At 43.9% G+C, this 57,671-nt stretch carries 51 protein-coding genes, 1 tRNA gene and 5 pseudogenes (1 of these 57 running past the window's edge); 45 read left to right on the top strand and 12 right to left on the bottom strand.

Going from position 1 to position 57,671, the window contains the following annotated elements:
• From ACTNEW_RS05555 to ACTNEW_RS05480, 16 genes are all read left to right on the top strand, one after another.
• Positions 1 to 63, top strand: partial view of a GNAT family N-acetyltransferase gene (locus ACTNEW_RS05555; protein WP_441058820.1) — the 3' end only. The gene continues 462 nt to the left of window position 1, outside the view; the window shows 63 of its 525 coding nt (coding positions 463-525); its start codon lies beyond the left edge, outside the window; its stop codon occupies positions 61 to 63.
• A gap of 68 nt (positions 64 to 131) precedes the next feature.
• The gene (locus tag ACTNEW_RS05550; protein ID WP_441058818.1) at positions 132 to 638 is read left to right on the top strand and encodes a hypothetical protein; all 507 of its coding nucleotides are present in this window, start codon (positions 132 to 134) and stop codon (positions 636 to 638) included.
• Between the two features lie 14 nt (positions 639 to 652).
• Complete coding sequence (locus ACTNEW_RS05545; protein ID WP_441058816.1) at positions 653 to 985, top strand: GMP synthase (glutamine-hydrolyzing); 333 nt, start codon at positions 653 to 655, stop codon at positions 983 to 985.
• A gap of 587 nt (positions 986 to 1,572) precedes the next feature.
• Entirely contained in the window at positions 1,573 to 2,025 is a 453-nt protein-coding gene (locus tag ACTNEW_RS05540) for an 8-oxo-dGTP diphosphatase (protein ID WP_441058814.1), read from the top strand.
• Positions 2,026 to 2,146: 121 nt separating this feature from the next.
• On the top strand, positions 2,147 to 2,683 hold the full coding sequence (locus tag ACTNEW_RS05535) for a DUF6323 family protein (protein WP_441058812.1): 537 nt from the start codon (positions 2,147 to 2,149) through the stop codon (positions 2,681 to 2,683).
• A 4-nt stretch (positions 2,684 to 2,687) separates the two neighbouring features.
• Positions 2,688 to 3,527 carry a DUF6179 domain-containing protein gene (locus ACTNEW_RS05530; RefSeq protein ID WP_441058810.1) on the top strand — a complete coding sequence of 280 codons (840 nt, stop codon included), beginning with the start codon at positions 2,688 to 2,690 and terminating at the stop codon, positions 3,525 to 3,527.
• Between the two features lie 226 nt (positions 3,528 to 3,753).
• Entirely contained in the window at positions 3,754 to 4,761 is a 1,008-nt protein-coding gene (locus ACTNEW_RS05525; RefSeq protein ID WP_441058808.1) for an ABC transporter substrate-binding protein, read from the top strand.
• 111 nt (positions 4,762 to 4,872) lie between these two features.
• Positions 4,873 to 6,372 (top strand): 4-alpha-glucanotransferase, encoded by a 1,500-nt coding sequence (malQ, locus tag ACTNEW_RS05520; RefSeq protein ID WP_441058806.1) that lies wholly within the window; start codon positions 4,873 to 4,875, stop codon positions 6,370 to 6,372.
• Between the two features lie 399 nt (positions 6,373 to 6,771).
• Positions 6,772 to 8,010, top strand: a complete 1,239-nt coding sequence (locus ACTNEW_RS05515) for an ABC transporter substrate-binding protein (protein WP_441058804.1) — start codon at positions 6,772 to 6,774, stop codon at positions 8,008 to 8,010.
• Positions 8,011 to 8,114: 104 nt separating this feature from the next.
• Entirely contained in the window at positions 8,115 to 8,987 is an 873-nt protein-coding gene (locus ACTNEW_RS05510; RefSeq protein ID WP_441058802.1) for a carbohydrate ABC transporter permease, read from the top strand.
• Positions 8,988 to 8,999: 12 nt separating this feature from the next.
• Complete coding sequence (locus ACTNEW_RS05505; RefSeq protein WP_441058800.1) at positions 9,000 to 9,839, top strand: carbohydrate ABC transporter permease; 840 nt, start codon at positions 9,000 to 9,002, stop codon at positions 9,837 to 9,839.
• A gap of 20 nt (positions 9,840 to 9,859) precedes the next feature.
• Entirely contained in the window at positions 9,860 to 11,386 is a 1,527-nt protein-coding gene (locus ACTNEW_RS05500) for a DUF5605 domain-containing protein (RefSeq protein ID WP_441058798.1), read from the top strand.
• 204 nt (positions 11,387 to 11,590) lie between these two features.
• The gene (locus ACTNEW_RS05495; protein WP_441058796.1) at positions 11,591 to 12,673 is read left to right on the top strand and encodes a LacI family DNA-binding transcriptional regulator; all 1,083 of its coding nucleotides are present in this window, start codon (positions 11,591 to 11,593) and stop codon (positions 12,671 to 12,673) included.
• 350 nt (positions 12,674 to 13,023) lie between these two features.
• Complete coding sequence (locus ACTNEW_RS05490; RefSeq protein ID WP_441058794.1) at positions 13,024 to 14,097, top strand: ABC transporter ATP-binding protein; 1,074 nt, start codon at positions 13,024 to 13,026, stop codon at positions 14,095 to 14,097.
• Positions 14,069 to 14,902: an ABC transporter permease gene (locus ACTNEW_RS05485; protein ID WP_441058792.1), complete on the top strand. Its 834-nt coding sequence runs from the start codon at positions 14,069 to 14,071 to the stop codon at positions 14,900 to 14,902. Before ACTNEW_RS05490 ends, ACTNEW_RS05485 begins: the two co-directional genes overlap by 29 nt.
• The gene (locus tag ACTNEW_RS05480; RefSeq protein WP_441058790.1) at positions 14,899 to 16,785 is read left to right on the top strand and encodes an extracellular solute-binding protein; all 1,887 of its coding nucleotides are present in this window, start codon (positions 14,899 to 14,901) and stop codon (positions 16,783 to 16,785) included. The genes ACTNEW_RS05485 and ACTNEW_RS05480 overlap by 4 nt, the downstream gene beginning before the upstream one ends.
• Positions 16,786 to 17,041: 256 nt before the next feature.
• Here the strand turns inward: ACTNEW_RS05480 and ACTNEW_RS05475 are convergent, their stop codons facing one another.
• The 4 genes from ACTNEW_RS05475 to ACTNEW_RS05460 all read right to left on the bottom strand — a co-directional run bounded on the left by ACTNEW_RS05475 (position 17,042) and on the right by ACTNEW_RS05460 (position 23,139).
• Complete coding sequence (locus tag ACTNEW_RS05475) at positions 17,042 to 19,447, bottom strand: TIM-barrel domain-containing protein (protein ID WP_441058788.1); 2,406 nt, start codon at positions 19,445 to 19,447, stop codon at positions 17,042 to 17,044.
• A gap of 373 nt (positions 19,448 to 19,820) precedes the next feature.
• Positions 19,821 to 21,422 carry a sodium:solute symporter family protein gene (locus tag ACTNEW_RS05470; protein WP_441058786.1) on the bottom strand — a complete coding sequence of 534 codons (1,602 nt, stop codon included), beginning with the start codon at positions 21,420 to 21,422 and terminating at the stop codon, positions 19,821 to 19,823.
• Entirely contained in the window at positions 21,416 to 21,649 is a 234-nt protein-coding gene (locus ACTNEW_RS05465) for a hypothetical protein (protein ID WP_441058784.1), read from the bottom strand. Before ACTNEW_RS05465 ends, ACTNEW_RS05470 begins: the two co-directional genes overlap by 7 nt.
• A gap of 14 nt (positions 21,650 to 21,663) precedes the next feature.
• A complete protein-coding gene (locus tag ACTNEW_RS05460) occupies positions 21,664 to 23,139 on the bottom strand; it encodes a trimethylamine methyltransferase family protein (protein WP_441059064.1) in 1,476 nt (491 codons plus the stop codon).
• Positions 23,140 to 23,467: 328 nt separating this feature from the next.
• Here ACTNEW_RS05460 and ACTNEW_RS05455 point away from each other — a divergent pair.
• From ACTNEW_RS05455 to ACTNEW_RS05435, 5 genes and pseudogenes are all read left to right on the top strand, one after another.
• Positions 23,468 to 23,538, top strand: a tRNA-Gly gene (locus tag ACTNEW_RS05455).
• 326 nt (positions 23,539 to 23,864) lie between these two features.
• Positions 23,865 to 24,413 carry a Uma2 family endonuclease gene (locus ACTNEW_RS05450; protein WP_441058782.1) on the top strand — a complete coding sequence of 183 codons (549 nt, stop codon included), beginning with the start codon at positions 23,865 to 23,867 and terminating at the stop codon, positions 24,411 to 24,413.
• Positions 24,414 to 24,490: 77 nt separating this feature from the next.
• A pseudogene (locus ACTNEW_RS05445) lies at positions 24,491 to 24,559 on the top strand (DUF6783 domain-containing protein); the annotation flags it as partial.
• Between the two features lie 151 nt (positions 24,560 to 24,710).
• Entirely contained in the window at positions 24,711 to 25,505 is a 795-nt protein-coding gene (gene proC, locus ACTNEW_RS05440) for a pyrroline-5-carboxylate reductase (RefSeq protein ID WP_441058780.1), read from the top strand.
• Positions 25,506 to 25,616: 111 nt separating this feature from the next.
• Positions 25,617 to 25,880, top strand: a complete 264-nt coding sequence (locus tag ACTNEW_RS05435; protein ID WP_441058778.1) for a hypothetical protein — start codon at positions 25,617 to 25,619, stop codon at positions 25,878 to 25,880.
• A 9-nt stretch (positions 25,881 to 25,889) separates the two neighbouring features.
• On the opposite strand, the gene ACTNEW_RS05430 is transcribed toward ACTNEW_RS05435, so the two are convergent.
• Positions 25,890 to 26,354: a CYTH domain-containing protein gene (locus ACTNEW_RS05430; RefSeq protein ID WP_441058776.1), complete on the bottom strand. Its 465-nt coding sequence runs from the start codon at positions 26,352 to 26,354 to the stop codon at positions 25,890 to 25,892.
• A 251-nt stretch (positions 26,355 to 26,605) separates the two neighbouring features.
• Here ACTNEW_RS05430 and ACTNEW_RS05425 point away from each other — a divergent pair, with 251 nt between their 5' ends.
• The 10 genes from ACTNEW_RS05425 to truA all read left to right on the top strand — a co-directional run bounded on the left by ACTNEW_RS05425 (position 26,606) and on the right by truA (position 37,273).
• Positions 26,606 to 27,157: a DJ-1 family glyoxalase III gene (locus tag ACTNEW_RS05425; protein WP_441058774.1), complete on the top strand. Its 552-nt coding sequence runs from the start codon at positions 26,606 to 26,608 to the stop codon at positions 27,155 to 27,157.
• Between the two features lie 213 nt (positions 27,158 to 27,370).
• On the top strand, positions 27,371 to 28,657 hold the full coding sequence (gene tig / locus ACTNEW_RS05420) for a trigger factor (RefSeq protein ID WP_441058772.1): 1,287 nt from the start codon (positions 27,371 to 27,373) through the stop codon (positions 28,655 to 28,657).
• 71 nt (positions 28,658 to 28,728) lie between these two features.
• Positions 28,729 to 29,310 carry an ATP-dependent Clp endopeptidase proteolytic subunit ClpP gene (clpP, locus tag ACTNEW_RS05415; RefSeq protein WP_441058770.1) on the top strand — a complete coding sequence of 194 codons (582 nt, stop codon included), beginning with the start codon at positions 28,729 to 28,731 and terminating at the stop codon, positions 29,308 to 29,310.
• A gap of 159 nt (positions 29,311 to 29,469) precedes the next feature.
• Positions 29,470 to 30,780 (top strand): ATP-dependent Clp protease ATP-binding subunit ClpX, encoded by a 1,311-nt coding sequence (gene clpX, locus ACTNEW_RS05410; protein WP_441058768.1) that lies wholly within the window; start codon positions 29,470 to 29,472, stop codon positions 30,778 to 30,780.
• Positions 30,781 to 30,798: 18 nt separating this feature from the next.
• Positions 30,799 to 33,117, top strand: a complete 2,319-nt coding sequence (gene lon / locus ACTNEW_RS05405; RefSeq protein WP_441058766.1) for an endopeptidase La — start codon at positions 30,799 to 30,801, stop codon at positions 33,115 to 33,117.
• 99 nt (positions 33,118 to 33,216) lie between these two features.
• A complete protein-coding gene (gene yihA, locus ACTNEW_RS05400) occupies positions 33,217 to 33,828 on the top strand; it encodes a ribosome biogenesis GTP-binding protein YihA/YsxC (protein WP_441058764.1) in 612 nt (203 codons plus the stop codon).
• Positions 33,829 to 33,849: 21 nt separating this feature from the next.
• Positions 33,850 to 34,695: an energy-coupling factor transporter ATPase gene (locus tag ACTNEW_RS05395; protein ID WP_441058762.1), complete on the top strand. Its 846-nt coding sequence runs from the start codon at positions 33,850 to 33,852 to the stop codon at positions 34,693 to 34,695.
• Positions 34,686 to 35,585 carry an energy-coupling factor transporter ATPase gene (locus ACTNEW_RS05390; protein WP_441058760.1) on the top strand — a complete coding sequence of 300 codons (900 nt, stop codon included), beginning with the start codon at positions 34,686 to 34,688 and terminating at the stop codon, positions 35,583 to 35,585. Before ACTNEW_RS05395 ends, ACTNEW_RS05390 begins: the two co-directional genes overlap by 10 nt.
• Entirely contained in the window at positions 35,578 to 36,381 is an 804-nt protein-coding gene (locus ACTNEW_RS05385; protein ID WP_441058758.1) for an energy-coupling factor transporter transmembrane component T family protein, read from the top strand. The genes ACTNEW_RS05390 and ACTNEW_RS05385 overlap by 8 nt, the downstream gene beginning before the upstream one ends.
• 151 nt (positions 36,382 to 36,532) lie before the next feature.
• Entirely contained in the window at positions 36,533 to 37,273 is a 741-nt protein-coding gene (gene truA / locus ACTNEW_RS05380; RefSeq protein ID WP_441058756.1) for a tRNA pseudouridine(38-40) synthase TruA, read from the top strand.
• A gap of 32 nt (positions 37,274 to 37,305) precedes the next feature.
• On the opposite strand, the pseudogene ACTNEW_RS05375 reads toward truA, so the two are convergent.
• A pseudogene (locus ACTNEW_RS05375) lies at positions 37,306 to 37,365 on the bottom strand (hypothetical protein); the annotation flags it as partial.
• Between the two features lie 255 nt (positions 37,366 to 37,620).
• Here ACTNEW_RS05375 and rplM point away from each other — a divergent pair.
• Entirely contained in the window at positions 37,621 to 38,049 is a 429-nt protein-coding gene (rplM, locus tag ACTNEW_RS05370; RefSeq protein ID WP_441058754.1) for a 50S ribosomal protein L13, read from the top strand.
• 17 nt (positions 38,050 to 38,066) lie between these two features.
• Entirely contained in the window at positions 38,067 to 38,459 is a 393-nt protein-coding gene (rpsI, locus tag ACTNEW_RS05365; RefSeq protein WP_441058752.1) for a 30S ribosomal protein S9, read from the top strand.
• Between the two features lie 482 nt (positions 38,460 to 38,941).
• Here the strand turns inward: rpsI and ACTNEW_RS05360 are convergent, their stop codons facing one another.
• Together ACTNEW_RS05360 and ACTNEW_RS05355 are read right to left on the bottom strand one after the other, a co-directional pair.
• A complete protein-coding gene (locus tag ACTNEW_RS05360) occupies positions 38,942 to 39,322 on the bottom strand; it encodes a hypothetical protein (RefSeq protein WP_441058750.1) in 381 nt (126 codons plus the stop codon).
• Between the two features lie 166 nt (positions 39,323 to 39,488).
• The gene (locus ACTNEW_RS05355) at positions 39,489 to 39,836 is read right to left on the bottom strand and encodes a hypothetical protein (RefSeq protein WP_441058748.1); all 348 of its coding nucleotides are present in this window, start codon (positions 39,834 to 39,836) and stop codon (positions 39,489 to 39,491) included.
• A 95-nt stretch (positions 39,837 to 39,931) separates the two neighbouring features.
• Here ACTNEW_RS05355 and ACTNEW_RS05350 point away from each other — a divergent pair.
• The 8 genes and pseudogenes from ACTNEW_RS05350 to ACTNEW_RS05315 all read left to right on the top strand — a co-directional run.
• Positions 39,932 to 40,829, top strand: a pseudogene (locus tag ACTNEW_RS05350) (RtcB family protein); the annotation flags it as partial.
• Positions 40,807 to 40,965, top strand: a pseudogene (locus ACTNEW_RS05345) (DNA polymerase beta superfamily protein); the annotation flags it as partial. The pseudogenes ACTNEW_RS05350 and ACTNEW_RS05345, both read left to right, overlap by 23 nt.
• Positions 40,966 to 41,137: 172 nt before the next feature.
• The gene (locus tag ACTNEW_RS05340; RefSeq protein ID WP_441058746.1) at positions 41,138 to 41,743 is read left to right on the top strand and encodes a type IV toxin-antitoxin system AbiEi family antitoxin domain-containing protein; all 606 of its coding nucleotides are present in this window, start codon (positions 41,138 to 41,140) and stop codon (positions 41,741 to 41,743) included.
• Positions 41,740 to 42,393: a nucleotidyl transferase AbiEii/AbiGii toxin family protein gene (locus tag ACTNEW_RS05335; protein WP_441058744.1), complete on the top strand. Its 654-nt coding sequence runs from the start codon at positions 41,740 to 41,742 to the stop codon at positions 42,391 to 42,393. Before ACTNEW_RS05340 ends, ACTNEW_RS05335 begins: the two co-directional genes overlap by 4 nt.
• 393 nt (positions 42,394 to 42,786) lie before the next feature.
• Complete coding sequence (locus tag ACTNEW_RS05330; RefSeq protein ID WP_441058742.1) at positions 42,787 to 42,918, top strand: hypothetical protein; 132 nt, start codon at positions 42,787 to 42,789, stop codon at positions 42,916 to 42,918.
• On the top strand, positions 42,905 to 43,795 hold the full coding sequence (locus ACTNEW_RS05325; protein WP_441058740.1) for a hypothetical protein: 891 nt from the start codon (positions 42,905 to 42,907) through the stop codon (positions 43,793 to 43,795). The genes ACTNEW_RS05330 and ACTNEW_RS05325 overlap by 14 nt, the downstream gene beginning before the upstream one ends.
• 41 nt (positions 43,796 to 43,836) lie before the next feature.
• Positions 43,837 to 44,841: an aromatic acid exporter family protein gene (locus ACTNEW_RS05320; protein ID WP_441058738.1), complete on the top strand. Its 1,005-nt coding sequence runs from the start codon at positions 43,837 to 43,839 to the stop codon at positions 44,839 to 44,841.
• A gap of 136 nt (positions 44,842 to 44,977) precedes the next feature.
• Positions 44,978 to 47,671 carry an NYN domain-containing protein gene (locus tag ACTNEW_RS05315; protein ID WP_441058736.1) on the top strand — a complete coding sequence of 898 codons (2,694 nt, stop codon included), beginning with the start codon at positions 44,978 to 44,980 and terminating at the stop codon, positions 47,669 to 47,671.
• Positions 47,672 to 47,761: 90 nt separating this feature from the next.
• Here ACTNEW_RS05315 and ACTNEW_RS05310 read toward each other — a convergent pair whose 3' ends face one another.
• The 3 genes from ACTNEW_RS05310 to ACTNEW_RS05300 form a co-directional block, all read right to left on the bottom strand.
• Positions 47,762 to 48,763 (bottom strand): LacI family DNA-binding transcriptional regulator, encoded by a 1,002-nt coding sequence (locus tag ACTNEW_RS05310; RefSeq protein ID WP_441058734.1) that lies wholly within the window; start codon positions 48,761 to 48,763, stop codon positions 47,762 to 47,764.
• A gap of 312 nt (positions 48,764 to 49,075) precedes the next feature.
• Positions 49,076 to 50,575, bottom strand: a complete 1,500-nt coding sequence (locus ACTNEW_RS05305) for a tagaturonate reductase (protein WP_441058732.1) — start codon at positions 50,573 to 50,575, stop codon at positions 49,076 to 49,078.
• 125 nt (positions 50,576 to 50,700) lie between these two features.
• Positions 50,701 to 52,185 (bottom strand): UxaA family hydrolase, encoded by a 1,485-nt coding sequence (locus ACTNEW_RS05300; protein ID WP_441058730.1) that lies wholly within the window; start codon positions 52,183 to 52,185, stop codon positions 50,701 to 50,703.
• Positions 52,186 to 52,599: 414 nt separating this feature from the next.
• Here ACTNEW_RS05300 and ACTNEW_RS05295 point away from each other — a divergent pair.
• From ACTNEW_RS05295 to ACTNEW_RS05285, 3 genes and pseudogenes are all read left to right on the top strand, one after another.
• Positions 52,600 to 53,541: pseudogene (locus tag ACTNEW_RS05295) on the top strand (TRAP transporter substrate-binding protein); the annotation flags it as partial.
• Positions 53,542 to 53,669: 128 nt separating this feature from the next.
• Positions 53,670 to 54,173 (top strand): TRAP transporter small permease, encoded by a 504-nt coding sequence (locus ACTNEW_RS05290; protein ID WP_441058728.1) that lies wholly within the window; start codon positions 53,670 to 53,672, stop codon positions 54,171 to 54,173.
• A 19-nt stretch (positions 54,174 to 54,192) separates the two neighbouring features.
• A complete protein-coding gene (locus ACTNEW_RS05285) occupies positions 54,193 to 55,500 on the top strand; it encodes a TRAP transporter large permease (RefSeq protein WP_441058726.1) in 1,308 nt (435 codons plus the stop codon).
• Positions 55,501 to 55,542: 42 nt separating this feature from the next.
• Here ACTNEW_RS05285 and ACTNEW_RS05280 read toward each other — a convergent pair whose 3' ends face one another.
• Positions 55,543 to 55,632 carry a DUF6783 domain-containing protein gene (locus ACTNEW_RS05280; protein ID WP_441059061.1) on the bottom strand — a complete coding sequence of 30 codons (90 nt, stop codon included), beginning with the start codon at positions 55,630 to 55,632 and terminating at the stop codon, positions 55,543 to 55,545.
• Positions 55,633 to 55,934: 302 nt separating this feature from the next.
• Between ACTNEW_RS05280 and uxaC the strand changes: the two genes are divergently transcribed.
• Entirely contained in the window at positions 55,935 to 57,350 is a 1,416-nt protein-coding gene (gene uxaC / locus ACTNEW_RS05275) for a glucuronate isomerase (protein WP_441058724.1), read from the top strand.
• The last annotated feature ends 321 nt before the right edge of the window (positions 57,351 to 57,671 follow it).

The raw sequence follows: 57,671 nt of genomic DNA, 5'->3' as shown, positions 1-57,671 counted from the left end.
GGCGAGGCAAACTCGGAATGGGGCGGAGAAAAATGGCATGAAATGACATGCGTGATAAAATAAAAAAAAGAATGCGGCATGCGGTATAATGGGTGAAACAATTGGAAAATCCGGGAGGAGGAAATACCGTTATGGAAACTTTTACAGAAAAAATGATTCAGGATATTCGCAGGGAGATTGGTCAGGATCAGGTTGTGTGTGCATTGACCGGCAGTCTGGCATCCACGGTCGCAGCCGCATGTATTTCCAGAGCAATCGGAAATCAGCTTACCTGTCTATTTGTGGATCATGGTTTGCTGAGAGCCGGAAAAAGAGAAGAAGTAGAAAGGTTGTTTGGAAGAAACGGCATTTTCAGGACAAATCTTATCCGAGTGGATGTGCAGTCTCGTTTTTTTGACCTTTTGAGAAAGGTGACTGATCCGGAAGAAAAGAGAAGAAAAATCCGGAATGAAATGGAGTGCGTATTGGAAGAATACGTCAGGTTCTCCCTTCTTTTCCGGAAAGTATGCAGTGGAAAGGATTTGTTGCACCGCTCTGTGCGATGTCCGATGAAAAAATCAGGGAGACAGGTCTGGACCTGGGGATTCCGTGTTCTGTTATCAATGGATTCTCATTTCCAGAAGCTGGTCTGGCTGTAAGAATCATCGGCGAGGTGACTCGCGAAAAAGTAGAAATTCTGCGCAGAGCAGATACTGTTTTTCTGGAGGAAATCAGCCGTGCCAATCTGAAAAATCAGCCCAGTCAGTGCTTTGCAGTTCTGTCTGATATGAAATCAGTAGGAGTTATGGGGGATTTTCGGACATATGACTATGCGGTGATACTTAGAGCTGTTGTAACTGCTGATTTTGTAACAGCCAAAGCATCAGAACTTCCATGGGAAGTACTTTTTTCGGCAACAAACCGGATTGTAAATGAAGTGAACGGAATAAACCGTGTTCTGTATGATTGTACCGGGAAACCGACGGCGGCAATTGAGTGGTGTTGATTCAAGTTGATGAATGCTGATCTATTTAAGTATGAAATTCATTTGATATATCTACTGCAAAATGCTAATGTGATTATAGAAATGGTGCTGCCGATAGACGGTTAGCCCACATTATGATTAGTTAAGAAAATAACCGTTCAGTTTGCGAGAGGCTGGTACGGTTGTTTTTTGCGTGATTGTATCCTATTGCGTAACCAAGTCCAAAGGCTGTCAAGCATAAGCTGATAACAGCAACAATAAGACCGTGGAATTCCAATATACATTTGAGTGAAAATACTGTATAATAGCTGGTTAGTAAATTACTATCAGAAAGCGGGAGGAAAGTAGTCGGGATTGTACTGGCGCTTCTGGGTGTTGTGACAATTGCAATAAAATTAATATAGCTTTATATACAAAAAAATGGCGATTGTGGGAGCATGAAGTGTGTAACAATCGCCTTTTCTTTTATCATAGAAAAGTGCTTTGCATTTTTCTATGATAAAAAAAGCCTTCCGGGCAGGATTCTTCCTTGCATAATATAAAAAAGCCCTTCGGGCAGGAAATCGTATCAGAGATAAGGAAAGATATAGACAGAAGAGGAGTTTGAGATGCGTACAGAAGTTGTAACATTGACGAATATGTGTATGATTTATGATAACAGAGGAAATGTTGTCGTTCAGGACAGAGTGGATGAAGACTGGGGAGGGCTTACTTTTCCGGGAGGACATATTGAGAAGGGGGAGTCATTTGTGGATTCTGTAATCAGGGAAGTGTTTGAAGAGACCGGTTTAACCATAGAAAAACCCAGAATCTGCGGGACAAAAGACTGGCAGACAGAAGAAGGCAGCAGATACCTGGTGGTGTTTTACAAAACCAATGTATTTCATGGTGAGCTGAAATCGTCGAGAGAAGGCGAGGTCAGATGGATGTCTCTGGAAGAAATGAAAAAAGGAAATCTTGCATATGGAATGTCGGATATGCTGAGAGTATTTCTGGAAGAGGATATTAATGAGTTTCATTATGAACAGAAAAATGGTGAATGGAACTACACATTGAAATAAAAAAAGGAAGAATTTTTCTCTTCCTGACTCCATTATATTACCACAAAATTGCAAAAAATTCAAGGCTGGTACTGCTTTTCATTCCGGGGTATACTACACTTCCAACGATGGAGGTGTGCATATGGGTGAGCAAAACTGGCTGGATATTCTGAACCGGCAAATGGGGTTAAAACAGATTCAGGAAACCAATCAATATACGGAAAAATATGGATTGCAGCTATCTGAAACAGAAGCAGAACTTCTGCTTTCGGAAAGAAATAACACGTTAAAAGCAACCGGAAGGATTGAATTTGGACAAAGTATTCTTCCGCAGATCATTTATACTTTTTGTGATTCTTCTTTTATTTCACAAAATAACTATCTGAATACCCTGATACGTCTTCAGGAAATCTTTTTTGAATATAAAAATGAAATGCATGATGAGATTTCTGATGAAGAACTGCTGAATTTTATGAGAGAACAATTTGAAGATGTCTGCTATGGAGATCTGGATTATTTGGAAAGCACCTGCCTGGAAATCTTCAGTGAAGCAATCCGCGCCGGTTACAGCGGTCACAAAATCACGCAGGGAAAAGGTGAATTTTCCAGAATCGATATTGTTCAAAGATGGGATAAAGAATTGTATTTACAGGTATTGAGAGAGCTTTGCTGGAGGTAGAGGAATGGATTACAGGATGGAAGAACTGATACCGATCGTTGCTGATCTGGCTAAACAATATGCAGGATGTGACAGTACTTCAATCACTTATGAAAACGCACAGGAACTTATGCAGGGGGTAATTTTCTGTTTAGACGAATACTGGAATTCAGAGCCAAACCATTTATGTAAGCGGGATATTTCCGTTATGGAACAATATCAGACAGGTGCACAGCTTGTGCTGGAAAAAGTAAAGAATGTACTGAATATTTTCAATGAAATGTCAGCATATTTTGATGACTACAATGTAATCTGTCTGCATGATACGGTGCAAAAGGGAATCCCCGAATTTTTGAAATGGTATGATGCGAAATTTTTTCCGCAGAATACCATTCTCACATTGGATTATCCGATTTTAGAGAATATTCAGTGCAAATACGGTGTCGATGCAGTATATGTATTCATGCGATCTGTTCAGACAGAACAGAAATTTCTCAGTCTGTTTGATAGGAATTATGTGATGTCTATCTTGAAACAGATGGTTCCTGAGTACGAGCATATGATAGAGAATATTGCCAGTATTGTTCTGATGAATACCATTGGGCATATTGCGCTTGGAAAATCTTTACGTGGTTTTGGATTTCAGGAGGAGGAATATCAGAAATTATCGGATATTTTTTCGCTGAATTCCCTGGCAGAGACGGAGTGTTTATTAAAGAAAATGGTTTACCGAGTATTGCAGGAAATGGGGGCATCAGACAGTCAAATATATGATTATCTTTGCAAGGATGTCAAGAATATAGCTGTTCGTATTGAGTATGCAGTGAAGTATCATACTTTGGACAAAATTTTTATTTTATCATAGGCAAGTGATTTGCATTTTTCTATGATAAAATAAAGCCCTCCGACAGGATCGCACTGCGGCGGAGAGGAATTATATTGCTAAAGTAATCCGACGCAGGCGGAGAATCCTGCTTTGAAAAACGTCTGTTGTTAAGAACCTTTTATGATTTTAAGAATCATCAGGAACCTGTGCCTTCCTCTGCGCATATCCTAACAGAAGAAATCTTTCAGTACGAGGGAGGATCCACATGAGAAAGAGTAAATGGATTGCACTGACAGCAGCCCTGGTTCTGGCGATAACGGCTTTGCCCTTAAATGCATTTGCGGAGAAAAAGGATGAAGAGCTTCAAAAGGTTACTTTAAATGAGGTTGCCCATTCTATTTTTTATGCACCTCAATATGTGGCGATTGAAGAAGGATATTTTCAGGATGAGGGACTTGAGATGACGCTTGTAACTGGTTTTGGAGCCGACAAAGTTTTGACTGCTGTACTCTCCGGAGAGGCTGATATCGGTTTCATGGGAGCAGAAGCTTCTATCTATGCTTATCAGGAAGGAGCAACCGATCCGGTGATCAACTTTGCACAGCTCACACAGCGTGCCGGTAATTTTTTGGTTGCACGGGAAGAAATGCCTGATTTTGAATGGGAAGATATCAAGGGGCGTTTTGTTCTTGGAGGGCGAAAAGGTGGCATGCCTGAAATGGTATTTGAGTATATCCTCAAACAGCATGGCATTGATCCGGAAACGGATCTGGAAATTGACCAGAGTATTGATTTTGGTTCTACGGCAGCTGCATTTTCGGGTGGTCTGGGAGAGTTCAGTGTTGAATTTGAACCGGCTGCGACCGCATTGGAGCAGGAGGGCGCAGGTTATGTGGTGGCATCTCTTGGGGTGGATTCCGGGTATGTACCATACACTTCCTACAGTGCAAAAACCAGCTTTATGGAAGAACATCCGGATGTGATGCAGAAATTCACCAATGCGCTTCAGCGGGGAATGAATTATGTGCAGGATCATACCCCGGAGGAAATTGCGGAAGTGATAGCACCGCAGTTTCCGGAAACCGATCTGGCTACGATTACGACCATTGTGAAGCGTTATTATGAGCAGGATACCTGGAAAGAAAATCTTATTTTTGAAAAAGAGAGCTTTGAACTGCTGCAGGATATTCTGGAGGAAGCGGGAGAGCTGAAAGAACGAGTTTCTTATGAGAACCTTGTAGTGACAGATTACGCGCAGAACGCAGTAAAGTGAAAACGTGCTATAAATCTACGGTTTTTTATATTGATTTCCCGGGAAAAATATGACACTATGTTACTATTCAGTAATTTTGCTGTCAGTTTTTCAGGGAGGAGCAATAGATATATGATAAACGAGAGAAAATGCGGCGTTCTGCTTCCGGTGAGCAGTCTGCCGTCCAGATACGGAATCGGATGCTTTTCGAAAAGCGCATATGAATTTGTTGATCAGCTGAAGGAAGCCGGACAGAGCTACTGGCAGATCCTTCCGCTTGGACCTACCAGTTATGGGGATTCCCCTTATCAGTCATTTTCTACCTTTGCAGGAAATCCATATTTTATCAGCCTGGATGATCTGATCGAAGAGGGAGTTCTTACCCGCAGAGAGTGCAACAAAGTGGATTTTGGCGATGATCCGTCCAATGTGGATTATGGAAAGATTTATGAAGGACGGACGGTTCTTCTTCGCAAGGCATATGAGCGCAGCAACATTTCCGAAAATCCGGAATTTAGAAAGTTTCAGGAAGAACAGGGCTACTGGCTGAAGGATTATGCGCTTTTTATGGCAGTCAAACAGCGTTTTGGCGGAGTTGCCTGGAGTGAATGGGCGGAAGATATCCGTCTTCGCTGGCAGAACGCGCTGGATTACTATCGCAGAGAACTTTATTTTGATATTGAATTTTATGAATACCTGCAGTTTAAATTCTATGAACAGTGGGCAAAACTGAAAGCTTATGCGAACGAAAAGGGAATCCGCATTATCGGTGATATTCCGATCTATGTGGCAATGGACAGTGCAGATACCTGGGCAAATCCGTGGCTGTTTAAACTGGATCAGAATAATCAGCCGACACAGGTGGCAGGGTGCCCTCCGGATGGATTTTCCGCAACAGGACAGCTCTGGGGGAATCCGCTGTATAACTGGGAAGTACACAAACAGACCGGATTTGACTGGTGGATCAAGCGTATCGCACATTGCTTCAAAATGTATGATGTAGTCCGCATCGATCATTTCCGTGGATTTGATGAATACTATGCCATCCCGTTTGGAGATAAAACTGCCGAGAATGGCTGGTGGGAAAAGGGACCGGGAATGGATCTTTTCCGTGCGATTTCCAGTCGTCTAGGGCAGAAAGATATTATCGCAGAAGACCTTGGCTATATGACGGATTCTGTGAAACAGCTGGTGGCAGACAGCGGGTATCCGAATATGAAGGTCATTGAGTTTGCGTTTGATGAGCGTGACACGGGAAATGCCAGTGATTATCTGCCGCATAATTATCAGCGCAACTGTGTGGTTTATACCGGAACCCATGACAATGAAACACTGGTTTCCTGGTTCCAGGATATTACAGCACCTGAGAGAAAGATGGTACGGGAATATCTGAATAATTTCCATGATTCTGACGAAGAAATTCACAAAGACCTCATCTGTCTCGTGATGAGAAGTGTGGCAAATCTTTGTATTATTCCGATGCAGGATTATCTGGGACTGGATAACTCAGCCCGTATCAATCAGCCCTCGACTCTTGGGAAGAACTGGAAATGGCGTCTTAAGAAGGGACAGTTCTCCAGAAAAATGCGTAAAGAAATGGCGGTACTCGCAAAGAGATACGGAAGAATCTGATTTTGAAACAGGAAGCCCGTTGGCTTTAGACACTGGGCAGTTCACTTTGATAAGCAATGCCTGATAAAACAGATGGTGGTAAAAAAACTGCCGTCTGTTTTTTTATATATTCTGTTGGTTTTGAAAGAAAATGTTTAAAAACATAAGATGCTGATCATGTAAACGTTTAGTAAAATGTTATGCAAAGTTTAAACAAATTAAACTTTTTTGATTGAAACCAGAAGAAACAGGTGTTGAAAATGACCAAAAATATAAAAGCACAACTGTCTAATATGTCGAAATTGTAAGAAGTGCTTGAAAATGATTTTTTGATGTGTTATTGTTTACTTAACAAAAATAAAACATTTAAACGGAAGCGAAGAGATCGAGTTTAAATGAAAGTTTAAAGGAGGACGAATTATGAAATTCAAAAAAGTAATGGCAGCCGCTCTTGCAGGAACAATGGTAGTTGGAGCAGCAACATCTGTAAGCGCAGCAACAGAACTCACATTCTGGACACTGAGCACCAGACAGGAAGCAGTTGATCCGATCACAGAAGCTTTCAATGAAGCAAATGAGGATATCAATGTTACCGTATCCTATTATGATACAGACGGTATCAAAGATGCCTGCAAAGTAGCTGCTTCATCTGACAGTCTTCCGAGCATGTGGTTCAACTGGGGCGGAAGTCTTGGACAGTTCTATGTTGACAACGGAAAAACTTATGATCTGACAGAATATGCATCCGCAAACGGCTGGAGCGATGAATTCAGCGCAGGTGCTCTGAATCTTTGTACTCTGGGCGGACAGCTTTGCGGATATCCGACCAGCTACAATGTACTTGGCGTTTACTATAACAAATCCATCTTTGAAGAATGCGGAATCGAAATTCCGACCACTTTTGATGAGTTCGAAGCTGCATGCGCAACTCTGAAAGAAAAAGGATATACTCCGATGGCAGCAGCAGGTCTGAACGGATGGCATGTTATGAGATGGGTAGAGCTTCTTGTTGAGCACTACGCAGGAACAGAGCTTCATGACAAGATGAACAGCTTCGAAGAAAGCTGGAACAATGAAGCGGTTGTACAGGCTCTTACCAAATATAAAGAGTGGGTTGACGCTGGATACTTCCCGGATGGATTTATTACCGCAGATCCTAACGACACAATCATGTCCTTCGGTTCCGGCGAATGTGCAATGGACCTTCAGGGACAGTGGTATGATGGAAATATTCTTCAGAACGAACTTGACATCAACAACTACGGCGCATTTGCATTCCCGTCCGGAGAGACCAACAGAATGTCCGCATTTGCGGAAATGACACAGTTCAACAAGAACCTGTCAGAAGAAGAACTGGATGCATGTGTGAAATACGTGGATTACTACTACAGCCAGGAAAATATTGATGCATACGGACAGTACTACAATCTGCCGCTTCCAAAAGACGGTGCAAAAGCTCCGGCAGATCAGGTTAACGTTGATGGTATGATTGAAACATCCAATACAAACGGAACCTTTACAATCACAGACCAGGCATTCCCGACAGAAGTTGCAGACGTTCTCTTCAACGCTCAGGATGCTATTGCAAATGGTGAAATGACACCAGAAGAAGGCGCAGCAAATATCCAGGCTGCAATCGAAGCTTATCAGGCAAAATAATTATCTGATCAAAGCATTTACGGATACTGGAGCAGGCCGGCGGATGCCGGTCTGCTTTTTGTCTGAAATTCAGTGATTTTTGGGAAAAGGAGGAATAAAACAGAATGAAGAAAAAACAGAACTCTAATATCACCGCATATCTGTTTTTGGTTCCGGCGGCAGTTATTTATCTTTCTGTTATCGTAGTACCGGTTTTCTACTCTCTGTTTATCAGTCTGTTCAAATGGAACGGTGTGGCAGAGAAGGAGTTTGTCGGACTTGGCAATTATCTGGCATTGTTTACGAATGATGCCGTGTTTTCGACGGCACTGAAAAATAACCTGATCTGGATCGTATTGACGATCTGTGTGACTATGACAGTTTCTCTCGGGTTTGCAGTAATCCTGAATAAACAGTTCCGCGGGCGAACCGTATTCCGTGCGTTCTTTTATTTCCCGTGCGTCATCGCTCCTATTGCGGTGGCAATCATCTGGAGATGGATTTATAACCCGAATATCGGATTTATTAACCAGTTTTTCAAGGTACTTGGAATTAATTTTAAGCAGACCTGGATTTCTGATCCGAAAGTCAGCCTTTATGCAATCTTTTTTGCAGCTTTATGGCAGGGAATCGGCCAGCCTATGATCCTTTTCCTGGCAGGTCTGCAGTCCGTTTCTCCGGACGTTCTGGAGGCAGCGACCATTGACGGAGCAGGTCCTGTCAGAAAATTCTTCAGTGTGACGGTACCGCTGATGAAAGAAACTTTTGTTATGGTAATCGCAACATTGATCGTAGCAGCCATGAAGGTTTTCGATGTTGTTCAGGGTCTTACCGGAGGCGGACCAAACAACGCCACACAGATGCTGGCAACGTATATGTACTCTCAGACATTCCAGTATAACAACGTAGGTATGGGTACGGCAGTAGCGTGTGTCATGGTATTGATGATGATGGTTGTTATCGTGCCATATGTTTCCTTTACTGCAAAAGAAAAGTAGGAGGTGTGGTGTATGAGCGGAAAAAGTAAAAAAATCACAAAACAGGTTTTGTTATATGTGCTTCTGATCGTCCTTGCACTGATCTGGATTGTTCCGATCTTTACGCTGATCGCTACTTCTCTGAAGCATAAAAAAGATTTCATGAGCGGACTGAGTCTGTTCCAGCTTCCGGCAGAAATTGCCTGGGATAACTTTACTAATGCCATAATCAAGGGACGTCTGATCACATACATGAAGAATGACCTGATCGTATCTTTTCTGAAGGTTCCTCTTGGAATTTTTGTTGGATCACTGGCCGCATTTTCCATGACAAGATTGAAAATCAAACACAGTACAGGAATTTTCGTATTTTTCCTGATCGGTATGATGCTTCCGATGCAGACGGCATTAGTTCCGATCAATATGATCTACAGCAAACTTGGTCTTTTGAATACATATTTTGGTCTGTTTTACGTATATATCGGATTTGGATTGTCCTATTGTATCCTTGTTATGAGAGGATTTATGAAAGGAATCCCGTATGATATTGATGAAGCTGCGTATATTGACGGATGCAATAAATGGCAGACGTTTTACAGAATTATTCTTCCGGTTTCAAAACCGGCGATTGCAACACTGTTTATTACAGACTTCCTTTCCACATGGAATGAATACCTTCTTGCCAGCGTTATTATCAACGACAATGCAAAAAAGACCGTACCGGTCGGAATTATGACATTCGTAGGTGAGCATGGTACCGATTACGGATACCTTTGCGCCGGTGTGCTGGTATCTGTCATTCCGGTTATGGTTGTTTATCTGATGTTCCAGAGATACTTCGTAGAAGGTATGGCTGGTGCAGTTAAATCATGATGAAAGACGAGGAACTTGCTATGAGTACATGCAAATACAATGATAAAGTTGAAAAATGGGGCGTATTTGAAGTGGAGATGCCCGGAAAATCCGACGGAAATCCATTCACAGATTACACGATCTCCGGAACTTTCTGCGGAAAAGAAGAAACGAAAACTGTTGACGGATTTTATGACGGAGACGGAATCTACAAGGTTCGTTTTATGCCGTCTTTCGAGGGAGCATATACGTTTTCTGTAAAAGGAAGCTTTTCTGATGAGGTATTTGAGGGAAGCTTTGCAGCAGGGAAACCATCCGAAAAGAATCATGGACCTGTCAGAGTTTCTCATACCTATCATATGGCATATGAAGACGGTAAACCGTATTATTCTATTGGTACCACCTGCTATGTATGGGAACTTCAGTCAGAAGAACTGCAGAAGAAGACGCTGGAAACACTGGCGGACAGTGCATTCAATAAAATCCGCTTCTGTATTTTCCCGAAACACTATGACTACAATCTTGGTGAGCCCATCAGCTATCCGTATGAAGGAACACCGATGGACAGTTCTGTTCTGACCAAGGAAAACTTCCAGGAGTATGTGGGATGTCCGGAAGGTAATCATTTTGATTACAAGCGTTTCAACGTAAAACATTTCCAGCATATTGATGACTGTATCCGGAAACTGATGGATCTGGAAATTCAGGCAGATTTAATCGTAATGCATCCGTATGACCGCTGGGGATTCAGTGAAATGAGCGCAGAATGTGATGATCTGTACTGGAAATATCTGATCGCCAGAGTAAGTGCATACCGGAATGTATGGTGGGCTCTTGCCAACGAATATGATCTGTTCCCGAAGAAGACGACAGAAGACTGGGAACGTTATGCACAGATCATCTGTGAAAAGGATGTTTATAATCATCTTCGTTCCATTCATAACTGCAGACCGTTCTATGATCACACAAGACCGTGGATCACTCACTGCAGTATTCAGAGACAGGATCTTTATAAATCCGCAGAGCTGGTAAATGAATGGAGAGAACGGTATAAAAAACCGGTTGTTCTGGATGAGATCGCATATGAAGGCAATATTCAGCACGGCTGGGGAAATATCAGCGGTCAGGAAATGACCAGAAGATTCTGGGAAGCATTCTGCCGCGGCGGATATCCGGGACACGGGGAAACCTACATGAATGAGAATGATATTCTCTGGTGGTCTCACGGCGGAGAACTTCATGGAGAAAGTCCTGCCCGTATCAAATTCCTGAAGAAGTTTATGGATGAAACTCCTGCACCCGGTCTTCGCCCGATGCAGGGACAGTGGGATGAAGTAGCAGCGACTGTAGATGACAGTCTTGGAGCACACAAATACTATATGTTCTATTACAGTTTCATGCGTCCGTCTTTCCGCGAATATTATTTTGATGATACGACAGAATATGAAGTGGAAGTAATTGATACATGGAACATGACCGTGGAGAACAAAGGAACGTTTAAAGGAAAAATCAGAGTGGAATTGCCGGGAAGAGAATATATGGCAGTCAGAATCCGCGGTGTAGAATAAAGAGTAGGGAACTGCTGTGCTTTGAGAGGCGCGGCAGTTTCTTTTCTTAAAAAATAGCTGATTTTGACCTGTGTACATTGACAGAGTTTAGGGAAAAGTTTAAACTGTTTATATAATATGATACAAGGGTCAAAATACCCTTTGACCCCATCATCAAATTATTAAACGTTCATATGTGTGCAGGAGAAGTGGAGGAAACAAAAAGTGAAAGTAAAGTCAGTGGATATTGCAAAGAAATTAAATATATCAAAAGCAACGGTGTCGCTGGCTTTGAATAATAAGCCCGGAGTCAGCGAAAAGACCAGGGAAAAAGTGCTGCTCTGCGCGGAAGAACTGAACGGACAGAAACAGGAACAGCAGAAACCACAGGAATCCCCCAAGATGATTAAAATCATTATTGTGAACAATAAGCTGAATGTTGTGCTGAATTATGAAATGGATCTTTGGACGCTGGCTTTCAGAGTCTATGATGCTGAGAGCAAAAGAATCGGATGTACGCTGGGTATTACGTTTGTGGAAGACAACTCTTCAGACATTGAGAGAGCAATAGAAGAGGCAAATGGCGCGGATGTAGCCGGAGTGGTGTTGTTTGCGACAGAGATGAGACAGGAGCAGTTCGAACCTTTCCGCAGAATTAAAAAGCCGATGATTATTTACGACAATGATCTGACCAAGGAATGTCATTGTGTGTCTATTGATAATGTGGCAGCAGTGAAAGAGGCTGTTGATTATCTGGCTGTACGTGGATGTACGGACATCAAATATCTTGCGAATAAAATTGACATTTACAATTTTATGCAGCGCAGGGCAGGATTTCGTGCAGGCCTTCACAAGAACAGATTAGAGCTTCATTCGGATTCGGTTATCAAAATCGGGGAGACGATTGACAAAGTTCATGAAAACATGAGCAGATACCTTGACAGTGTCAGACAACGGGATGGAAGTTATAAACTGCCGGATGCATTTATTATGGAAAATTATCAGGTTTCCGTAGGAGTGATTCATGCATTGCAGGATAAGGGGATTTCTATTCCGGGAGACATTTCATTGATAGGAGTGGATGAGCTTCCTCCAACCAGTCGTTTTGAGAATAATGTACGGCTGACTACTGTAAAAATTGAACATGCAGAAAGGGCAAGACTGGCGATGATGCTGTTGTTTTATGAAATGAGCCGTGAGTCTTACGAAGAAAATGACAGAGGATTCCGGGACGGAAAGTTTAAGTCGTACTGCAATTGTGAAATACTGCCGGGAAATAGTGTGAAGGTATTGAACAGATACGAATAAAACAGGAAAAGGTATAAAAGGCTGAAAGGTCAGATGGAAGAGCTCTGTATGACAGGCTGGAAATAACATGTGTTTGACATGATAGTTCCTGCATGGCATACAGGGCTTTTTCTGTTTTTTCGGGTGTAATAGCAGGTGAACAGTAACTATGGTATTTCCGTTGAAATTTTATGGAATTATATGGACTTTTCTGTGTAAAAATTATATACTATGTCGTATAGCACTTTTTTGAGGACCAAAGAAAAACAACAGTTTCAGCTTTTATCGAGCAGAAGTAAACCAAGGGTCTATCATGCGGTCTGAGATTGGCTATTTCTGAAAAAAATTAAATACGACTGGAGGAATGAACGATGAGTAATAAGTTGATTGATTTCGTCAACATTACCAAGTCCTACGGAACACAGACCGTTCTCGATGACCTGAATCTTTATATTCGCGAGAACGAGTTCCTGACTTTGCTGGGCCCGAGCGGCTGCGGCAAAACCACTACACTGCGCATCCTGGGAGGTTTTGAGAATCCGGATTCCGGACATGTGATCTTTGAAGGGAAAGATATCACCAATCTTCCGCCTAATAAGCGCCAGTTGAACACTGTTTTTCAGAAATACGCTCTTTTTACCCACATGACCATCGCTGAAAATATAGCATTTGGACTGAAGATTAAAAACAAGAGCAAGCAGTACATTCATGACAAAATTAAATATGCACTTAAGCTGGTAAATCTTGACGGTTTTGAGAATCGTATGCCGGAGTCGCTCAGCGGCGGACAGCAGCAGAGAATCGCCATTGCGCGGGCGATTGTTAATGAACCGAAGGTGCTCCTTCTGGATGAGCCTCTGGGAGCCCTTGACCTGAAAATGCGTCAGGATATGCAGTATGAACTGATCCGTCTGAAGAACGAGCTGGGAATTACCTTTATTTATGTTACACATGACCAGGAAGAAGCTTTAACCATGTCGGATACCATTGTGGTAATGAACCAGGGATATATCCAGCAGATCGGAACACCCGAAAAGATCTATAATGAACCGGAAAATGCCTTTGTTGCGGACTTTATCGGAGAGAGCAACATCCTTCCGGGACTGATGCTGGAAGACAGGCTGGTGAAGATCCTGGGAATTCCTTTCCCCTGTGTGGATGAGGGATTTGGAAGAAACAAGCCGGTAGACGTGGTGATCCGGCCGGAAGATATTGATCTTCTGAAGCCTGGAGAAGGAAGCATTGACGGTGTTGTCACTCACCTGATTTTTAAAGGGGTACATTATGAAATGGAAGTCATGGCCAACAATTATGAGTGGCTGGTGCACAGTACAGATATGTTCCCTGTAGGAACAGAAGTCAGCATACATGTAGATCCGTTTGATATTCAGATTATGAATAAGCCGGAATCAGAAGATGAGGAGGCGGTCAATATTGAAGAATAAGCGTTACCTGGCAGGTCCATACCTGTTCTGGTCTGTCTCCTTTGTTGTGATTCCCCTTCTGGTGATCGTATACTATGCATTTACCAGTGATGAAGGCGGTTTTACTCTTGTGAATCTGGCAGAAATCACGACACCCGAAAACCTGAAGGCTCTGGGGATTTCCCTTCTTCTTTCCTTTGTGAGTACGGTGGTCTGTCTGCTTCTGGCTTATCCGCTGGCGATGATCCTGAGTTCCAGAAATATGAATCAGTCAAGTTTTATTGTTCTGATTTTTATTCTGCCCATGTGGATGAATTTTCTTCTTCGGACAATGGCGTGGCAGACTCTTCTGGAAAAGACAGGAGTGATCAACAGTGTATTGAATTTCCTGCACCTTCCGTCTCTGGAAATTATCAATACCCCGTATGCGATCGTTCTGGGTATGGTGTACAATTTTTTGCCCTTTATGGTACTTCCTATTTATAATGTGCTGATCAAGATTGACAAAGATGTGGTGAATGCGGCACGTGATCTGGGAGCCAATCCGGTACAGACCTTTTTGAAAATCACACTCCCGCTGAGTGTGCCGGGAGTGATCAGCGGGATTACCATGGTGTTTGTGCCGGCTCTGACGACGTTCGTGATTTCGGATCTCCTGGGCGGAGGCAAGATCCTCCTGATCGGAAATGTGATCGAACAGTCCTTTAAACAGAACAGTAACTGGCATGTGGGCAGCGGCCTTTCTCTGGTACTGATGGTATTTATTATCGCCAGTATGGCACTGGTTGCCAAGTATGATAAGGGAGGGGAGGGCTCGATGCTATGATGCGGAAAGTATTGCAGAAAATTTATCTGGGACTTATTTTTTTCCTGCTCTATGCACCGATCGTGACACTGATCGTATTGTCTTTTAATAACTCCAAGACAAGGGCGAAATGGGGCGGATTTACCCTGAAATGGTACAGTGAACTGTTTCAGAATGAGCAGATTATGAGTGCACTGTATACGACACTGATCATTGCGCTGCTGTCTGCGGGAATTGCGACAGTGATTGGAACAGCAGCGTCGATCGCGATTCAGGGAATGAAAAACAGATGGCGTACGCTTTACATGGGGCTGACCAATATTCCTATGATGAATGCGGAAATCGTGATGGGCATTTCCCTGATGCTGCTGTTTATCGCCATTCATGTGACTCTGGGATTTGGGACGATTCTGATCGCACATATCACCTTTAACATCCCTTATGTCATACTGAGTGTTTCGCCGAAATTGCGTCAGACCAGCAAACATACGTATGAGGCGGCCATGGATCTGGGCGCTTCTCCGCTGCAGGCATTTTTTAAAGTCGTTTTTCCGGATATCATGCCTGGTGTGCTTTCCGGATTTATGCTGGCATTCACCATGTCGCTGGATGATTTTGTAATTACCCATTTTACCAAAGGACCGGGAATCGATACTCTGTCAACAAAAATTTATACGGAAGTACGTAAAGGAATCAAGCCGGAAATGTACGCGCTGTCCACGATTTTGTTTACGACGGTTCTGGTGCTTTTGATTCTTGTAAACTATTCACCGGATTCTCAGGAAGAGGGCGGCAAAAAAGCAAGAAAAGCGAAGAAACGTCCTTCTAAAGTCCGGATGATGGTTGTACGCCGTGTGATTCCGGCTGTAATTGGTCTCGTTGTGGTAGCCGGCGGTGTTTATTACGCTGCTTTGAGCCAGACGATGAATGATGAAAAAGTAATCGTTTATAACTGGGGAGAATATATTGATCCTGAGGTTCTGACAATTTTTGAAAAGGAGACGGGAATCGATGTGATTTATGAAGAGTTCGAGACAAATGAAATCATGTATCCGAAAGTAAGCTCCGGCGCGATCGCGTATGATCTGGTATGCCCGAGCGACTATATGATCCAGAGGATGATTGAGAATGATCTGCTTGCGGAAATTGATTTTGACAATGTTCCGAATGCAAAATACATCGGTGAGGGCTATATGGAACAGTCCCGTCAGTTTGATCCGGAAAACAAATACTCCATTCCATACTGCTGGGGAACGGTAGGTATTCTTTATAACAAAACGATGGTGGATGAGCCGGTTGACAGCTGGAGTATTCTCTGGGATGAAAAGTATAAAGATAATATCCTGATGCAGGATTCTGTGAGAGATGCGTTTGCGGTGGCTCTGAGATATCTGGGATATTCGCTGAATTCCACAGACCTTGATGAACTTACCGCTGCAGAAGAGCTTCTGATCGAACAGAAACCGCTGGTACAGGCGTATGTCATTGATCAGGTCAGGGATAAGATGATCGGCAATGAGGCGGCTCTCGGCGTGATCTATTCCGGAGAAGCCATTTACACACAGTGGGAGAATCCGGATCTGGAATATGTGATCCCGAAAGAGGGAAGTAATATCTGGATCGATTCCTGGGTTATTCCAAAGAATGCGGAGCATAAGGAAAATGCGGAGAAATTCCTGAACTTCCTCTGCAGACCGGATATTGCCCTGATGAATTTTGAGTATATTACTTATTCTACTCCGAATGTGGCAGCACAGGAAATGATCGAAGATGAAACAATCCGCAACAGTGAGGTTGCGTTCCCGGATCTTTCCAAATTACCGGAACTGGAAACATTCCGTTATCTTGGACCGGAAGAAGATGCGGTTTACAACGAACTGTGGAATAAAGTAAAGTCCGATTAGCGGGATATGATTAAACGGCAATGTTGTGAGAAAGTGCGAAGCTGAAGAGACTTGACGGAAAGATCATTTGACGAATGAAAAGCTGAAGAGATATGACGGAAAGATCATGTGAGAAATTACAAAGATATGAGCCGGGCGGGCAGCCCGGCTCATTTGCTCAGATGGAAATGTCATGCAGACATCCTGAACCATGGAAATCTATCCAATATTTTTAAAATTTTGTATGGAGACGTGAAGTGTTTGAGGTGTTCTGCCACTAAGCCATCAGTATCTCGCACAGTTCTCCAAACACAGCCGGATTCAGGTGCATAGCTGCAAGAGTTGCCACTGCATCTCTGCCCTGTTTTTTTATTGTTGTGATAATCTGCAGCTTCTTATCATATTCGATCTGTGCTTTTTTCAACAGCTCAAAACAGCGCTCTGTACGGTTTCCGTCTGAGAGGGTGATACCTTCCGGAAAATACACACAGATTTCTTCTGAGACAGCTGTTTCCGGCAATTTTACTATGAGACTTGCTGTTTCTCTGCAGAAAGAGACAGGAACTTCTGATTCTGTTCCGTTTACAGTCACTTTTACAGGTACATCTGACACACCGGTAAATACCAGTTTCCAGCTGCGTTTCTGAGGGAGGACAGAAAGGTTTCCGCAGGCCGGGCAAACCCGGAAGTATGTACTGCACCTGCCAGAAGAGGACTCTGCGGCAGTGCAGTTCATTGTCAGTTCTGTCCATGCCCAGTTTTCATCTGCATCTGCAGGGGTATCCCCTTCATCTTCCCATAATGTAAACTTTCCATCTGCGGCAGGGAAAATCCGTACTTCCATCTGAGAAGGAATATCTGTACTGTTATCATAGACAGACAGATCTTTCAGCGGAATGATTGCTCCTGCTTTCATCAGAACAGGCATGTTTTCCAGGTCACGCCACAGCTCCATCATTCTTCCGCCGCGGTAAACTAGACCGGAGAAGAAATCAGCCCATAAGCCTTCCGGAAGCCAGGTATCTGCACTTCCTGCCCGCGCAGTCGGATCCTGAGGTCTGGTAATCGGAGAAACAAGCAGTTCAGAACCGAAATAATATTCATTTTTTATCTCATATGTTTCCGGCTGTTCCGGTTCCAGATAGTACATTGGCAGTATCAGCGGGATGTCGTCATGGCTTGCCCGTCGGTTCATCGTATACAGGTATGGGACCATGGAGTGGCGCAGACGAAGATATTTTTTCATTACATGTTCTGTAATTCTGTCAAAATTCCACGGCTCTTTTCCATTAAAAGGGTTGTCCGTGCTGTGAAGCCGATTGATCGGTGAGAATACTCCAAGCTGTGTCCAGCGTGCCATCAGTTCCTCATCCCGTACTCCTCGCATATGTCCGCCGATATCATGACTCCACCAGCCATAACCGATGTTGCTGGCAGTGCTTGTAAAATATGGCTGGAACTGCAGGCTTTCCCAGCTGATAACCGTATCACCGGAAAATCCCACAGGATACCGGTGACTTCCGACACCGGCATAACGGGAAAAGGTAAGCGGACGTGTCCCTTTCCATGCACTGTCCAGATAATGATAATGATTCAGCATCCACAGGGGATCAAGTCCCGGAATCTTTGTTACAGTGCCCTGCTGCCAGTCAATCCACCAGAAATCCACTCCTTCTTCTTCCAGAGGATGATGCAGTTCTTTCAGATAAACCTCCATAAATTTGGGGTCAGATGGGTCGAATTGTACCGGAAGTTCTTCGGAAGGATCCATACCCATGGCTTTTGCAACTCTTTCATAGGGTTCCTCAAACGCCCGGACACCATCAGCAGGATGGACGTTGAGTGTGATTTTCAGACCATGCTCATGGAGCCATGCCATAAAAGCTTTCGGGTCAGGAAAGAAATTTTTATTCCATGTATAGCCGGTCCAGCCGCCGCCGTATTTTGGATCCACATCATCCACAAGATGCCAGTCCATATCTACAACAGCAATGGAAAACGGGATCTGTTCTGTTTCAAACCGTTCTATCAATTCTTTATATTCTGCTTCTGTGTAGCGGTGATATCTGCTCCACCAGTTGCCGAATACATATCGCGGCAGAAGAGGAGTCTTCCCGCACAGATAATAAAAATCTTTCAGACACTCCAGGTACCGGTGTCCATAACCAAAAAAATACAGGTCGATATCGCTCTTCCTGCAGGGTGTTACCCAGCCGTCATCGGTAAGAACCATGGAATGGCTGTCATCAATAAGAGAATAACCGTCTCTTGACATCAGCCCCGGCTCAAGCGGAATTTCTCCATTTGTTTCGTCAAGTGTACGGGCAGTTCCATTCAGATTTCGCGGTGATTTCCCGTAATTCCAGCTCCATTCCCATCCGGTTCCTCCTTTGACACGGATAGACAGACCGTTTGCATCAAAAGGCTGCCTGTTGTAATGAAGCTCAAGAAACTCTGTATAAATGGAAAGCTCTTCCCGTGTCTCCTTAACGTGAAAGGCAGGTACAGAAAAATCACGGTTCAGGACAGCCTGCGTAGGCCGGTCCTCAAAAACACCGCTGCTGCTGTATTCCAGACGAAACAGGGATGGTGTCAGAACAGTAATGCGGTAATGTTCTCCCTGCACTGCGGATTCCGGTCTGCAGACAGGATGTGTTTCTAATTGATATGAGTTCATTCCCATGTTTGTTTTCCTCCAGTTTTTTGTAGTATAGCCTCATAATCTGTCTTTTTTCATGATAATGGATAATTGAAACAGTGTCAACCCTGTGATTGTATTTCCGGAATTGTTAATGCAATAGTCTGTTTGAAAGACAATCCGGTTACATAAAAATACTGCCGGAACGGTGGCAATTCACCTGTCCGGCAGTATATGTGTTTATTTACATGCCTGAATATCATGATGATGGGTTCAAAAGGTATTTTGCCCCCTCTGATACACGGATTTCTCCGCACTTTGTGCTCCCGAAAATCTGCGCTTCGCTCCGGTCGGCGCTAAACAAACGTCCACCGTACGTTCAGCGCCCTAAAAACATTCGAAATCCGCCCTATTCGGGCTACTTTCTCATGCTTTTGCGGGCCCCAAAGTCATGTTTTTTCATGCAAGCATGAAATACATGACCTTTTGACCCTTGTATCATATCATAACAGGATTCTTCTCCTCTGGATAAGGCTTCATAAAATTCACGGGAATCTTCCGGATCCTGGTGGGTCAGGAGACTTACAACAATCATACAGATCAGGGAACCTGCAAAGCCGAAAGCACCATACCAGTTTCCGCCAAGATTCCAGACAAAATAAGTCAGAAGTACCAGGACAGTTCCCGCAATGGCAGATATTACAGCTGCCTGCCGGGTTGCACGCTTCCAGTAAATGCCTAACACAAGGATTGGAAACAGGGGCATTACGATGGCTATGGCAAACATAATCAGAGTAAAAATCAGTTCAGGCGGGTGGAGCGCAAACAGGATGCTGACCAGTCCCACAATGAGGATAACGATTCGTACAGAGAGCAGCTGCTTTTTTTCGCTCAGTTTCAGCCCAAACGTATGCCGCAGCAGATCTTCGGAAATGATGGAACCGGTCACCAGAAGGAAGGAATCTGCCGTGGAGATTCCCACCGCCACAGAGCCGATAAAAAAGCCGATCATAAGGACAACGGCTAGGGTGGGATGGATATACCGGATGACATTCTGAATCAGATAGGGAATGATGTATTCTGTATCCGAGGTGCCAAGTCCCGGCAGCAGGGCAATGCTGACCAGACCGATCAGCATAGTTCCTGTCCATACAAATGCCTGAAGGATAGGGGTCAGAAACATCAGTTTCCGCTGGGTATTCAGATCTGAACCGGAATAACCGGAACGGACAAATACATGGGGAAGCATTACCGTCCATCCGATGGCACAGCTAAATGGATATCCGAAGCGGGCACTGTAGGGAACCCACTCGTCAGGTCCGGGATAAGAAAACCACTCGTTCGTGTTTTTCCAGATGGCATACAGGGCATTTCCAAGGGAGCCTCCAAATGCAGTAAACAGGCAGGCAAACACGATGATCCATAAAATGGAGATATACGCAAGGCCCTGAATTGTGTCTGTCAGGGCAATAGATTTCAGTCCCCCGATCATGACATATGCAATAATGACGACGCCGACGATGATTACCACCTGCTGATAGGCAATCGCACCTCCGGTGGCGATTTCTGCCGCTTTGGAGATGGAGATCAGCACGCTGGCTACGTAGGGAAAGGATGCGGAAAGAAAAATCAGTGCCAGGATGACACGCAGCAGAGGGCTTTTAAAACGATCGTAATAAAAGTCGGCAGGGGTTGTGTATTTTCGTGTACTGTTTATTACCCATACTTTATTCATGACAAAATGCATGATTAACGGGAAAAGGCAAATATAGCTCAGCTCCGAGGCCCAGTAACCGATGCCTCCTCTGTAATAAGCTCCGGGGCCGGCGAAAAACACCCAGGTGCTCATAAGGGAAGCAATATAGGTCATCACCAGAATGGGCCATTTTATGCTGCCTCCTGCAGTGGCAAACCCCCGGGCATTTTTCTGCCTGAAACGTGCATTTTCTATGATAGCTACAGACAGGAGGAAAGCCAGATAAACGATGAAAGTGATCCATACAGTCCTGGTTGTTAACATGCTTCATCCTCCTGTTTCTGCTGTTCTTTCGGCTCCCGGAGCTTATATATTCTGCAAACCTTTATCAGTCCAACGTAAATAGCAATCCAGAGAGGAACCAGTGTCATCGCTGCATGGATGAGGGTTGCCTTTGGATGATGATAGGCTGGTACAAAGGGCAGATTATAGCATACGTAGAAAATAATCACTACGGCAAGCCATATCTTTTCGGTTTTTGTTAATTTCATAAAAGCCCCTTTCTCTATTTTGCCGAAAGATCTGCGGCAGCCTGAAGGACGATTTCGTGAACTTTTTTTTCGGTTTTATCATCCATCATATGAGGGATGGGTTTTTCCATAATGGCATCATAAGTCTCACGGGCACGGTCCAGAATCGTTTTTTCCTCATCGTTGACTCCTCTTAAAAATCCCTTGTAAAACAGCTTTGGCCGGTGAGCATCCCGGAAATGATCCAGGGTATGGTCGCTCATCATGTATCCATCTTCATCGTCACCTTCCAGAAGTTCTTCGAAATCCAGAGTTTCATCATTAACGGCAAGACCGGAACGGAGACGCTGAGCAATGCCAAAAATCTCATTGTCGATGATCAGTGCCAGCGGATTGATGGTTTTGGCAGTTTCCATCTGACCGGCTCCTCCCAGAACACTGGCATCCGACATGGCCATCATGTGGGTAAGGGAAGTGCGCTCGATCATATTCTGTCCATCCAGAGTCATACTGTCAGTTCCGGTTCCGTAAGAATGGCCGGGGATTCCATAGCCCTGTTCGAAGGCCTGCATACAGATCAGGCGAGCGAAGGTGATCTCTGTATTGGACTGCAGGGTATATGTGGTCTGCATATCCATAGAAAACAGCAATGGTGTGGCGATCACAGGAAGTCCCGGGCGCAGAAGCTGCAGCATGACGATCTGAGCCAGTACATCGGTACAGGCCGCCAGAGCAGTTCCCTGGGCAGTCACCGGTGTGTTGGCACCGGCGGTGGGCAGGGCACAGGGCTGTACAGGAATCCCTGCTTTTGCACATTCATATAATATTTCTGCATCCATATATTTGAATTTCGAAACGGGTACACTGCAGGAGATGAAGCTGCAGATGGGACGCTGGCGGAGCTTGTCCGGTCCACCAACAGCAGCAGCGCACATATCGATCAGATACTTTGTGTTTTTGGCTTCGTAAGGCTGGATCCAGATATGTTTTTTGGAAATCTGCAAAGCTTTTTCCAGTGTGAACACATCAATTGCTTCTCCGGGAACACTTTCGTCACAGGAGGAAGGGAGTGCCACATAGCTTACATTCTCCATTTCGTTGACCAGATGAAACCATTCTGTTGTATCATTTAACGTAATATAATGTTTGGGGCCTTCTACAGGCAGATAATTGGGTGCCCCGGTGCAGGTTCTGGTGTAGAACTTCCCTTCCGGATGAGGAAATTGTAAATCGTATGCTTCGTCCGGTGCGTAAAGTGTGAATTCCCGGGGGACGGTAGAAATAGCTTTCTCAATCAATTCTTTTGGGAAACGAATGTTGTCACCATTTACCAGGCAGCCTGCCTGAGCCAGTTCTTCTTTCATCCGGGGATGATCCATTTGAATGCCCCTCTCAGATAAAAGACGCTCCATGCGATTTGTAAAAAGTGTCAGTTCCTCAGGGGACATGACATTATATTTAATTCTTCCGTTCATTTCAACCTCCTGTGTATTAGAGAGTGTTTGAAAGATGCGCTTTGATTTTGTGTACGGCTGTGTCTTGCCTGTAATAACAGCAGTATTTTTCTACAAAAATATTTAACTGCAGATCTACCGTGCTGTTTCAATTTTGCTTATGTGTCAAGACACTTGTCTTGATAATTATAACCGGATATGTAAAATTGTCAATAGAAGAAAAAGTTTGCCCGGTGTTATGGAGGACAAACTGTTTGCCTGGTGCGAGGATCAAATTGTGGAACCGAAAGTTTTTAATATCTAATTATGGGAACTTAGTTTTACTTGCGAGAACTTAAGTTTTAACGTCTTGATTTTTCTGCATAAAGTGTTATACTGAGAACATGCAGATATAGTTCATCGGTAGAACACCAGCTTCCCAAGCTGGGGAGGCGGGTTCGATTCCCGTTATCTGCTCTCTGAAACCCTTGATTTTACTGGGGGTTCGGGACTTCGGTATAGTAAAACCAATCACCCAACCAATCAACTTGCATAAATTTGATTTACTTTACCTTTCGTCTGCAATTCTGGAATTGAATTTAGAATCTGTAAGTTCTTTTTAAGTATTTTCCTGTTTTTGCGATAATATTTCATCATTATTGAATGAATAATTCTTTTTTTACATGTTAACTGGATCTCTGACTTATATATCCCCAAAGTCTCTGCTGCATATGATGTAAAATATTCATTCTCTTTTCAATCATTCCATGCTATAATAAAAAAAATGTTCAGGGAGGTATCATATGCCACTATTAAAGGACGATTATGTGAAAACCGAAAAAATAAATGGTATCATCTATAATATGTCACCTTCTGGCAGTTATTTTCATGGGCAGATTAATGGTAATATTTATTTTAGTCTGAGAAATCAATTAAAGAATAGTATATGCGCTGTTTCAATGGAAAATCTTGATTTATATTTATCAGAAGATGAATATGTGATACCAGATGTTATGCTGATCTGTGATCGTAAACAGATTAAGAAGAATGGTTATCATGGGGTTCCGCGGCTGATTGTAGAAACATTAAGCCCTGCTACTGCTTTGAAGGATAGGACAGTAAAAAAAGATAAATATGCTCAGATAGGTGTGGATGAATACTGGATTATTTCTCCGCAGGAACGTTCTATTGAAATTTACTATTTAGAAAATGGAGGCTACACCCTCGTTGCTTCTTATATTTTAGAAGATGATACTACAGACGAACACTACAATGCTGAAACAGTTATTACTTTGAAAGCGATGCCTTCGGTATCTGTTCAGCTGCGGGAAATCTTTGAAAATATTGATTAAAACAATCTCAACCCCTCAGATATTCTTGGGATTGAGATTGTTTTGATTAGAGCGCGTTTGAAAATTGCTTTTCCACAAATTGTGACACACATCTGTCGGAAAGCGTTTTTCAAACACACTCTGGTATATGTAACGTAAAAAAGTAATTTTATAAAACCATCAATTATTTTTCCATTGCATTATCAAGTCGGATGCCTTACATTATAAAAAGAAACTATTATAGTATTTTGTTTCAAAAACTGAGCTGCAGCGCAGTTGTGAGACGGAACTGCTGTATAAAAAGAGAGGATGATTATTGTGAAAATAGGATTTATCGGATGCGGAAATATGGGGTCTGCCATGATCGGCGGTATTTTGAAAAAAGGAATTTTCAAAAAGGAAGAAATCATTGTTTCGAATCTGACAGAGGAAGGTTCCAGACGGAGCAGAGAGAAACTTGGAGTTGAGACAACGCTCGACAATCGTGAGGTTGTAAGAAAAGCCGGTATCATTGTACTTGCCGTGAAACCTCAGTTTTATGAAGAAGTGCTGACAGAGATCAGGGATGATTTGACCACTGAGCATATGATCGTCGGCATTGCACCGGGAAAAACACTGGAGTGGCTGGAAGAAAAATGTGGAAAACCGTTGAAAATTGTTCGCCTCATGCCGAATACTCCTGCACAGGTGGGAGAGGGAATGACTGGTGCCTGTGTGAATGACCGGGTGACAGAAGAGGAGAAAGAACAGATTCGGGAGATTACAGAGAGCTTTGGCCGAACAGAATTTGTTCCGGAACGTCTGATGGATGCTGTCGGAGCTGTCAGCGGCTGTTCCCCTGCCTTTGCTTTTATGTTTATGGAAGCAATGGCAGATGCTGCGGTGGCTTTGGGGATGCCGAGAAAGCAGGCATATTCTTTTGCTGCACAGGCAGTTCTGGGAAGTGCCAGAATGGTACTGGAAACAGGCATGCATCCGGGAGAACTGAAGGATATGGTGACTTCTCCGGCAGGAACCACCATCGAAGGGGTTCGCACTCTGGAAAGAGAAGGCATGAGAAGTGCTGTTTTTGAAGCGCTGATCGCCTGTGCGGAAAAAGGAAAACGATTATAATCCGGCTTAAAAAGAAAAGAAAATCCGGTAGAAAAAAAGAAAATTAAATTGTGTGAAAGAACAGAATGTGCTAAACTGGTTTCAGACTGGAAGCGCAAGGAGGGCGGGCAATTGGTTTTGATCATACAGAAAATGCTGGAAATGTCCATGCGCCTGGATAAGAGTGACAGAAAAATCCTGCGTATTCTGGGTAGGATTCTGGGGATATTTCCGGTTTGTTACAGTAAGCGGCTGGAAAAACGATTGTTTGAGGGCACATGGGATCCTGTTCATAAATATCGCAGACGAAAAAAACATAGATGTTTTGGAAAAGAAAGAAAAAAACAGTTTAAAAGTCATATCTGTTCCAAAAAGAAAAAGAATCCGAAGGGGTGATATCCCGGTTTATTCAACCGGGGGAATCACCCCTTTGCTCATATTACTGTTATGGTATCTGGTGGAGTAGGTGACATCTTCGCCGAACCATGCCGGAGGTATATAGTTTTGTGCAGCTTCTTCGGAAGAAAACTCCACTTCCGCAAGAAGAAGGCCTTCATAGACACCGTGAAATACATCCAGTTCGATGGTGAGATCATTTTTCTCGGGAATGAGATAACGGGTTTTGGAAATGACAATACCGTCTGCTTTGGGGCAGAGATGTTCGTAGGCGTCTTTTGTAAGAGGCAGATTATATTCTTCTCTTGCAAGAAGACCTTTGGATTTATAGGTGAGATAATATTCGTCATCCTGACGCCGGATGCGTACCACCGGTTCGGTGCAGAGATATCCCTGTTCGATCTGGTGAAAGGAATATGCAGACAGGTCAGGCAGGTTTTCTTTTTGAATCAGGAATTTTCGTTCGATTTCCATAATTTTCTCCTTTTCATATCATCTTTCATATTTCCTGTTTTGTGTACAAAGTCAGTATATATTTTTGTGTACAAAGTCAGTATATATTTTTGTGTGAAAAAAGTCAGCATATCTATTTTTATGTACAAAGTCAGTATATCTATTTTGTTGTAAAAAAGAAAGTGTAATGTTATAATTATTCAAAAAGTGACGGCTGCTGGTCGCTGCGTATGAAGAATACAGCGCCTGATGAACACTGACAGGAGGATAAAATGAGCAAAGTATATATTTTTCTTGCAGATGGATTTGAAGATATTGAAGGACTGACGGTTGTGGACCTGATGCGCCGTGCCGGAATTGATATTCAGACAGTTTCCATCAAAGACACCAGAGAAGTGCAGACATCCCATGGGATTTCCATGCTGACAGACCGGATTTTTACAGAAACAGATTTTTCAGATGCGGATATGCTGGTACTTCCCGGAGGAATGCCCGGAACGAAATATCTGGGAGCATATCGGCCGCTGACAGATCTTCTGACAGATTTTTATCACAAAGGCGGAAAGGTTGCAGCCATCTGTGCAGCACCGAGTGTATTTGCCCAGCTTGGATTCCTGGAAGGCAGAAAGGCAACTTCCTATCCATCTTTTATGGAGAAGCTTACCGGAGCCGTGACCACAGAAGAGGCTGTGGCTGTGGATGGAAATGTAACGACCAGCCGGGGACTGGGAACTGCCATTGATTTTGCACTTTCCCTGATCGTTCAGCTGTGCGGAGAAGAAAAAGCGGAAGAAATTGCGGCATCTGTTATTTATGTGCGCTGATGGCTGATGCAATCGCCCGTAGTAAAAATACGGCTTTTCCAGTGAAAAAACGCTGGCTTTTTTGAAATGATTGTGCTATACTACCATAATGACTGTAATTATATCTCTTTCAGGAGAGAGATGTATGCCTGACAGGAACGAAACAGGCAAAGATATACCAATATTTATAAATATAGAAGAAATAACCTGATATTTTAAGGAGGAATACGAAACATGAGTTTACAGGTGGAAAAACTGGAAAAGAACATGGCGAAACTGACGATCGAAGTTTCTGCTGAAGATCTGGATAAGGCAATGGACAAAGCATACCAGAAAGCGAAAGGAAGAATTTCCATTCCAGGATTCCGTAAAGGAAAAGCTCCAAGAAAAATGATCGAGCAGATGTATGGCAAGGGAATCTTTCTGGAAGATGCAGCAAATGCGCTGATTCCGGAACACTACAGCAAAGCTCTGGAAGAATGTGATCTTGAGATCGTTTCCCAGCCGGAGATCGATGTTACACAGGCTGAGCCTGGCAAAGCATTCATCTTCACAGCAGAAGTAGCAGTAAAACCTGAAGTAACCCTTGGCGAATACAAAGGTGTAGAAGTTCCGAAGGCAGAAGTTGCTGTTACAGATGAAGATATTGATGCAGAAATCAAAAAAGAACAGGAGAAAAACTCCAGAACCATCACTGTAGAAGACCGCGGAGCAGAGAATGGTGATATCACCACAATCGACTTTGAAGGATTTGTTGATGATGTTGCATTCGAAGGCGGCAAAGGCACAGATTATCCTCTGACCCTTGGTTCCGGTTCTTTCATTCCTGGATTTGAAGATCAGCTGGTTGGCGCAAAAGCCGGTGATCACGTAGAAGTAAAAGTTACTTTCCCGGAAGAATATCAGGCAAAGGAACTTGCAGGCAAAGAAGCTGTATTCCAGTGTGATGTGAAGAAAGTAGAAACCAAAGAACTTCCAGAACTGGACGATGATTTTGCTCAGGATGTATCTGAATTTGATACTCTTGCAGAATACAGAGAAGACGTTAAGAAGAACCTGACAGAGAAGAAAGAAAAAGAAGCTGCAAGTGCAAAAGAAAACGCAGCAGTAGAAAAAGCTGTAGAGAACGCTCAGATGGATATTCCGGATGCTATGGTTCTTACTCAGGCGCGTCAGATGGTTGATGATTTCGGCAGAAGAATGCAGCAGCAGGGCCTGACTCTGGAGCAGTATTTCCAGTATACAGGTCTGACTCTGGACAAGATGATCGAGGACAGCAAGCCGCAGGCTCTTAAGAGAATCCAGACAAGACTTGTTCTTGAGAAAATCGCAGAAGTAGAGAACATCCAGCCGACAGAGGAAGAAGTAGATGAAGAAATCTCCAAGATGGCTGAAATGTACAAAATGGAAGCTGACAAGCTGAAAGGACTCTTTGGAGAAGCAGAAATGACTCAGATGAAGAAAGATATGGCAGTACAGAAAGCTGTTACTTTCCTTGCTGAGGAAGCAAAAGAAGTTTAATTGAATTTTAATGACAGTGCTGTCCCTGCATGCGGCAGCACTGCATGAAGCCAGCGAATGGAGGCATGTATATGAGTTTGGTACCTTATGTCATTGAACAGACGAGCAGGGGAGAAAGAAGTTACGACATTTATTCCAGACTTCTCAAGGACAGAATCATTTTTCTTGGTGAAGAGGTGAACGATGTAAGCGCCAGCATTATTGTGGCACAGCTCCTTTTTCTGGAGGCTGAGGATCCGGGAAAGGATATCCAGCTTTACATCAACAGCCCGGGAGGATCTGTAACAGCAGGTATGGCGATTTACGACACAATGAAATATATCAAATGTGATGTTTCCACCATTTGTCTCGGAATGGCTGCCAGCATGGGAGCATTTCTCCTTGCGGGCGGAACGAAGGGCAAGAGATTTGCACTTCCGCATTCCACAATTATGATTCATCAGCCTTCCGGCGGTGCGCAGGGACAGGCGACTGAGATTCAGATCGTAGCAGATCATATCGCCCAGACCAAGAGAACGCTGAATGAAATTCTGGCTGAGAACACCGGTCAGCCATTCGAAGTTGTAGAACGGGATACCGACCGGGACAATTACATGACCGCAGAAGAAGCAAAAGCTTACGGTTTGATTGACGGTGTTGTCATGCATAAATAATGCCAAAGATAAGACTCCTGTAAGCCAGGAGTCTTATCTTGTATAACAGGAAAGTGTCTGACAGTTTCCTGTTATACAAGATAAGACCTCCGGGCAGGGTTTTTCTAATATATAAATAATCAATCCTGAAGGGATTGGGAGAAAGGAAAATAAATATCCATGGCAGAAAAGATAAGAGAAGGAAAAGTCAGATGCTCCTTTTGTCATAAAACAGAAGATCAGGTTCGCAAACTGATCGCGGGACCGGATGGTTCTTTTATCTGCGATGAATGTGTGGGGATTTGTTCCGAGATTCTGGAAGAAGAATTCGGAATGTATGAACAGGAACCGGTTTTTGATAATTCCTCTATTAATTTGCTGAAACCAGAGGAAATCCATGCGATTTTGGATGATTATGTAATCGGACAGGATGAGGCGAAAAAGGCATTATCCGTAGCAGTTTATAATCATTATAAAAGAGTGACAGCTTCCCGCAATCTGGATGTGGAGCTTCAGAAAAGTAATATTCTGATGCTTGGACCGACCGGTTCCGGCAAAACGCTTCTTGCACAGACACTTGCCAGAATGCTGAATGTGCCGTTTGCCATTGCAGATGCGACAACTCTGACAGAGGCCGGATATGTCGGTGAAGATGTGGAAAATATTCTTCTGAAGATCATTCAGGCAGCAGATTATGATATTGAACGTGCCCAGTACGGTATCATTTATATTGATGAAATTGATAAAATTACAAGAAAATCCGAAAATGCATCCATTACCCGTGATGTTTCCGGAGAAGGTGTGCAGCAGGCGCTTTTGAAGATTCTGGAAGGTACAGTTGCCAATGTTCCTCCTCAGGGCGGAAGAAAGCATCCGCATCAGGAATTTATTCAGATCGATACGACGAATATTCTGTTTATCTGCGGCGGTGCGTTTGAAGGAATCGATAAGATTATTGAGGCGCGCAAGGATACCAAATCCATCGGTTTCGGCGCGGAAGTGGCAGTGAAGGAAGAACGTAATGTCGGCGAAGTGCTGAAAGAAGTAATGCCGGAAGACTTTATCAAATTTGGTCTGATTCCGGAATTTATCGGACGTGTACCGGTGGTTGTCTCTCTGGACGCTCTGGATGAAAAAGCACTGATCCGTATTCTGAGAGAACCGAAGAATTCTCTGACCAAACAGTATCATAAGCTGTTTGAGCTGGATGGTGTGGAACTGGATTTCAAAGAGGACGCACTGGAGCTGGTTGCACAGAAATCCCTGGAACGCAGGACAGGAGCCAGAGGTCTGCGTGCCATCATGGAAACTTCCCTGATGGATCTTATGTACAAAATTCCGTCAGATAACACGATTCGTAAATGTACCATTACCAGAGAAGTGGTAGAGGGGACCGGTGAAGCGGAAATCGTTCACGGAGAGGCGCCTGCGCCGTCTGCAGGCAGGAAAACGACCCGTTCCCGCAAAAAAGGAAAACCGGAAACAGCCTGATGAAGGGATGGAAGACAAATGACAAATCCGATTTGTGTACTGCCGACGATTGCACTGAGAGGAACAACGATTCTCCCGGATATGATCGTACATTTTGATGTCAGCCGGGAACGCTCCATCAAGGCAATCGAAGAGGCTATGCTGCATGATCAGAAAATTTTTCTGATTACCCAGAAGGATCCGGAAACGGAAATGCCCGGTCTTCTGGATTTATATCAGATTGGAACGATTGCGTATATCAAGCAGGTAGTAAAAATGCCCAAGAATCTTCTGCGTGTTCTTGTAGAAGGAATCGAACGGGCGGAAATTATGGGGCTGGTACAGGAAACCCCCTGCCTGAAAAGCGAAGTGGCTCTTTTCGAAAAAGAGGGAACAGAGCATCTTCTGCCGTCAGAAAAAGAGGCAATGTGCAGAAGTATTCGCCAGCTTTTTCATCAGTATTGCCTGGAGAGCGGCAAAATCAGCAAAGATCTGGTAGCACAGATTTTAAAAATAAATGAAATTACCGAATTGATGAGTCAGGTTTCGGTGAATTTACCGCTGACTTATCAGAACAAACAGAAAATTCTGGAAGCGATTTCTCTGGAAGAACAGTATGAGGTTCTCGGCGTCATTCTGAGTAATGAGATTGAAGTAATGAAAGTCAGCAAGGAGCTTCAGAAAAAACTTCAGGGAAGAATTGACAAGAATCAGAGAGAATATATCCTGAGGGAGCAGATGAAACTGATCCGTGAGGAACTCGGGGAAGACAATACGGCAGGAACCATCGAGGAATACCGGAGACAGCTGAAGCAGCTGGATGCTTCTTCTGAAGTAAAAGAAAAAATCAGCAAAGAGATCGACCGGCTGAAAAGCATGAACAGCAATATGGCGGAAACTTCTGTGCTGAGCGGTTATATTGAGACTCTTCTGGCACTTCCGTGGAACAGAAAAACAGAAGATTCTACAGATTTGAAAGAAGCGTGGAAGATTCTGGAAGAAGGACATTACGGTATGAAGGAAGTAAAAGAGCGTATCATGGAGTTTCTTTCCGTACGAAAACTTACTTCCGGAGGAAAAAGTCCGATTCTTTGTCTTGTAGGCCCTCCGGGTACTGGAAAGACCTCCATTGCACGTTCGGTAGCAGAGGCTCTCCATAAAAAATATGTCCGTATCTGTCTGGGCGGCGTGAGGGATGAAGCCGAGATCCGCGGACACCGCAAAACCTATGTGGGTGCAATGCCGGGCAGAATTACCGAAGCTCTGAAACAGGCAGGAGTCAGCAATCCGCTGATGCTTCTGGATGAGATCGACAAGACCAGCAGTGATCATAAAGGAGATACGGCATCTGCACTTCTGGAAGTTCTTGATCCGGAACAGAATAACAGTTTTAAGGATCATTATGTAGAAATTGCACAGGATCTGTCAGAGGTTCTGTTTATTGCGACAGCCAATGATATGCAGGGGATTCCGAGACCGTTGCTGGACCGTATGGAAGTGATCGAAATTTCCGGATACACGGAAAACGAAAAAGTTCACATTGCCAAAGAACATCTGATTTCCAAGCAGATGGAGATCAACGGTCTTCAGAAAGGTCAGCTTACCATTCAGGGCACTGCTCTCCGGAAAATCATCAATAACTATACAAAAGAGGCCGGAGTCCGCAGCCTGGAAAGAAAGATTGGTCAGATCTGCCGCAAAACAGCCAGAGAGATTATGGAGAACGGCAGAGAAAAGGTAACGGTCACTTCCAGAAATCTTCCGGATTATCTGGGAAAAGAACGCTATAATTATCTCATGGCCAATAAAAAAGATGAGGTGGGAATTGCCCGCGGTCTTGCATGGACACAGGTTGGAGGCGATACCCTTCAGATCGAAGTCAATGTGATGCCGGGCAAGGGAGAACTTCGTCTGACCGGTCAGCTTGGTGATGTGATGAAGGAATCAGCACAGGCCGGAATCACCTATATCCGTTCCGTTGCGCAGGATTATGGAATCTCACAGGAATTTTTCCAGGAACATGACATTCATGTACATATTCCGGAAGGTGCGGTTCCGAAGGATGGACCTTCTGCGGGTATTACGATGGCAACCGCCATGCTTTCTGCGGTAATCGGACGGGAAGTCCGTGCAGATGTGGCGATGACAGGAGAAATTACGCTGAGAGGCAGGGTTTTGCCGATCGGTGGGCTCAAGGAGAAACTTCTGGCAGCGAAATATGCAAAAATCAAAGAAGTTCTTGTTCCGGCAGAGAATAAGCCTGATATCCAGGAAATGGATGGAGAAATCGTGGACGGACTGAAAATTTTCTTTGTGGACACAATGAGTGATGTGCTGAAAGAAGCTCTTTGCAAATAAGCAGATATGTCTGTGCATCGCGAAGCGTGCTGCTGAGAACTGAGTGAACAGTAATGGCTGTATGGCCAGAATTTTATCCGAAAGACAGAGAGGAATCATATGGTTATCAAAAATGTTTCGTTAGATATTGTGTGCGGTATTACCAGTAAGCTTCCGGATACAGGAAGACCGGAGGTGGCTTTTGCCGGCAAATCCAATGTGGGGAAATCCTCCCTGATCAACGGTCTGATGAATCGTAAATCCCTGGCCCGTACCAGTTCACAGCCGGGGAAGACACAGACAATCAATTTTTACAATGTGAATGAGTGTATGTATCTGGTGGACCTTCCGGGCTACGGATACGCCAAAGTTTCCCAGTCCGAAAAGGAAAAATGGGGAAAGATGATCGAAAACTACCTTCATACATCGAAGACACTGAAGGCGGTTTTTCTGCTCATTGACATCCGGCATGAGCCGTCTGCCAATGACAAAATGATGTATGACTGGATCGTGCATCAGGGCTATGAACCGATCATTATAGCCACCAAGCTGGATAAGCTGAAGCGAAGCCAGATACAGAAAAATCTGAAATTGATCAAAGAAGGGCTGAAGCTCCGCCCGGGCACAGTCGTGATTCCTTTTTCTGCGGAAACCAAGCAGGGAAGAGAAGAAATCTGGGCGCTGATCGACGAGTTGACCGGCTTTGGACCGGCAGCTACCGAAGAAGCCTGACAACGCGAGGAAAAAACAACTATGGGAATTATCAAGGCATTCAAGCTGGGATTTGACTATCTCAAGTACGACGAAGACGGCAATGTGCAGGATACGCAGAGAGCCGTTGATGATGTAAACCTGGACATTGAAGCCGGGGAATTCGTGGCAATTCTGGGGCACAACGGCTCCGGAAAATCCACTCTGGCAAAACATCTGAATGCACTGCTTTTGCCTTCAGAGGGAACTCTGTGGATAGACGGAACGGCAACAGATGAGGAGCCGGAGCTCTGGAAACTCCGCCAGAAAGCCGGTATGGTTTTTCAGAACCCGGATAATCAGATTATTGGAACAGTGGTGGAGGAAGATGTGGGGTTCGGACCGGAAAATATGGGAGTCCCTACAGAAAAAATCTGGAAACGTGTGGATGAAAGTCTGCAGAAGGTGGGAATGACAGCCTATCGTCATCATTCACCGAATAAGCTGTCCGGAGGACAGAAACAGCGAGTGGCAATTGCAGGGGTCATGGCTATGCGTCCGAAATGCATTGTTCTGGATGAACCTACTGCCATGCTGGATCCCAATGGACGAAGGGAAGTACTGAAAGCAGTCAGGGAACTGAATCAGCAGGAAAATGTAACCGTTATCCTGATTACGCATTATATGGAGGAAGTGATCCACGCGGACAAAGTCTATGTAATGGATGAAGGAAAAATTGTGATGCAGGGAACGCCAAAAGAAATCTTTTCGCAGGTGGATACACTGAAAAAATACCGCCTGGACGTACCCCAGGTAACACTGCTGGCCCATGAACTCCGGAAATCCGGTGTGGATATTCCGGAAGGAATACTGACTACAGAGGAATTGGTGAGTGCCTTATGTCGATAGAACTGAAGAATGTAACTTATACGTACAGCCCGGGAACCTCTTATGAGATTCATGCCCTGAAAGATATTAATCTGATGATTCCGGATGGACAGTTTATCGGAGTCATTGGTCATACGGGCAGTGGGAAATCAACACTGATCCAGCATCTGAATGCACTGATTCAGCCAACGTCCGGTACGATTCTCTACAATGGAGAAGATATCTGGGCAGAAAAATACAACCGCAAAGCGCTGCGCAGCGAGGTGGGACTGGTTTTCCAGTATCCGGAGCATCAGCTGTTTGAGAGCGATGTGCTGTCAGATGTATGCTTTGGTCCTATGAATCAGGGGCTTACCAGAGAAGAAGCAGAAGTGGAAGCGAGAAAAGCACTTCAGCAGGTTGGATTTAAAGAAAAAAATTATGGAAAATCTCCGTTTGAACTTTCCGGAGGACAGAAGAAACGAGTCGCCATTGCAGGCGTTCTTGCCATGAATCCGAAGATCCTGATCCTGGATGAGCCGACAGCAGGTCTTGATCCGAAGGGCAGGGATGATATTCTGGATCAGATTGCAGAACTTCATAAACTGAGAGGAATCACCATTATTCTGGTATCTCACAGTATGGAGGATATTGCAAAATATGTGGAACGGCTGATTGTAATGAATCAGGGAGAAGCGGTATTTGATGATACTCCCAAGGCGGTGTTTGCTCATTATCAGGAACTGGAGTTCATGGGACTGGCAGCTCCTCAGATTACTTATATTATGCATGCACTGAAAGAACATGGCCTTCCGGTGGATGAAGAGGCTACGACGGTGGAAGAGGCGAGAGGCAGCATCCTGTCTGCACTGAAGGAGATGCATTCTCCTCTTTTTCATGAAGAAGTGACGGGAGGTCAGGAAAATGCTTAGAGATATTACACTGGGACAGTACTATCCGGCAAACTCTGTCCTTCATAAACTGGATCCCAGAACGAAACTTGCCGGCACCATGGTATTTATTATTTCTGTGTTTTTGTTTCACACACTGCCAGGATATGCGGTGGCAACACTTTTTCTTGCTGCCATGATCGCTGTGTCCAAAGTACCTGTGAAGTTTATGTTCAAAGGGCTGAAGGCAATTGTAATGATTCTGATGATCACAGTGGTATTTAATATGATCCTGACACCGGGAGAAGTACTCTGGAAATTGGGATTTCTGAAGGTGACCAGAGAGGGTGTTCAGCTGGCTGTAAGAATGGCTATTCGACTGACCTATCTTGTGATCGGCTCATCGATTATGACGTTGACCACTACACCGAATCAGCTGACAGATGGTCTGGAAAAAGCCCTTCGTCCGCTGAATAAAATCCATGTACCGGTACATGAGATTTCCATGATGATGTCGATTGCTCTTCGTTTTATTCCGATTCTTCTGGAAGAAACCGATAAGATTATGAAAGCACAGATTGCCAGAGGAGCTGATTTTGAGAATGGAAATCTGATCCAGAAAGCAAAAAATATGGTGCCTCTTCTGGTACCGCTGTTTATTTCTGCTTTTCGGCGTGCCAATGACCTGGCAATGGCTATGGAAGCCAGATGCTATCATGGCGGAGAAGACCGCACCCAGATGAAACCGCTGAAGTATGCAGCACGGGATCGGGCTGCGTATGGAATTCTGGCTGCATATCTGGCTGTGGCGATTGCTTTTCGTGTGGCTGGAATTTAGAAGGCATTGAACAGGAAAAAACAGGTATTGTTTTTGAAAGATAGAAATATGTGGAGCTGCAGAATGTCGTATGTAAATTTTTCTTCGATCATCATTTCATATGGTTGGGAAGCAATACGGGATTCTGCAGCTTTTTTTCAGGAGGATTATTATGAAGCGAATCGGACTTGTGGTGGCCTATGACGGCACGAATTACTGCGGATGGCAGACACAGCCAAATGGAGTGACGATTCAGGGGGTTTTAAATGAAACTTTGTCGGAGCTTCTCGGAGAAGAAATTGAGACCATCGGAGCCAGCAGAACGGATGCCGGTGTTCATGCCATGGGAAATGTGGCGGTGTTTGACACCAATACCAGAATTCCGGGGGAAAAGATTTCCTATGCCCTGAATCAGAGGCTGCCGGAGGATATCCGTATCCAGCTTTCGGAGGAAGTGGAACCGGATTTTCACCCCCGCTACTGTGACAGTGAAAAAACTTACGAATACCGGATTCTGAACCGGAAATTCCCGGTGCCTACAGAACGGCTGTATTCCTATTTTTATCATTATAAATTAGATGTGGATAAGATGCGCGAAGCGACGTCCTATCTGATCGGCAGACATGATTTTGCAAGCTTCTGCGGCGCAAAAGCACAGGTGAAGACGACTGTCCGGACCATTACCGGAATCGATGTATGGAGAGATGGTGATATGGTCACGATTCGTGTTTCCGGAGAAGGATTTCTGTATAATATGGTCCGGATCATTGCCGGAACTCTGATTGAAGTGGGAAACGGTCAGTACCCTCCGGAACGTGTAAAAGATATTCTGGAGGCATGCGACAGGGAAGCTGCAGGACCTACTGCTCCTGCGCATGGCCTGACTCTGATGGGAATTGAATTTTTTGATTGACGAGCTGCTCCAGAGTGTGTTTGGAAATTGCTTTCCGACAGATGTGCGTCACGATTTGTGGGAAAACAATTTTGTATTTTGAAGGAAAACATTTATATATATTGATAAGAAATATTTTTGTATTTTGATGGAAAAAACGGTTGACAGAAAAGATTGGGTATAATATAATTACTCAATGTGACGAAGTGCGAAAACTCCTGAGCCAAAGCCCCGGCAAAGGTGTTTTTATCAGCGGTTTCGGACATTTCCGCGATTATTATTTTTGCACTGTTCACCAGGAATTATTTACATTCGCGGATATCCGCGGTTATACAAACAATCGTTGATAAATAACAGGAGGTAAAACCATGCAGACTTATATGGCTAATCCAGATAAAATCGAGAGAAAATGGTATGTTGTTGACGCAGAAGGCTGCACACTTGGCCGTCTGGCATCTGGTGTAGCAAGCGTTTTAAGAGGAAAGAATAAACCTCAGTTTACACCACATGTTGATACAGGTGACTATGTAATCGTAGTAAACGCTGACAAGATTAAAGTAACTGGTAAGAAATTAGACCAGAAAATCTACTACAATCACTCCGATTATGTTGGTGGAATGAAAGAAACCACATTAAAAGAAATGTTAGCAAAGAAACCGGAGAAGGTTGTTGAGCTGGCAGTGAAGGGCATGCTTCCAAAGGGACCTTTAGGAAGAACCATGTACAAGAAACTTTTCGTTTATGCCGGACCTGAACACAAACATGAAGCTCAGAAACCGGAAGTTTTAACATTTTAATGAGGAGGTAGAAAACATTGGCTAGCGCAAAATTCTACGGAACAGGAAGAAGAAAAAAATCAATCGCAAGAGTTTACCTGACCCCTGGTACTGGTAAAATCACTATCAATAAAAGAGATATCGATGAATATTTTGGATTAGAGACCCTCAAAGTGATCGTTCGTCAGCCGTTAGTTGCAACTGAAAACGAAGGCAAATTTGACGTTCTGGTTAACGTTAAGGGCGGTGGCTACACAGGACAGGCTGGTGCCATCAGACATGGTATTTCCAGAGCACTTCTTGAAGCAGACGCAGAGTACAGACCAGTTCTCAAAGCAGCTGGATTCCTTACTCGTGATCCACGTATGAAAGAGCGTAAGAAATACGGTCTCAAAGCAGCTCGTCGTGCTCCGCAGTTCAGCAAGAGATAATTTTTCTATCAAGAGAACTTACAAAAGAGAAGACAACAAACCCCGAAAAATCAAGGTTTTTCGGGGTTTTCTTTATATTCTTACAAGAAAAGATTTTCTATAAAAACTTGAAAATTTCTATGCGTAGCCAACAAGCAGGAAACAGGCAACCAACAATTCGGATTGAATAAAGAAAGGGTTTTCTGCAAGTGTTCCGTAACACAGAAAAAAGAAGGTCATCACTGACCTTCCTTCATATCTTTCCACATATGTCTTAATTCATTGACTGATTTGAATTCCCATACCTGACCATTCTTGAAGATGATTTTGTGGTCATCTATCCCTGCAATATCCTTGAAGTAGCACCTGCACACTTGCCACTTCAGAAGTTGTTCATATGTAGGTGTTGATATAGGCTGCGGCATGTAAGATACTCACGATATTTTTTATCGGGGCACATAATAGTCGCACTTAAAATATTGGATTCCTATTCTCACATTTCATTATTCCTCTTCTATATATTCCAAATCAGGATCATTATCTAGCATATCATAATCCATATCTTCTTCGAAAGAATTTTCATTTCCAATGCTGAGCGCTACTGAAATTGCATCATTTAAAAGTGTATCCGATTCATCAATTGCATCATCAGGGATTTCTTTCGTAAAAAGAAAATCCCAACCAGATAAATAAAAAGTAATATTATCCGGACTTGTAGATGGTGTAACCCTAAAAACTCTACTGTGGAGAGTCCATCCATCTGTTAAAAAAGCTGAAATGATAGTCTCTGCTCTCGGTGATGTTTCAACAAATAATCTGTCACCATTATGGGCTGTTACATCATTGCCATCGTTAATATGAATAATTTTTGTAATTGTTTTCATAGCTGGTCTCCATTCTGTTGTTACTTTGCTTTTTTTCTATAAGGATTGTACCACGCCCAACATTTATTTTCAATTTCAAATTAAATATTTCAATCATTTCATAACCACCTCCCATCTTAGCTAATTCATTTTGCGGTCCATTTGGCAGGGCTATATTGCAATCACTTCACACCCCTTCGTGATATATCTTCTCCTGAAGAACCCTGCATTCTTCCAGACAATTACTAACATTCTTACAGGAATAACTTTCACCATTTACAAGTTCCATCAGATTCCAGTAAATGTCAGATTCCACGTTCAGATATTGCTCAAACAAATCTATTGCTTCTTCGTACTGGCGCTGCCCCATATAATAATACCCATATCTCAAAGCAGCAAATCTTCGCTGCTGCCAGTCATCTGCAAAGAAAATTCCAACCATCAACGCACACATAATCCCTCCAATCATCATTTTTTTCCGCATTGACATCGGATTTTTTGCTACAGTACTATCTTCAAGTTTCCACTTCATCATCTCACCTATACCTTTCCTGGGTCATTGCAACGCACTTCCACAATGTATCCAAAACGTATTGAAAATCAGGTTCGCTTAATTGCGTATGTGCTTTCATACAAATTTCTGACACTTTGTATACTGTGAAGCTTGGAAATACAGATATTGATTTTCAGAAAGTAGATGAGGTATGTCATTGCATTCCGTCTGGTTTGAATGTCTGGGGCGGAAGAGATGAGAGATTTAATCTTACAAAGCTTAAATGCTATAGATCGCTTAAAGATACCAAAAGACTGGAGCGCTCCTTAGGAACATTGGGTGGAGGAAATCATTCGTACCTATAAAGAAGCTGGACGACGTTCGGAAATTCAAAACAAGTTGAAAAGCCTTACTCAGGAATATAAGGATAAGACACCGGATGTTCCGGAAGATCTTTGCTGGTTATATGGATCATTTCTTATGGACTATCTGCATGATGTTGAAATCTGTCAGGAGTTTGCACGTAGAAGCAGAGAACGAATGGCTGAAATCATACTGGATAAAACCGGTATGGAAGCGATTGATGCTTTTCATACAATTCACAATTATATTGATACAGACGAAATGATATTGAGAAAGGGAGCCATTGCTGCCCATGAGGGCGAGAAGGTTCTGATTCCAATTAACATGAGAGATGGGTCGGTTATCGCAACCGGAAAAGGAAATCCGGATTGGAATTATTCAGCACCACATGGAGCAGGTCGAGTAATGTCACGAACAAAGGCTAAGAATTCATTGAACATTGAAGAGTACAGAGCAGCTATGGAAGGTATTTATACCACATCTGTAAATGAAAATACGCTCGATGAAGCACCCATGGTATATAAGTCATTGAAAGATATCATAGATGTGATTCATAGCACGGTTGATATTATTGATATTATTAAACCAGTTTATAATTTCAAAGCTTCAGAGGATGATGCTCCATGGAAGAAAGGTAAGGTAAACAACAATGGAGAAACTGATTCGAAGTAAACTCCAGGACATAGAGAAACAACAAAATGTAAAGATCCTGTTGGCAGTTGAATCGGGTAGTCGTGCCTGGGGATTTGCATCTCCGGATAGTGATTATGACGTCAGATTCATATATGTGCGACCTAATGAACAATATGGTTTTGTTCAGGAAAGTATGGGTAGGGAGTAATAAACGTTTTGTTCAAACTGTAATACAGATTCAGCATTATAAACTTTTGACAACATAAATTAAAGAACGAAATGTATCGACTTTAGTTCTTTGCATGATTATAATTAAAGAACAAAATGTAGAAAAGGAGGGCATGAATATGGATTATACGATTGAAGGATTACGTACAGTTATAGAACAGTATGATGGAATCGCCAGTCTGGAGCAGCTTCAGAAGGCTGGATTTAGCAGAATGATGATATATGCAGGCCTTAAGGATGGAGTGCTGAACAAAGAGGCTCATGGAAACTACAGTATTGCAGATCAGCAGCCAGACGAGTATCGGATTATTCAGTGTCGCTCAGACAAAGTTGTTTTTTCACATGCTACTGCTTTGTTTCTGCATGGCTTATCAGATCGAGTGCCGCATACTTTGGATATTACCGTTCCCCAGGGAGATAATGTAAGTAAGATTAAGAGGGATTACAGTAATACCAGATTTCATTATTGTAAAAAAGATTTATGGCAGCTTGGACTTACGAAAATTGTTACCCCACAGGGATTTACAGTGAATGCATATGACCTTGAGAGATGTATCTGTGATCTGATTCGTGATAAGAAGAATGTAGACACACAGATCTATATTCAGGCAATCAGAGAATACTTTATGCATCACTGTAAAAACAGAAAGATTATAAAATATTCCAGAGAGATGAATATTGAGGATAAAGTCAGGACGTATATGGAGGTATTGCAGGCAGTATGAGAACACCGGAACAATTAAAAGGACAGATTCGCAGCTTTGCAGAAAAACATAAGCTTATGTCCCAGGAAGTTCTTCAGATGTACTTGTTTGAACGGGTACTGGAACGTCTTGCTGCATCTGAATACAAGGACAATTTTATCTTAAAGGGTGTACTTTTAATTTCTTCAATGCTTGGAATCAATGAAAGAACAACCATGGATATGGATACAACAGTAACCGGTATTACTATGAACGAAGGTGAAATTGCTGAAACGATCAAGGATATTCTTTCCATAGACGTGGGAGATGGAATTGTTTTTGAATACAAAAAGCTTGAGCTGATACGTGAAGATGATGATCATAACAATTTCAGAGCATATTTTAATGCTGTATATGGAAAAATCTGTAATCCGATGAAAATAGATATTACGACAGGTGATAAGATTACACCGGCGGCAGTGGAGTACGCATATCAGTGTATTCTTGATGAGAAATCTATTACTGTTAAAGCCTATAATGTGGAAACAGTCATTGCTGAAAAATATGAGACGATTATTCGACGAAATATAGGAACAACCAGAGCTCGAGATTTTTACGATCTGTTTCGAGTTTTCAATATGTATAAGGATCGCATTAATCCGGTAGACCTAGTGAGTTGGTCTCTGTGGTGAACAGTGCGTTCAAACAGGGTCAGACTACAACAAACATCGAAAATTAGGCCCCTCGAAAGTGGGGTGCAACAGGGGTTGAAATTAAGGCCAAAATGCCGAAAACCCTATAAAATCAAGAAAAATAACCTGTAGAATCATGGCAATACGGTCTCAAAGCCGCAAGACGCGCTCCGCAGTTCAGCAAGCAAAAGATTTGAATGTGCGTCTCCTTCTTCTTGCTTACAATGAAGTTGACGGTAATGATCAGTATATGTTGGATACAGACTCTTATTTCCAATTGAAAAGAAAAATATTGTCAGCGGGTATCCGATGTGAGGACTGTGTTGTTTCAAGGTCGAGAAGAGATAAAATTGGTGGCTGTGGAACACTTTATATTACAAAGGAGTAGGAAATATGGGAGAAACTTTTATATTTCCCAGGGTGAGCAAAATTCATCAAGTCATTTTTGCAAAGGATTGGTGCAAGGATGCGGTTCTGGTTAAAGTCAAAAATGGTGTGGATAAGCTGCGTTTTGAATTTGTATAACAGTTATGAAGTGACCTTAAATGGGGAAAGCCTGTTCAGCGTAAATGCGGAAAAGGTCTGCCCGACCTGTGGTGCAGGGATCTGCAGAGGATATGGAGAACAGAACCTTTCCATGAAAGATGCTCTGGAAATAAGTGCAGGCATTAACGAGGGCTATGAGGGAATCGAAAAGGCGGCAGAGCGTATCCAGCCGATGCTTGGGCTGCTGTCAGACGGATATTATGTGGTTGCGGACTCTGAACTGTTTCCTTATACCGGTAATGGTCATTTCTGGGAGAATCATGGCGTTCCTAATCTGTTTGTTCCATCTTTGGGAAGAAGGGACTATGAGGCGAAACTGTTTGGCCCATCAACCCTGATTGCAAGTGAAAAAGCAGCGCTGTGTGACGGTGAAAGAGTGGAGTATTATATGCGCAGATTGGAGGATGGCGAAAGGTTTCCCCGCGCCATAGGATGTTATCTGGACGGTGATACGGTGCTTTTGCTGGATGGACATCACAAAGCGGCAGCACAGGCAGCCAGGGGGAAAATGGTAAAGTGTCTGGTAATCATGCCGGTAAGTGACTGGAAGCTTTCGGAAGAGGCGAAAAGAAGAGAAGAGCCTTTGCTTCATGCAGAGTATGCTCATCTGCTGGATAGCTCTGGGGTACATGCCGGATTTGTCCATGGGTTTTTTCCGGGAGCCTATAGAACGAAAGTTATCCGGGAGGACCGGGAGCCGCCGAGACCCGCAGAATTTGTGGAGTGGGGAAAAATCCCGCAGGAATATTTTCTGAGTCTGGAAGAACAGAAAAAGGCTTATGTTTCTGGAGGAAGACAGCAAAAAGAAAAAGTGAAGAGAAACCGGATATTGATGGCTCTGTCGGGGGAAAAATAAGAGAAAAATCATGCATCGAGGCAAAACAACAGGAGAATTTTATGGATAGAAAAGAGATGAAAAAGCTGTGTATCCGTACAGCAAAGATCGCAGTAGGAAGCAGTGCTGCTATTTATGTCGCGGAAGCCCTGAATCTGGAGTATGCAGCTGCTGCCGGAAGTATCGCACTGCTTACAATCGTAACGACCAAGTGGGAAACACTGAAGCTTTCCGTACTCCGGGTCCTTACGTTTCTGGCAGCGGTTGCGCTTGCGTGGGTGACGTTTGTCCATATCAGCAGTGAGTGGACAGCGTATGGAGTCTTCATTTTTATCATGGTGCTTTTGAGTGAACTTGTGGGGCTGAAAGCTACCATATCCGTAAACGCTGTCATAGGAACGCATTTCCTTACCACGATGGATTTCGGGATGAAATTTATCCGGAATGAATTTCTTCTGGTTTTGATCGGAATTTCTGTCGCGATCATTCTGAACCTGTATCACGACAACCATAATCAGAAAAAAGATCTGATCCGCAACATGCGCTGGACAGAGCAGCAGCTGCAGATGATCCTGCGGGAAATGGCTTCCTATCTGTTTTGTCAGGAAATGGAGCGGAATGTCTGGGACGATATCTGCAATCTTGAAAAACAGCTTCACGGATTTATCAGTGATGCCTACGAATATCAGAATAATACGTTTCAGTCCCACCCGGGATATTATATTGATTATTTTGAAATGCGCATGAAACAGTGCAACGTGCTTCACAACCTTCATTATGAGATGAAAAAAATCCGTACCATGCCGGTTCAGGCGGAGATTATCGCACAGTATATCCTGTATCTGGTGGATTATGTGATCGAAATCAATATTCCGCAGCCGCAGATCGAACGCCTGAACCAGATTTTCAGAGAAATGGAACAGGAACCGCTCCCGGTTTCGCGTGCAGAGTTTGAGAGCCGGGCCATGCTGTATCACATTCTGATGGATCTGGAGGAGTTTCTGGTGTTTAAAAAACGATTCGTCAATGAACTGGATGAAGGGAAGCTGAAGCGATACTGGAATTAGAGCAAGAGTGTGTAAGTGACAGACAGTTGAAAGCCTACACACTTTTTTTATACAGACATATTTCGGCGAGTTCTGTCTGTTTTTGTTTTTTTTCGGATAGTTCTGTGGTAAAATGAAAGGAATCAGGAGGAACATCATGAAGAAACTTGTAATTGGAATTCTTGCCCATGTGGATGCGGGAAAAACGACCCTGTCAGAGGGGTTGTTGTATCAATGCGGGAAAATACGGAAGCTTGGGCGTGTAGATCATAAGGATGCTTATCTGGATACCTTTCATCTGGAACGGGAACGGGGCATTACCATTTTTTCCAAACAGGCTGTCCTGAATATGGGAGATACGGAAGTAACACTGCTGGATACACCGGGACATGTGGATTTTTCAGCGGAAATGGAGCGTACCCTGCAGGTGCTGGATTATGCCATTCTGGTGATCAACGGGGCGGACGGAGTACAGGGACATACGCTGACTTTGTGGAGACTGCTGGCGCGCTATGAAATCCCTGTATTTTTGTTTGTGAACAAAATGGATCAGGAAGGGACAGACCGGGAAGCTCTTCTGGCAGATCTGAAGAAGAGACTGAACGATGCCTGTATCTCCTTTGCAGATGCGGACGCGGAAGAAGAAATTGCCATGTGCGGCGGAGAGGAACTGCTGGAACAGTATCTGGAAGCTGGAGAAATCGGGGAAGAAGAAACTGCTCAGCTGATTGCAGAGAGAAAAGTTTTTCCGGTGTATTTCGGATCCGCACTGAAAATGACCGGTGTGGAAGAATTTCTGCATGGTGTGGAAAAGTATACCCGTACTCCATCCTATCCTGTGGATTTTGGGGCAAAAGTTTACAAAATTGCCCGGGATGACCAGGGAAACCGTCTGACTTATATGAAAATCACCGGGGGAAATCTGAAGGTAAAAACCATCCTGTCGAACAGAAAATCTTCCGGAGCGGCGGCAATTCATCAGGGACAGGAAGATGAAATCTGGGAGGAAAAAGCAGATCAGATCCGCATTTATTCCGGGGCCAGATTTGAACTTGCACAGGAGGCAGAGGCCGGAACGGTCTGCGCAGTAACCGGTCTGACAAAAACGTATCCGGGACAGGGACTTGGTATGGAAGCCGAATCCGATATGCCGGTCCTGGAACCGGTTCTGAATTATCAGATTCAGCTTCCTCCGGACTGTGATGTGCACCAGATGCTCCGCAAACTGAAGCAGCTGGAGGAAGAAGAACCGCAGCTACATATTGTGTGGGATGAACACCTTGGAGAAATCCATGCGCAGCTGATGGGAGAGGTGCAGATTGAAATTCTGAAAAGTCTTATCTGGGAACGCTTTCATGTGGCAGTGGAATTCGGAACCGGAAACATTGTGTACAAAGAAACCATTGCAGAACCTGTGGAAGGAGTGGGGCATTTTGAACCACTGCGCCATTACGCGGAAGTACATCTGCTTCTGGAGCCCGGCGAACCGGGAAGCGGTCTGCAGTTTTTTACCGCATGCAGTGAAGATGTACTGGACCGGAACTGGCAGCGGCTCATCCTTACCCATCTGGAAGAAAAAGAGCACCTGGGTGTCCTGACCGGGTCTGCCATTACCGATATGCAGATCACGCTTCTGACCGGACGCGCACATCTGAAACATACGGAAGGCGGGGATTTTCGCCAGGCAACATACCGTGCAGTCCGTCAGGGACTGAAAAAGGCGCATTCCGTACTTCTGGAACCATATTATGAATACCGTTTGGAAGTCCCGGCGGAAATGGTCGGGCGCGCCATGACCGATATCCAGAAAATGCAGGGGACATTTCAGGGGCCTGAAACGGACGGAGAACTGTCTGTTCTGACCGGCAGTGCACCGGTAGCTGCCATGCGGGATTATCAGACGCAGGTGATTTCCTATACAAAAGGAAGAGGGCGCCTGTTCTGTAATCTGAAAGGCTATGCGCCCTGTAAAAATCAGGAAGAGGTGGTGCAGTCCATTGGCTATGATTCGGAGAGAGATCTGGAAAATCCCACAGGTTCTGTATTCTGTGCACACGGAGCCGGTTTTGTGGTTCCCTGGGATCAGGTAGAAGATTATATGCATCTGGAAAGTGAAGTGAATCCGGAAAAACCGGTTTCTGCAGAAACAGAAGAAAAAGTATATGCAGGGAGAGCAGGCAGGGGTTCTTATGGCGGAAGCTATGAGGATGAAAAAGAACTGCAGGCGATTTTTGAGCGTACCTTTGGTCCTGTAAAACGGGAACGGAATGCCTTTCAGAAAAAAGTGGTGCATGCTTCACCGGATTACAGCAATTATGTGCCGCGGAAAAAGCCGCAGGAGGAATATCTTCTGGTTGACGGCTATAATATTATTTTTGCCTGGGAAGAGCTGAATGAGCTTGCAAAAGCAGATCTTCACGCTGCACAGAGCAAACTGATGGATATTCTGTCAAATTATCAGGGGTACAAAAAGTGTACGCTGATTCTCGTTTTTGATGCTTACAAAGTGGAGGGCCATGCGGAAGAGGTGATCCGGTATCACAACATTCATGTGGTTTACACAAAGGAAGCGGAAACTGCCGATCAGTATATTGAAAAAACGGTTCACAGAATCGGACGGCAGTATCAGGTAACGGTTGCCACTTCCGACCGTCTGGAACAGATTATTATTCTCGGACAGGGTGCACACCGGATTTCCGCACAGGGGCTGAAAGAAGAAGTGGAGCAGACCATGCAGGAACTCCGTCAGGAATGGAAAGCACGCAGACAGAGCAGCAAGACCTATCTTTTTGACGGAGCTTCGGAGGAAGTTTCCGATTATGTGGAACGTGTACGGCTTGGAAAAAAATAATAAGATTGAAGGGAAAAGGACTGCGCAGTAGTTTGTGGAAGCTATAGCGCAGTTTTTTGTATTACAGGAAAGCGTTTTCTATTCATGCATTTATTTTCTTGTGGTTGCATATTCCATGATGCTGCCGGAATAGCTGGTAATGGGCGGAACATTTTTGTGGTCGAGAACCTGCATCATTTCGTTTACCGCAATGGTGCACATATATTCCACACGGTTGTCCAGAGTTGTGATTTCCGGGGTACTGCAGGCGGCAATCACAGAATTGTTATATCCTGTAACCTGAAAATCTTCCGGAATCCGCATACCGTTTCGCAGAGCGTATTTTACTGCGCCGGTAGCAAGTTCATCATCAGCGGCGGCAACCGCATCAAAATGAATTCCGCTTTTCTGGATGTTTTCAAGAATCTGGCAGGTTTTTTCCATCGGACCGGGACAGGCAAAGGTACGATTTTCGGCGTCAGCGATTCCGTGCTGCGCAGAAGAAGCACAGAAACCGCGTCGTTTCCTCTGGCCGCTGTAGGTAAGGGCACGGTAAAGATAAATCGGTGATTGTGCACCACGGTCAAAAAGCAGGTCTGTGATATCTTTGGAAGCGCTTTCATCATCACAGATAATCGAATAAACATTGTCACCATCGAGTTTTCCGTTCAGGAGAAAAACAGGTATTTTTTTTGCTGCATTCAGGATATAGCTGTTTCCTTTTCCACTGGATTCAATAAAATGGGAACCGATAAAAAAAAGAGCATCTACATTCCTGGAAAGAAGCAGATGGAGATAATCTGTTTTTTCCTGAAGATTGTATCCAGTGCAGCAGAGCATGGAGGTATAGGAGTTGTTCCGAAGCTCCCTTTCCAGATAATAAATCGCCTGAGCCTGGTATACATCAGATGCATCTGAACAGAGAATTCCTACGGTAGACATGGTGTTGGAGGAAAGACTCCGGGCAAAAGCATTGGGGGTATAACCGCTTTTTTCGATGACATCCAGAACTTTCTGACGTGTGGCAGGGCTGACTTTTTCACTGCCGTTAAGTACACGGGAAACTGTGGCGATGGAAACCCCTGCCTGAGAGGATATATCATAGATATTCATTATATGGTTCTCCTTTTGATAAGCCATTGCTGTGAATGGAGTAAACAGTAACGGCAGACCAGCGATTTTTCATTTAATAACGATAATTTAACATATTTTGACAATTTTTGCAATGTTGGAGAAAACAAAAACAGGTATATGTCAACAGAAAGCAAAGACAGAAATATGTCAGTAAAAACAAAAATGAGAATATATCAGCGAAAAAACAAAAAGCGGGAAAGGATTTGCTCCTTTCCCGTCTGGCTTTTATGTGCGCAGCAGAATATGCCGGATTATATACGTAAATCAGGCGTTTCCGGAAATGATGCCTGATTACAGACAGGCTTTCATTTCCGTGTAAGTGCCATTTGCTTCGATATTTTCCAGAATTTTTGCAACTTCTTCTTCAAATCCCGGAAGCTCACTTAAATCTTTTCCCCAGAAATCGGTGTTGGCGCAGACTGCATGTGCCAGCTGAGCAGCAGAATCGTTTCTGTGGTTATAGTAGAATTCCAGAACTGCACGGTCATCGGAAATCGTGTAAGTATCGCCGTCCGGGCGCTTTGCAAGGAGTCCTGCATCTGTCAGCTCTGTGCCGCGGTAGAAGGCAATATAGAATGCGAAAGAAGCAGTGATGCATTTCGGAAGTTTGCCGAATTTGTTTACATAACCTTCCAGAGACGGCATGACACGGGCTTTCCACTTGGAAGTAGAGTTCAGGGAAATAGACAGCAGTGCATGGTCAATGAACGGATTCTTGAAACGCTCGGTGACAGCAGCTGCGAAATCTTTACAGTCTTCTTCCGGAAGAGAAAGGGTAGGAATGATTTCCTCATAAATTGTTTTGTTCATAAAGCTGCAGATTGTATCATCATGCATGCAGTCTCTGACAATATTCTGTCCTGCAAGATATGCGCCGAGAACCATGGAAGTATGTGCACCGTTCAGAATGCGGACTTTACGCTGTTTGTACGGTTTGTGGTTATCAGTAATGAGAACCGGCAGGCCTGCTTCGGCAAATGGCAGTTCTTTTTTGAGGGATTCCGGACCTTCGATGACCCAGAAACCGAAAATTTCTCCGGTATCAATGATGTTATCTTCATAACCGTTCTCTTCATTGATCGCTGCTGCCTCGCTGCGCGGGAAACCGGTTACAATACGGTCAACCAGAGTAGAGCAGAAAATATTTTCTGTTTCCAGCCAGTGGATGAAGTCTTCCCCGAGATTCCACTGTTTCGCATAGTTCATCACGCATTTTTCCAGTTCTTTTCCATTGTCATCGATCAGTTCGCAGGCAAGAATGACAAAACCTTTGCCGGCTTCCTGACCGAATTTCTGAAAACGGCGGTACATGAACTGAGTCAGTTTGGCCGGATAGCTTGCAGGAGGTGTATCCGTAAACCGGCATTCCGGATCATAGACAATACCGGCTTCTGTTGTGTTGCAGGCAATGTATCTCAGCTCCGGATTTTCCGCACATGCCATCACTGCTTCGTAATCACTGTATACATTCAGGCAGCGGCTGACACAGGAAATGATTCGTTTGTCATTGACTTTCTGATTGTTTTCAAAACCGCGCAGATATAAGGTATAAAGGCCATCCTGCTCGTTGATAATGTCTGCCAGATTGAATCCGCCGTGATTGGCGATTGGCTGAACAAGAACCACTTTGCTGTTAAAGCCGGCTTTTTCATTCATCATATCGATAAAATAATCTACAAATGCACGGAGAAAATTGCCCTCTCCAAACTGAAGTACGCGTTCCGGTGCATGTTCCAGAAGATATCCATCGTATCCCTGTTCTTTCAGGGTTTCATAACTTAATTTTTTCATGATTGATCATTCTCCTTCCAAGAGTGTATCAGAAAGCACTTTTTTTAACATGCTCTCATACAAGTCGTTTAGATAATACGGATAACCGGCAGATGTAAGACAGCCCGTGTATCATGTTATTCGGGTTATAGAGTAACACCCTGTTTAAAGATTGCCATGTCGTGGAAACCGGCTTTTTCGGATTTGACTTCTTCACCGGAAGCGACAGCAATCACATAGTCAAAAAGCTTGTCACGCAGAGAAGCGAGATCAGTTCCCTCGACCAGTTCTCCGCAGTTAAAATCAATCCAGTTGCCTTTTTTGTGATAAAGGGCGGAATTACTGGAAATTTTTACGGTAGGGACAGGAGAAGCAAAAGGAGTTCCTCTACCTGTGGTAAATAACACAATGTGCGCACCGGAAGCGGCCAGCGCGGTAGAAGCAACCAGATCATTGCCGGGTGCGCTGAGGAGATTCAGGCCTTTTTCCTTCACAGGCTCGCCGTAGGAGAGGACTCCGCGTACAGGAGCGCTTCCGGATTTCTGGGTACATCCCATGGATTTGTCTTCCAGAGTGGAGATGCCGCCTTTTTTGTTTCCCGGAGAAGGATTTTCGTAAATAGTCTGATTATGACTCTTGAAATAATTTTTGAAATCATTGATCAGATTTACGGTCTGGTTAAAAAGTTCCTCATTTTCACAGCGGTTCATAAGCAGAGTCTCCGCACCGAACATTTCCGGAACTTCTGTCAGAATCGTAGTTCCTCCCTTGGAAATCAGCAGGTCGGAAAAAGCGCCTACGGTCGGATTGGCCGTGATGCCGGAAAGACCGTCGGAACCGCCGCATTTCATACCGATGACCAGTTCACTGCAGCTGATAGGCTCACGCTTCGCTGTACCGGCATAATCCACCAGTTCGCGGATGAGAGAAAGAGCATCCTCAATCTCATCATCGGATTCCTGGGATACCAGGAATTTGACACGTTTCTCATCGTATGGTCCGATATGTTTCTTTAATTCTTCGATGTTGCTGTTTTCGCATCCGAGTCCGAGAACCAGGACACCGCCTGCGTTGGGATGATTGACAAGATCGGCGAGAATCTGTCTTGTGTTCTCCTGGTCATCGCCCATCTGAGAACATCCGTAGGGATGCGGGAAAGCAGCGATTGCTTCAATACTTCCGCTTCTCAGGGACTGTGCTCTCTTCTCGATGGCAGTAGCTACATTATTGACGCAGCCAACGGTAGGGATGATCCAGATTTCGTTGCGGACACCGGCTTTACCGTCTGCACGGCGGTATCCCTGGAAGAAACGCTCTTCTGTGGCAGCCAGTGCAGTATCCTGTTTGTCATAAGTATAGGTAAGAAGGTCGCCGAGAGCTGTTTTCATGTTATGGACATGGAGCCAGGATCCTTTTTTTACCGGTTCTCTGGTGATACCGATGGGATAGCCGTATTTGATCACCGGTTCGTCCGCATCAAGATCGTCCAGTACAAACTTGTGACCCTGCGGAATATCCTCTGTCAATGTAATTTCCTTATCATCAATGGAAACTACGGTTCCTGCTTCTAATGGACAAAGGGCGACAGCTACCTTGTCAGCAGGATGAATTCTGATATATTTCTGCTGCATATTCGCGTTCCTCCTGTAATAGCGAAATAAGTGTAAGGGCTTACAATGAATGTAACTCTGCAATCATGAAAAGTCAATATTAATATGAAAGGAAAATGAAAATTATTAATATTGTATAAAAATGAATACAAATAATTGTGAAAAATACCATACAAAAAAGATTTGTTTTTTTATATGGTAAAGGCTATAATGAAAACAAGATGTAAGGGCTTACATGAAAACCGGGGATTTCAAGGAGTTTTTTGGAGTTTCCGACGGTTACTGTATATATTTCCATAATGCCGGAATGCTATACAATAACGAAATGCTATGCAGGAAGAAACATACAGACTAAATTCATATGGAAGGAACTAAAAAATGAAAGGTTTAAAAACAGTTTGCACAGCCGCGATCTGTGCTGCAGCGGTACTGGGAATGACAGGATGCTCTGCTTCCGCTACGGGAGGAAAGAGAATTGTTCGTATTTCCCATGCACAGTCAGAAACCCATCCGGAACATCTGGGACTTCTGAAATTCAAGGAATATGTGGAAGAGAATCTGGGTGACAAATATGAAGTACAGATTTTTCCCAATGAGCTTCTTGGTGCGGCTCAGAAAGCGATTGAGCTGACACAGACAGGAGCTATTGACTTCGTAGTGGCAGGAACCGCCAACCTGGAGACATTTGCAGATGTTTACGAAGTTTTTAGTATGCCGTACCTCTTTACATCAGAAGAAGCATATCATGAAGTAATGAACGATACAGATTATATGAATCAGGTGTATGAATCCACAGATGAAGCCGGATTCCGTGTTATGACCTGGTATAATGCAGGAACCAGAAGCTTCTATGCGACAAAACCAATCTATACCCCGGATGATCTGAAGGGATTGAAGATGCGTGTACAGCAGAGTCCTGCCAGTGTGAATATGGCGAAGGCTTTTGGCGCGGCGGCTTCTCCGATGAGCTTCGGTGAGGTTTATACGGCAATTCAGCAGGGTGTTATTGACGGTGCTGAGAATAATGAACTGGCACTGACGAATAACAAGCACGGAGAAGTTGCCAAGTATTATTCTTATAACAGACATCAGATGGTTCCGGATATGCTGATCGGAAACCTGAAGTTCCTGAACGGCCTGTCAGAGGAGGAAAGGGAAGTGTTTGAAGAAGCAGCGAGACTTTCGACAGAAGTGGAAATGGCTGCATGGGATGAACAGGTGGAACAGGCGAAGAAGACTGCACAAGAAGATATGGGCGTGGAATTTATTGAGGTTGATGTGCAGCTTTTTAAGGATAAAGTAGCCAATGTGCAGCAGGATATGCTGGATGCCAATCCGAATATCCAGGAACTGTATGATCATATTCAGGAAGTGAATGCGAAATATATGGATGCAGAAGCAGCAGACGCGGATGCAGAAACTGCAGATATGGATGCAGAAGCAGATGAAAAGATTGCAGATATGGATACAGAAACAGATACCGAAGAAAAGGAGGATAAAAAATAATGGAAATCTTGCACAAAATCCGCAGCGTTGTTGATACAGTATTGAGTACATTATGCGCCGTCTTCTTTGGTTTGATGGTCATTGTAGGAACTTATCAGATCGTAACCCGTTATTTCTTTAATGCTCCAAGTACGGTTTCCGAAGAACTCCTGACTTACAGCTTTACCTGGATGGCACTTCTGGCATCGGCATATGTCTTTGGTAAAAGAGATCACATGAGAATGGGATTTGTCGCTGATAAGATTACAGGAACCAGAAGAAAAGTTCTGGAGATCGCGATTGAATGTCTTGTTCTTCTTCTTGCTCTGTCTGTTATGGTTTACGGCGGATTTAATATCCAGCAGCTTACCATGACGCAGAAAACAGCTTCCCTGGGCATTCCTATGGGATATGTTTACACCGTGCTTCCTCTTTCCGGTCTTTTGATCGCGTTTTATTCCATTGTCAACATTGTGGATCTGGCCATGGGATATGAAAGAGAGCAGAGAGAAGTGAAGGAATAATCAGGGAGGAGAAAAAAATATGAGTATTGCAGCAACTTCAGGTATTATTATTTTGGCATTGCTGGTGATCATGCTGATTGCCGGAGTTCCTATCGCAGTGGCCCTCGGTATTTCTTCCGTATGTGCCATTCTGCCGATTATGGATCTTGATGTAGCCGTTTTGACCGGAGCCCAGAGAATTTTCTCAGGTATCTCCGTATTCAGCCTGCTGGCCATTCCGTTTTTTATTCTGGCAGGTAATATTATGAACAAGGGTGGTATTGCAGTCCGCCTGATCAATCTTGCAAAAGTTCTTACCGGACGTCTTCCGGGAGCTCTTGCACATACCAATATTATTGCAAACATGCTGTTCGGTGCGATTTCCGGTTCCGGTACAGCAGCTGCTTCCGCAATGGGTTCTATCATCGGACCGATTGAAAAAGAGGAAGGCTATGATCCGAATTTCTCGGCAGCAGTCAACATTGCCACAGCACCTACCGGACTTCTGATCCCTCCGAGCAACGTTATGATCACGTTCTCTCTCGTCAGCGGCGGTACTTCTGTAGCAGCACTTTTTATGGCCGGTTATATTCCTGGAATTCTCTGGGGACTTGCCTGCATGGCCGTTGTATTTTTTATTGCAAAGAAGCACGGATACAGAAGTGAAGCCATTTACAGCGGAAAAGAAAAACTGAAAATGGTTGTGGAAGCGATTCCGGCTCTCCTTCTGATCGTTATTGTTATCGGCGGTATTGTTGCAGGTATTTTCACAGCAACCGAAGGTTCCGTAGTGGCAGTTGTTTACAGCCTGCTTCTGTCTCTGTTCGGTTACAAATCCATTAAGCTCAAAGATATTCCGAAGCTTCTCAAGGACAGCGCGGAAATGACAGGTATCATTATTTTCCTGATCGGTGTTTCCAGCATCATGTCCTGGGTTATGGCGTTTACCAATATTCCGACACTGGTTTCCAACGGACTTCTGGCACTGAGCAGCAACAAATTTGTCATCCTGTTCCTGATCAATATCATTCTTCTGGTAGTTGGTACCTTTATGGATATGACACCGGCCTGCCTGATCTTTACACCAATCTTCCTTCCGGTTTGTACACAGCTTGGTATGAGCACAATCCATTTCGGAATTATGCTGATCTTTAACCTGTGTATCGGTACTATCACACCGCCTGTCGGAACGACACTGTTCGTAGGTGTAAAAGTCGGCGGAGTGAAGATTGAAACCGTTATTAAACAGCTGTTGTTCTACTTTGCGGCAATTTTTGCAGTACTGATGCTGGTAACGTATGTTCCGCAGATCAGTCTGTGGCTGCCGAGCCTGATGGGATATGTATAAAAGAGTATTGCTGTAAAAAAATGTGCAATATTTGGTATTGGTTCATTTAGAATGATAAAAATTGTTAGAGTGTGTCTGAAAATTCATTACCGCCATCTGCACGCCCCACTTTGCAGGAAATTTGCCTCGCATCTGTCGGAAAGAAATTTTCAAATACACTCTGGTATAAATAGTTTTTATTATAAAAATACCGTAGAAAAAGTTTCGTCATAAAAATTAAAAAAGTACTGTTATAAGAAGCAGGAATGCGGTATGCTGAAAGTAACGAAGCAGAAGTAACAGTCAGAATCAAAAGTTTGGAAGGGAACTTCCAAATCTACCATTATTGACGCAGCAAGTGCGTCAGGAAAGAGGAAAAGAAGACGATATCGTTTGGCAAAGAACGATACGAATCTTCAAACAAATTATCACATAATAAAATGGAGGGGTCTCTCATGAAAGCATTTATGGATCAGGATTTCTTATTAAGCACTGACACAGCCAAAGAGCTGTATCATGAGTTTGCGGCAAAGGTACCGGTACTTGATTATCACTGCCATATCAATCCGCAGGAAATTGCAGAGGACAGAAAATTTGAAAACATTACCCAGGTATGGCTGGGCGGTGACCATTACAAATGGCGCCAGATGCGTTCCAATGGCGTAGATGAATATTATATTACCGGAGATGCACCGGACAGGGAAAAATTCCAGAAATGGGCGGAAACCCTGGAAAAAGCCATTGGTAATCCGCTGTTTCACTGGAGTCATCTGGAACTCCAGAGATTTTTTGGATATCACGGTGTTCTGAACGGCGATACCGCAGAAGAAGTATGGAATCTGTGCAATGCGAAATTACAGGAAGATTCCATGAGCGTCAGAAATCTGATCAGACAGTCTAATGTTACACTGATCTGTACCACAGATGATCCGGTGGATGACTTGAAATGGCATAAAGCAATCAAAGAAGATGAAACATTTGAAGTACAGGTACTTCCTGCATGGCGCCCGGACAAAGCGATGAATCTGGAAAAACCGGAATACCTGGACTATCTTGCACGTCTTGCCGGGGTTTCCGGTGTGGAGATCAAAACTTTTGAAGACCTGAAAGAGGCAATTGCAAAGAGAATGGAATTTTTCGACAGCATGGGCTGCTCCGTTTCCGATCATGGTCTGGATTATGTCATGTATGTTCCTGCTTCTGATGCAGAGGTAGAGGAGATTTTTGCTGCACGTCTTGCCGGAAAAACCATTTCCAAAGAAGACGCTGCGAAATTCAAGACCGCATTTATGCTGTTTGTCGCCTCCAAATATGAAGAGATGAACTGGGTGATGCAGCTTCATTACGGATGCAAGAGAGATAACAATACTTCCATGTACAACAAACTGGGACCGGATACCGGCTATGACTGCATCAGCAATTATGCACCGGGCGAACAGCTTGCTAATTTCCTGAATGCAGTGAATGAGAAGAAAAATCTTCCGAAGACGATTATTTACAGCCTGAATCCGGGAGACGACGAGCTGATCGGAACCATTCTTGGATGTTTCCAGAACAGTGATGCCATCGGCAAAATCCAGCAGGGTTCCGCGTGGTGGTTCAATGACAATAAGACCGGCATGATGAAACAGATGACGTCTCTTGCAAATCTGGGACTTCTGGGCAATTTTATCGGTATGCTGACAGACTCCAGAAGCTTCCTTTCCTACCCGAGACATGAGTATTTCCGCAGAATTATGTGCGAATTGATCGGCGGATGGGTAGAGAACGGAGAATATCCGAAGGATATGAAGAATCTGGAGAAGATCGTGAAGGGAATTTCCTATAACAATGCGGTACGTTATTTCGGATTTGATCTGGAAACAAAATAAAAATTGAGTTATTGAGGACATTTGAGTAAATTATGCTCAAAATATCTATAATATGACTCGTATGGTTCCAGTGACACAGTGACCGTATGGGTTCTGAGAACGAGAAGAGGGATAGCTTGCGTAATGCAGACGCCCTCTTTTTTGTTAAAGAGGAGTTTTGGTGAGTAGGTGCGGATTTCTTAAAGCGTGCTTTATTTATGAATTAAAGTGGGCTTTAGTTAATTACAGCGGGTTTTAATGAATTAGACGTTAGTTCTGTATTAATCCGTGGGGATTTTTTGCGTTTGGTTGTGCTATGGTTTTCACCGGAACTTCCGTTCA

Source organism: Blautia sp. HCP3S3_G3 (assembly GCF_052063365.1).
Classification (GTDB): Bacteria; Bacillota; Clostridia; order Lachnospirales; family Lachnospiraceae; genus Blautia_A.
This window is presented reverse-complemented; position numbering and strand designations above follow the sequence as displayed.

Excerpts from the sequence above, each read along its gene's own strand:
- ACTNEW_RS05550 (WP_441058818.1), top strand. The coding sequence starts at position 132 with ATGGAAACTTTTACAGAAAAAATGATTCAGGATATTCGCAGGGAGATT.
- ACTNEW_RS05540 (WP_441058814.1), top strand. The coding sequence starts at position 1,573 with ATGCGTACAGAAGTTGTAACATTGACGAATATGTGTATGATTTATGAT.
- ACTNEW_RS05535 (WP_441058812.1), top strand. The coding sequence starts at position 2,147 with ATGGGTGAGCAAAACTGGCTGGATATTCTGAACCGGCAAATGGGGTTA.
- ACTNEW_RS05530 (WP_441058810.1), top strand. The coding sequence starts at position 2,688 with ATGGATTACAGGATGGAAGAACTGATACCGATCGTTGCTGATCTGGCT.
- ACTNEW_RS05525 (WP_441058808.1), top strand. The coding sequence starts at position 3,754 with ATGAGAAAGAGTAAATGGATTGCACTGACAGCAGCCCTGGTTCTGGCG.
- malQ (WP_441058806.1), top strand. The coding sequence starts at position 4,873 with ATGATAAACGAGAGAAAATGCGGCGTTCTGCTTCCGGTGAGCAGTCTG.
- ACTNEW_RS05515 (WP_441058804.1), top strand. The coding sequence starts at position 6,772 with ATGAAATTCAAAAAAGTAATGGCAGCCGCTCTTGCAGGAACAATGGTA.
- ACTNEW_RS05510 (WP_441058802.1), top strand. The coding sequence starts at position 8,115 with ATGAAGAAAAAACAGAACTCTAATATCACCGCATATCTGTTTTTGGTT.
- ACTNEW_RS05505 (WP_441058800.1), top strand. The coding sequence starts at position 9,000 with ATGAGCGGAAAAAGTAAAAAAATCACAAAACAGGTTTTGTTATATGTG.
- ACTNEW_RS05500 (WP_441058798.1), top strand. The coding sequence starts at position 9,860 with ATGAGTACATGCAAATACAATGATAAAGTTGAAAAATGGGGCGTATTT.
- ACTNEW_RS05490 (WP_441058794.1), top strand. The coding sequence starts at position 13,024 with ATGAGTAATAAGTTGATTGATTTCGTCAACATTACCAAGTCCTACGGA.
- ACTNEW_RS05485 (WP_441058792.1), top strand. The coding sequence starts at position 14,069 with ATGAGGAGGCGGTCAATATTGAAGAATAAGCGTTACCTGGCAGGTCCA.
- ACTNEW_RS05480 (WP_441058790.1), top strand. The coding sequence starts at position 14,899 with ATGATGCGGAAAGTATTGCAGAAAATTTATCTGGGACTTATTTTTTTC.
- ACTNEW_RS05475 (WP_441058788.1), bottom strand. The coding sequence starts at position 19,447 with ATGGGAATGAACTCATATCAATTAGAAACACATCCTGTCTGCAGACCG.
- ACTNEW_RS05470 (WP_441058786.1), bottom strand. The coding sequence starts at position 21,422 with ATGTTAACAACCAGGACTGTATGGATCACTTTCATCGTTTATCTGGCT.
- ACTNEW_RS05465 (WP_441058784.1), bottom strand. The coding sequence starts at position 21,649 with ATGAAATTAACAAAAACCGAAAAGATATGGCTTGCCGTAGTGATTATT.
- ACTNEW_RS05450 (WP_441058782.1), top strand. The coding sequence starts at position 23,865 with ATGCCACTATTAAAGGACGATTATGTGAAAACCGAAAAAATAAATGGT.
- ACTNEW_RS05430 (WP_441058776.1), bottom strand. The coding sequence starts at position 26,354 with ATGGAAATCGAACGAAAATTCCTGATTCAAAAAGAAAACCTGCCTGAC.
- ACTNEW_RS05425 (WP_441058774.1), top strand. The coding sequence starts at position 26,606 with ATGAGCAAAGTATATATTTTTCTTGCAGATGGATTTGAAGATATTGAA.
- tig (WP_441058772.1), top strand. The coding sequence starts at position 27,371 with ATGAGTTTACAGGTGGAAAAACTGGAAAAGAACATGGCGAAACTGACG.
- clpP (WP_441058770.1), top strand. The coding sequence starts at position 28,729 with ATGAGTTTGGTACCTTATGTCATTGAACAGACGAGCAGGGGAGAAAGA.
- clpX (WP_441058768.1), top strand. The coding sequence starts at position 29,470 with ATGGCAGAAAAGATAAGAGAAGGAAAAGTCAGATGCTCCTTTTGTCAT.
- lon (WP_441058766.1), top strand. The coding sequence starts at position 30,799 with ATGACAAATCCGATTTGTGTACTGCCGACGATTGCACTGAGAGGAACA.
- yihA (WP_441058764.1), top strand. The coding sequence starts at position 33,217 with ATGGTTATCAAAAATGTTTCGTTAGATATTGTGTGCGGTATTACCAGT.
- ACTNEW_RS05395 (WP_441058762.1), top strand. The coding sequence starts at position 33,850 with ATGGGAATTATCAAGGCATTCAAGCTGGGATTTGACTATCTCAAGTAC.
- ACTNEW_RS05390 (WP_441058760.1), top strand. The coding sequence starts at position 34,686 with ATGTCGATAGAACTGAAGAATGTAACTTATACGTACAGCCCGGGAACC.
- ACTNEW_RS05385 (WP_441058758.1), top strand. The coding sequence starts at position 35,578 with ATGCTTAGAGATATTACACTGGGACAGTACTATCCGGCAAACTCTGTC.
- truA (WP_441058756.1), top strand. The coding sequence starts at position 36,533 with ATGAAGCGAATCGGACTTGTGGTGGCCTATGACGGCACGAATTACTGC.
- rplM (WP_441058754.1), top strand. The coding sequence starts at position 37,621 with ATGCAGACTTATATGGCTAATCCAGATAAAATCGAGAGAAAATGGTAT.
- ACTNEW_RS05360 (WP_441058750.1), bottom strand. The coding sequence starts at position 39,322 with ATGAAAACAATTACAAAAATTATTCATATTAACGATGGCAATGATGTA.
- ACTNEW_RS05355 (WP_441058748.1), bottom strand. The coding sequence starts at position 39,836 with ATGATGAAGTGGAAACTTGAAGATAGTACTGTAGCAAAAAATCCGATG.
- ACTNEW_RS05340 (WP_441058746.1), top strand. The coding sequence starts at position 41,138 with ATGGATTATACGATTGAAGGATTACGTACAGTTATAGAACAGTATGAT.
- ACTNEW_RS05335 (WP_441058744.1), top strand. The coding sequence starts at position 41,740 with ATGAGAACACCGGAACAATTAAAAGGACAGATTCGCAGCTTTGCAGAA.
- ACTNEW_RS05330 (WP_441058742.1), top strand. The coding sequence starts at position 42,787 with ATGGGAGAAACTTTTATATTTCCCAGGGTGAGCAAAATTCATCAAGTC.
- ACTNEW_RS05320 (WP_441058738.1), top strand. The coding sequence starts at position 43,837 with ATGGATAGAAAAGAGATGAAAAAGCTGTGTATCCGTACAGCAAAGATC.
- ACTNEW_RS05315 (WP_441058736.1), top strand. The coding sequence starts at position 44,978 with ATGAAGAAACTTGTAATTGGAATTCTTGCCCATGTGGATGCGGGAAAA.
- ACTNEW_RS05310 (WP_441058734.1), bottom strand. The coding sequence starts at position 48,763 with ATGAATATCTATGATATATCCTCTCAGGCAGGGGTTTCCATCGCCACA.
- ACTNEW_RS05305 (WP_441058732.1), bottom strand. The coding sequence starts at position 50,575 with ATGAAAAAATTAAGTTATGAAACCCTGAAAGAACAGGGATACGATGGA.
- ACTNEW_RS05300 (WP_441058730.1), bottom strand. The coding sequence starts at position 52,185 with ATGCAGCAGAAATATATCAGAATTCATCCTGCTGACAAGGTAGCTGTC.
- ACTNEW_RS05290 (WP_441058728.1), top strand. The coding sequence starts at position 53,670 with ATGGAAATCTTGCACAAAATCCGCAGCGTTGTTGATACAGTATTGAGT.
- ACTNEW_RS05285 (WP_441058726.1), top strand. The coding sequence starts at position 54,193 with ATGAGTATTGCAGCAACTTCAGGTATTATTATTTTGGCATTGCTGGTG.
- ACTNEW_RS05280 (WP_441059061.1), bottom strand. The coding sequence starts at position 55,632 with ATGCGAGGCAAATTTCCTGCAAAGTGGGGCGTGCAGATGGCGGTAATG.
- uxaC (WP_441058724.1), top strand. The coding sequence starts at position 55,935 with ATGAAAGCATTTATGGATCAGGATTTCTTATTAAGCACTGACACAGCC.